The following is a 57,671-nucleotide window of genomic DNA, read 5'->3' as shown; positions in this document are numbered from 1 at the left end:
AGTTTGAGGAAGTCGCGGCGGGTTGCGCCTTCTTCCTTGGTCTTGCTCATGGGCTCCTCCTGTCCCAATTGCGGTTTGGTGCTGCGAAGCACCGGCGAATGGCGGGCTAGGCCGCCGTCATTCGGAACGCCTCACGCTCGATCTCCATGAATACCCGTCCGGCTGTGCCGACCGAGGCATAGAGAACCGAGCTTTCGGCACCTTCCAAATCCGAATAGAAATGTGCGGCCCAGGGGCCGATATGTTTGCTCCAGAAAGCTTTCTGATCCTCAAGGGAGGCGGGCGCGCCGAAACGACCAATGATCATGCCCGCCATCATCTCCATCAGCGAGGCGATGTTGTCCTCGGGCTCATAGACATTCTGCGCCCGAGTGATGCCGCGCGACGCCATGTCATTGCGCAGTTGGGCCAAAGGTTTTTCGTTCAGAAAACCGGTGAGATAGAAACTGGCATAGGGCAGCAGCTCTCCGCGTCCCAATCCGATGAAAAGCGCGTTGAATTCACGCTCGGCAGCGGCGGGCTTGGTGACCTTGGCCACCCGTGCCATCGCTTGAATCGCCTGACCCAGATCCGAGGCGTCGCCGGTCAGCCCAGCCATCTGGTCAAGAAGCAACTGATCTGGCGGTCCGGCTAGCAGCAGACCCAGAAAATTGTAGAAATCCGCGCGCAGGCGATCCTCGGTCGAAACATCAAGGGTTTGCGCATTATCTGCGGTCATCAAGTCATCCTTCGAATTCAATTTTCATGCGGCGCGGGGCAGGGTGAAAATCAGCTTCTTCTTCCGGTTCCTCGACCTCAGATTCCACTAGCGTTACTGCCTTTGGGATCGGGTCCTCGACCAGAATCGGTCCATGCTGAAGCTCTTCAATTGAAACGTCCGGTTCATCTTTTTCCGCTTCGGCTGCCAGTGCTTCGACATGGGCCAACATTCCTTTGCCGACTTGATAGGCGGTCTGTATGTTTTCGATTACGCAGGCCGCGTCGGTATAGTCCTCACCGTAATCGACCAGCCCGTCCACATTCGCCAGCACCGGGTTCAGTCGCCATAGCCGGCGCAAAGCACGGCGACGCAGGCGGTCAGGAACCGCCTTGGCCATGAAGCCCGAGACGTCATCACCGCACTGCAACTGATTGGGATCAGGCAGATTAAGCTCCGCCAGAATCTCGGCATCACTTTTTTCTTCCAATTCAGCCTGTTGTGAGGCGAAGGCCTGTGTTTCGATCGCGGTCTGTTCGGCCTGGGCCTCCTTCTGAACGGCGGCTTTTCGGCGAGACCAGAAGTCGCGTACCTGGCTCATTGCACCGACCTCCTTGGTGCGCGATAGACATCTGATGCCTGCCGGATGCGCGCGTCACCCCGGCCGTCCTCGATAAGGTCAATCCGTTTCTTGTCGCGCCGACGTTTGACGAAGACCTCATCCTTGTGATGCTGAAGCGTAAAATCCCGCACCCAGGCGATCAGACCTTCGGTCATCGGGATTTTCTCGACGATCTCTTCTCCGGTATCGGCATAGTCCTGACCTTCGAACGGAGAGGCCGTGACCAATACAGCCTCAAGCGGCTGATCGCCTTTCAGCTCGTCTCGCAACACCAGATATATGGATGGTTGACCATCGGCCAGATTGACCATGTAGGCTTCGGTTTCGTCGCGCCAAAGCGTCAGGGGCAGGGTTGCTGCATGGTACTCAACCGCTTCTCCTTCACGGCGAAGCTCCTGCCAATCGGCGGGGCCTGCACCCGGCAAAACTGCGACCGCACGCCAGTTCCACTGGACCCAGCGGGTCACTCCGGGTGTTTTGCGCACGACGACGCCAACCGACATTTCAATCTGGCTTGCGGCCTTGGCCACTGGCTCCTCCCCAGAAGGCTCTCCCCTGCCTTCATTGATGTGTACTATGGTACATAAATTGAGGCTGTGCCAAGTCCACTTGCGTTAATTTGGTCGTTTTCGCCGATAATTTATTCGTTATTTGCCTCAGGGATTGGGTGATGCATGAGCGTTGATGAAGAATAATGCATAATTCTGGTTTTCCACGAGGTACAACATTGCCACCGTACGGATTAGGTCTAAGGTGAATGAGAGCGGCAAACAGTCCGGGAGAGGATATGTCCAGCAAGCTTTTGTTATGTGATTGCGAGGGGACGCAATCGCTCGACTTGGATCAAATATCCTCGGCCTGTGAGATGAGCTGTTCCAAGGTCCATACAGCGCTTTGTACCCGAGAGCTTGGCGTGGCGGCCGAAATGCTTAAGACAGAAGATCAGTTGGTAATCGCCTGTGGGCAGGAGACTGTCGTTTTTTCTGACCTTGCAGATGACCTCGGCGTGGATCAGCCGGGTTTTGTTGACCTGAGAGATCGCGCAGGCTGGTCGGAGCAGGGTCAAGATGCGGCACCAAAAATGGCTGCGCTGGCGGCTGAAGCGATATTGCCGCAGCCGATCACCTCTGCCGTCGATGTCATCAGCGAAGGCACCTGCTGTATCATTGGGCCGGGTGAGATCGCTTATGATCTGGCAGGGCAATTGTCGGACAGTTTGGCCGTAACAGTATTGGTCACAGATCAGGCCCAGCCTCTGAGCCGCAGTTTTGATGTTATCCGTGCCAAAGTGCGAAACCTTACGGGTTCACTTGGCGGGTTCACTTGGCAGCTGGATCAGGTGCAGCAGCTAGAGCCCGGCGGGCGTGGAAACTTCGCGTGGAGCGCGCCGCGCGATAGGGCATCTTCGCGCTGTGATATCGTTGTTGATCTGACCGGGGGAACACCTTTGGTTACCGCCCCCGACAAGCGCGAAGGTTACCTGCGCGTCGATCCCCGTGATGCAGTGGCGGTTGCGCGCGCGGCTTTTGATGCTGTGCAGCTTGTGGGAACGTTTGAAAAACCGCTTTACGTACGGCTGGACGAGGCGCTCTGTGCCCATTCGAGGGCCGGGCAGACGGGGTGCTCGAACTGTTTGGATATATGCCCAACCGGCGCCATCATCCCGGCCGGAGATTATGTCGCGATCGACCCAATGATTTGTGCCGGGTGTGGTGAGTGTTCTGCCCTGTGCCCGTCGACTGCGATCACATACGAAGACCCGCCGGTTTCAGCAGTTCTTTCACGGATGCACATACTGGCGCGAACCTTCCGGCGCGCGGGGGGTGTTGCACCGCGTTTGCTGGTGCACGATGCCCATGGGTCACAGATGATACGAATGGCTGCCCGGTTTGGCCGAGGTCTTCCTGCAGATGTCATTCCGCTGGAACTGAATGGGGTGTCGGGTTTTGGTCATGCTGAGATGTTGGCCGGTCTGGCACATGGTTTCGCCCGTGTTGACGTCCTGATGGGACCCAAAACCGAGCGGGATGCGTTGGATCGGGAACTGGTTCTGGCACAGGCCATCGCAGGGCAGGGCGCCCTGAGCCTGATTGATGAGGTCGATCCGGATGCGCTTGCTGATCTGCTTTATGCGCATGACGCTCCGCAGCCATTGGCAGACCCGGTTCTTCCGCTAGGGAATCGACGACAAATAACACGTCTCGCGGCGCAGGCGCTGAATCCGGATGCGGAGGCGCCTTTGTCCTTGCCCGCTGGTGCACCTTATGGCGCGGTTGTGGTGAACACTGACTCCTGCACTTTGTGCCTCAGTTGCGTGTCTTTGTGTCCCTCAGGGGCGCTGATCGACAATCCTGATAAGCCGCAGCTGAATTTCCAGCAGGATGCCTGCCTGCAATGCGGTATCTGTCGCACGATATGTCCTGAACAGGCCATTGCCCTGGTGCCTCAGCTTGACCTGAGCGACAAAGCGCTTTCGCAACAGGTTCTGAACGAGGAAGAGCCGTTAGAATGTGTCGAATGTGGTGCAGCCTTTGGTGTGAGATCTACGGTAGAGCGCATTATGGAAAAACTGTCAGGGACACATCCGATGTTCGCGACTTCGGATCAGGCAAGAATGATCCAGATGTGTGATGATTGCAGGGTAAACGCACAGTTCCACAGTACCGACAATCCGTTCCAGTCGGCCCCCAGACCCCGCGTCGTGACTACGGATGACTATTTCACAAAGCGCAAGGATCACTGAAGTTGCAGTGGTGCGCCCAGATCGGCGGCGCTGAGGGCGGCGACGAAGGCCAGGATTGCATCGAGATCGGTCAAGGTCATCTCAACCGGATGAATGGGCGAGGGGCGTTCGGGTGGGAAGGGCTCGGTTACGCCTTCGATCTGGGTGAAGGCGGGGTGCGGGTTCAGGGCAAAGAAAGCCTGAAACCGCTCGGACCAGTCGGGCATTGCGCGCAAGACGGCGAAAGACGGCGTTGAGCCAAGCCCGTTCATTCGGTTCTGCGGCCCGATCACGTGGCACCGGCCACAATGAGTCATCGACAAATCTTGACCCAAAGCAGCATCGCCGTCGACCTCTTGCGTCTTTTCGGCAACCGCGACGTCAAAACGCGCGCTGAAGGTCGCACCATCTGCAGGAGCAAAGTTTTCGACTGTCCGCTTGCCTATATCCGACAGCAACCATTCGCGGAATCGCGTCTGTTTTGGTGCATCCGTTGTACGAAGGTGGTAAATCACGCCATCGCGGGCAAAGACCGGATCACCCGGAGGTGAAAGGACCAATGACATGACGCCGTTTTCATCTGCGACAACGCGTATCCCGGTCTTGAGTGAGAAGCGCGGAAGAATATGTTGCAAAAGACCCGAGTCGGAAATCTCGTCTGGTGCTGCAAGGCCAAGCGCCTCTTGCGACCAAGAGGGGGTGGCAGAGAGCGTCAGGCTCAGGCACAACAAGACAAAGCGCATGGCCAAACCTAACGGCGACGGGTCAACTGCGTCAAATGAACGAAAAGAGACGGAGTATCATGCAATGAGCGGCGACCACAATCAGTCGATACGCAAGGCACCGATTGCAGGGCGGGGAACGGGGGTGATCGCATGAGCATCCGTGACGCGGTTCTGGCAAACCTGAAAAAGATTACGGACCCGATATCGGGTCAGGATATTGTCAGCGCAGGCATTGTCCGGGCTTTGAATGTCGAAGGCGACACCGTGCGGTTTGTGTTGGAGATCGACCCCAAACAGGCCGACAAGATGGAACCCGTGCGCGCGACTGCCGAAAAGGCTGCACAGATGGTGGATGGGGTTGCCAATGTCTCGGCCATGCTGACCGCGCATTCGGACAAAGCTCCGCCTGATCTGAATCCCAAACCAAAGCCCTCGCAAACCGGCCCTCAAGCTGTGCCTGGCGTGGATCGGATCATCGCTGTGGCGTCGGGCAAAGGTGGCGTCGGCAAATCCACCGTTTCGGCCAACCTCGCCTGTGCGCTGGCCGCTGAAGGTCGGCGCGTCGGTCTGCTGGATGCGGATGTCTATGGCCCATCGCAACCCCGCATGCTGGGTGTCTCGGGTCGTCCAGCCAGCCCGGATGGCAAGACGATTCTGCCGCTGCGCAATCACGGCGTCACGATGATGTCGATGGGGCTGATGACCAACGAAGGGCAAGCAGTAGTCTGGCGTGGCCCAATGCTGATGGGCGCGTTGCAGCAGATGATGAGCCAGGTGCAGTGGGGTGCGCTGGATGTGTTAATCGTCGATCTGCCGCCCGGGACCGGTGATGTGCAACTGACGCTGAGCCAGAAGTTCATGGTGGACGGGGCCATTGTGGTTTCGACCCCGCAGGACGTGGCATTGATCGACGCCCGCAAAGGGATCGACATGTTCAATCAGCTCAAGACTCCGATCATCGGGATGATCGAGAATATGTCGACCCATATCTGTTCAAACTGCGGTCATGAAGAGCACGTCTTTGGCCATGGTGGTGTGGCGTCCGAGGCTGAAACGCTGGGCGTTCCTCTGCTGGGGGAAATCCCGCTGCACCTGGATATTCGTGTTGCCGCCGACGGGGGCGCCCCGATTGTGGTCAGCAAACCCGAGAGTCCGCAGGCCGAAGCCTTCCGCAAAATTGCCAAAGACATGATCGCCAATGGTAACGCATGAGTGAGCCGGTTTTCCCCCCTCTGCTGACGGGTCATCCGGTTCAGGGTGGGGAAGATCCGTTCGCGCGGGCCAGGGCCTTGGCGGCGCTGGGCTGCGATTCAGGGACGGTGGTCTACAACATTCAGGCGGATCATCTGCGGGTGGCCATCGTCTTTGCGCCCGAGGTGGCCTTGCAAGATGCGATGGCGATGCTGCCGCTCTGCGCCGTAGGGTTCCAGAACGCGCTGGGCGCTTTGGCACCGCCCGAAGTTGCGGTGCATCTGGGTTGGGATGGGTTGATCTGCGTGAACGGCGCCCGGTGCGGTACGTTCCGCGCGGCGGCGTCCACGACCGACCCTGCCGAGGTTCCGGACTGGCTTATCATCGGATGGGAACTGACCTTGCTGCAGACCAGCGAAGCGCCGGGGAATGCGCCTGACGTAACCGCGCTGTATGAAGAGGGCTGTGCCGACGTTTCGGCAACCAATTTGGTTGAAAGTTGGTCGCGCCATATGATGACCTGGCTTAATCGCTGGCAGGAGGACGGCAACGCACCACTGCATAGTGAGTGGATGGGATTGCTGCGCGGGGTCGGAGAGCCAATCGCACAGGCGGGAGTTTTTCTTGGGACCGACGATCGCTTTGGTATGCTGATCCGCGACGGCGCCGATACACAGTTGCGCCCGCTGACTGAATTGTTGGAGACTGCCTGATGAAACTCGCCCGTGCGATCCATTTCGATGAAAGCGACATGAACGTATTTCATTCTCCGGCACGGACCGGTGAGTGGTGCATCTCTGGTGGTTTCGAGTTTTCGAATTGGGGTGAGGCTGATCTTGAGGGGAAGGCGCGTCAGGCTTTCGCCAATGGCTGGCTGGGGCTCGATACCTTCGGGCGCGTGACGTTTGTGGCTGTCACTCAAGTTGAACAGCCCGAGTTGGATCAGGCCGCGCAGAATCTGGCAGAACATTTTGTTCGCCTGTACGGCGCGCCGTCGACCGACGCGGCAATGGATGTGGCTCAGGCCGAGATTGTGCATATGTCCGAGCTGTGCGAGGAGCACGCACCGAACACCCTTTTGACCGTCGCGCGAGAATTGTCCGGAGCAGGGGTGCACGAGGCGTACCGGGTTATCACTCCACAGGACGCCCAACTCGAAGCGCTCGCCGTCCATGGTGCACTGGATGATTAGATCAGGTCGGCAAACCCACCAAATTGCCCACGCTTGAATATCAGCCCCTGTCCGGGGCGGTGCATTACGGTTTCAACCTCGCCCACCAGAATCAGATGATCCCCGGCTTCGTGCCGAGACGACAGGCGGCAATCAAACCGGGCAAGGCATTCTGCCAGACGGGGCCTTCCGTCCGGATCCGGCTGCCAGTCGGCATGTGAGAAATCAAACCCGTTGCGCGCAAAGCGCAAAGCCTGATCGTGCTGTTCCTGTGCCATCACATGGATTGCGTAATGTTCACAGGCGTTGAACGCATCATACCTGTTTGAGTCCCGGTCCAGGCACCACAACACCAACGGCGGGTCCAGTGATACGGATGCAAACGAGTTCACCGTGATCGCGGCAGGGCCATTGGCCGTATTGGTGGTCACGACAGTGACACCGGTACCGAAGCACCCTAAAGCCTCGCGAAAGGCGAGGCGCTGTTCGGGGCCGGGATTGAATGTCTTTTCGGTCATCACGCGCTCGTTCAATGGGCCTGTCTCAGGTGCCATGTGGCGCGGGGATTGTCCACGAAAAGCTTTGCGGTTTTCAGTATTTCCCGATCAGTTGAGGTCTTCCAGCAGACGCCCGTGTTTGCGGGTCTCGGCGATGACATCGCCAAAAGCCATCATACCGCGGGCCTTCAACATGGGCAGCATTCGAACCAATGCTTCGGCGGTGGCAAGTGCATCGCCCAAGGCTGTATGTCGAAGGGTTTCGGGGATGGTGACGTCCAGCCTGTCACAGACCGCATCAAGGGTGTGGGTTTCGCTGGCCCCGAACAGAACCGCCGACAGCAAAACCGTGTCCAGAATGGGATGGGTCCATTCCACCCCCATCTGTTCGGCATTGCGGCGCAAAAATGCCATATCGAATGGGGCGTTATGAGCAACAATAACAGCGTCACGGGCGAATTGATGAAAGCTACGCCCGGCCCCGGCGATGTCAGGCGCGCCCTGAACCATCATATCGTTGACCCTGTGCACCTTGGTCGACGCAGGCGGAATCGGGATGCCTGGATCGACCAGCGTGTCGAACTGCTCACCTTTGACAATCTTGCCATTCACCACCCTAACAGCACCGATCTGCACGATCTCATCTTTGTGCGGCAACAGTCCTGTGGTTTCGGTGTCGAAGACCACAAAACACAGCTCGGACAGGCTACGCCCCTCAAAGACCTCATCCCCCGGTGTCTCGAGCAGATCGAAATCATAGACCAGCGGGCGGGCATCTTCGGGCGGAATGCGTGCGACGCTTCCCTCGAAGACCAGCATGTAGCCTGGCGCGTCACCCAGCGGTTTCATCCGGGCGGAATAGGTTTGCCGTCCATCGACGCTGGATAAGGTGCAGTAGACATCCATACCGGTTTTGCACATCTCTTTGTAGGCATCGGTCAGTCCGGTACTTTCGAGATAATCAAACAGTGATGCATTCAGCCGCGGGTGAGCGATCTGGGCCAGAACCCCGGCCGCCTGCGCGTCATACAGAACGATCTGGTGCTTGGGGCCTACCAAAAGCATCGCAACGGGTATCTCGGAGAGCAGGGCTGTAAGCCGTTGTTTCTCGACGGCCAGATGAGCGGTTTCCGCAGCGACGGCTTCAGCGGTTGTCATGGCGTTTTCCGCCAGTTGTTCTGCCAGCCCTGCGGCTGCAGGAGCCAGATCACCCAAATACCGCGCCGCTTGCAGATCGAGATCGGTGCTGACACCGGCATGGGCGCGGGCGCGGAGCTGCGAAGAAAGACGCTCGATCGGTTTGGCCACGTTGTCATCGAACAACAGCCAGACCCCTGCAATCAGCCCAAGTAAACCAAAGGCGATCAGCGCATCCGCGAAAATGAACGCGTCGATCAGCGATCGATCGGCCGCGCGTTTATAGCTGAACCATAAGGCCGCCGAGCTTACAAAGATCCCGCCCAATGCCAGCAGGCAAAAGAACAGAAAGATGCGCAGGCGTAGGCTCAGATTGTGCAACATGGTTAGGCCTCGCAAGTGGCTCGGATCACTGGGTCGTCGGCTGGGGCTTCGATCCATTCGGCGTTCTGCAACTGCCCGTCATCGGCAAAGTCGGCTCCGTCGGCCAGATTGGCGCGGGTGTTCTGGGCACAGTTTACGGCGACGGGAACCATCGACTGTGGTGCCCAGCGACCAAAGAAATAGAGGTCAACAAGGCGTTGATCTGGCAGGTTTTCATTGGTGCGAACGGAAATTGTATCTATTGCGGCAAACCGGTCTACGAAGGGTACCGCATAGGTCCAAGGTCTGTAGAATGCCCGGCTTTCAACTTTCTGAACAATAGCCAAGCTGTCGGGCAACTGGCCCCGGGTACGATCATACCAGGAATATTCGCTTGAGATCGTCATCGCGATCATCCCAACGCCCGCAGCAACCGGGGCGGCCCATTTCGGTAAGCGGCCTCCGGTCAACTTGTTCAGCACCATGACGACGCCGGCGAAGGCAAAACCTGCAAAGACTGTGCCGATCAGTTCCAGAAACATATTGTCTCTCCGTTGTTCAGGCTTTCATCAGCCCAGCATTCCTTTGCCATGTCCTACCGCCGATTGCATCGTTTTTACCACGACAAAGGCGTCGCGGAGATGACTTCGCTCAAAATCTGAAAGGGCGGTTGGGGGCAGATAATTGTCTGGCGGGTTGTCGGATTTTACCAGTCTGACCTGATGTTCCAACCGCGTCTCGGCGATCAGATCGTAGGCGTCCAATAGATCGCTCGCACCTGATGCGCTCAGGACCCCTGCGGCCTCTGCAGCGCTCAGGCGAGCGCGCGTGTTGGCCTCGGGTAGCTTACCCTGAAGGCTGTAGATGCGTGCCAGATCAACCACCGGGACAACGCCATTGTGCTTGAGGTCCAGCGTGTTGCGATGCTCGCCCGAGCGGATCGTTGCGAAGCCACGCAACAAGCCCAAGGGTGGTGTGTGTTTTAACGAATTCGAAATCATGTGTGCCACGAAGATCGAGTTTGCACTGGCAATGGCCAATGTTTCGGACTGTAGTTCAGTGAATAGATCGAAGCTGCCCCCGATTGGGCGTAGATCGAACATGACCGAGGCCAACATCTGTGCTTCAGGATCGGGCTTGGCGATCCAACCGCTGAAATAGTCTTGCCACACTCGGACTGGCTGACACCAACGCGGGTTTGTGGCCATCATGTCGCCGGGGCAGTAAAAGTACCCGCAGGTGTCCAGCCCATCCGAGACAAATTTCGCCAACTTGGAAAAATAGGCCATGTCCTGATCGCTCACACTGTTATCCAGGATCAGGCAGTTGTCCTGATCTGAAACGCCAGTCTGCTCCTGCCGACCTTGCGAGCCGCAGGCGAGCCAGAGGTACGGCACCGGAGGCGAGCCCAATTTGACCTCAGCCAAATGCAAAAGTCGGCGCGTGGCCGTATCAGCAATATCCGTGATCAAGCGGGTCACGATCTCATGCCGGTTCCCACCTGCAACGAGTTGGACCAGAAGTTGCGGAATTTCGGCGGTGACAAGCGCCATCTCTTCGGCATTGTCCGCCCGCGCGACCCGGCGGACCAACTCGGCTGAGCTGACAGCTTGATAATGCGTCAGGTCGGTCTGGGTCACCATCCCGATCAAACGGCCACCTTCTGCGATGGGGATATGGCCGATGTTCCGCTCCATCATCGCGTGCAGTACATCCGAGCCGATATCTGCTGGCGAGAGAGTGATCGGATCCTGGGTCATGATCCGATCGATCTGTGTAGAAGGGGGCAGGGCGTCAGCGACCACCTTGCCCGATAGATCACGTACGGTTGCGATACCGCGAAGACTGTCCCCCTGAGTAATGCAGAGCGAAGATATTCCACGGTCGCGCATAAGCTGGGCGGCTTGTTGTACAGTGGTTTCTGGCGAACAGGTGGCCGGGTTCCGCGTCATCAACGTATCGATGCGGCTTGTTGCCAGTGAGTGCTGTGCCGCACGCGGAGCACGGGATCTGTTGAAGAATTTCGAAACGACGTCGTGCGTCTCAATCAGCTCTCGTACCAATTTTGGCGGCAACACGATCAGAACTGACGGTGTGTGTGTACGTGCTTTGGTCGCGGCTTTCCCGTCTCTGAGCAAGCCCCGCTCACCAAAAGAATTGCGCAAACCCAGATGAGAGACGACAGCGCCGTTCTCATCGGTGATTTCTACCTGTCCTTCATAAATCACAAACACGCCAGGCATGGCGTTGCCCAGTTCGTAAATCGGGTGGTCCGTATCGACCTCCCAAACTTCAATCGACTTTGCCAGATTGTCCAATACCTCGGACGGCAAGGCGTCATAGGGGTGTACGGATTTCAGAAACCGGGTGATCTGATCGTGGGACAGGGGCATCAAAGACTCCTGAACTTCTGGTTGAAAAAGCCCGCCCGGTGGTATGCCGGGCGGGAACAGTAGATCGAAAAATGCGGCACATAGAAGCTAACCATTTGCCGCATCATGCTCATTTATTCTGAGCTGCGCCCGCGCCACGGGGTATGCGAACGCTTTCGACCAATTCCACGATCTCTGGCGGAGTCTCTTTCGTCATACCGGCGACGACGTATGCAACGCCGAAGTTGATCATCGCACCGATGGCGCCGAACGAGGTCGACTTGATCGGACCCAGCAGCGGGTCAGCATCGGTGAACGAGTTGGTGCCCGGAATGAACAGCCAGCCCTTGTGCAGGAAGATGTAGACCAAGGTTACCGTCAGACCAGCCAGCATACCTGCGACCGCACCGGTGTTGTTGATGCGGGTCGAGAAGATCCCCATCATCAGCGCCGGGAAGATCGAAGCAGCCGCCAGACCGAAGGCCAAGGCAACCGTCTGCGCCGCAAAACCCGGAGGGTTGAGACCCAGATAGGTAGCGACAACGATAGCTACAGCCATGGCAATCCGCGCCGCCAGCAGTTCACCCTTTTCAGAGATCGACGGGTTGATTGCACCTTTGACAAGGTCGTGGGACACAGCCGACGATATCGCCAGCAACAGGCCCGCAGCGGTCGACAGAGCGGCCGCAAGACCACCAGCAGCGACCAGACCGATCACCCAACCCGGCAGGTTGGCAATCTCGGGGTTGGCCAGAACCAGGATATCACGGTTGAACTTGGTCAACTCGTTTCCAACCCAGCCCTTTTCTTCCGCGATGGCGGTCATGGCATCGGACTTGTCGTTGTAGTACTGGATTTTGCCGTCGCCGTTCTTGTCTTCCCAATCCAGAAGACCGGTTTTCTGCCACGTGGCCATCCAGTCATAGCGCGGATCGTTGTCGATATCCTCGACCGATACAGCACCACCTTCGATGCCGCCATTGGGCCACATCATGTCACTGATGTTCAGACGCGCCATGGCACCAACCGCAGGGGCGGTCAGGTACAGCAGTGCGATGAATACCAGTGCCCAGCCAGCCGACCAACGTGCGTCAGATACCTTGGGAACGGTGAAGAAGCGCATGATGACGTGCGGCAGACCCGCAGTACCGATCATCAGCGACAGGGTGAACAGCACCATGTTCAGCGTGTTCGAGTGGTGGGCTGTGTACTCATTGAAGCCCAGCTCGGTCACGATTGCATCCAGCTTGGTCAGCAGGGGTTCACCGCTTGCGGTGTCACCAAACAGACCCAGCGCCGGAACCGGCGTGCCGGTCAGCTGCAACGAGATGAAGATCGCCGGGATGGTGTAGGCGGTGATCAGCACGCAGTACTGAGCGACCTGAGTGTAGGTCACGCCCTTCATCCCACCAAACACCGCGTAGGCGAACACAACCGCAGCACCGATCAACAGGCCCGAGGTGTTGGATACCTCAAGGAAGCGGCCAAAGGCCACACCGACGCCTGTCATCTGACCAATAACGTAGGTCACCGATGCAACGATCAGACAGATCACAGCAACGATACGTGCGGTCTGGCTGTAGAAGCGATCACCGATGAATTCCGACACGGTGTATTTGCCGAACTTACGCAGATAAGGCGCAAGCAGCAGAGCCAGCAGCACATAACCGCCAGTCCAACCCATAAGGAAGGTTGAGTTGTCATAGCCGGTAAAGGCAATCAGACCCGCCATCGAGATGAACGAGGCCGCAGACATCCAGTCTGCCGCTGTCGCCATACCGTTGGTGACCGGGTGAATGCCGCGACCGGCGGCGTAGAATTCCGATGTGGAACCCGCGCGGGCCCAAATCGCAATGCCGATGTACAGCGCAAAACTCGCGCCGACAAAGAGCAGGTTAATGGTAAACTGGTCCATTCCGCTTACTCCTCATCCACGCCAAATTCGGCGTCCAACTTGTTCATGCGCCAGGCGTAGTTGAAGATCAGCACCAGAAAGACCAGGATTGATCCTTGCTGAGCGAACCAAAAGCCCAGATCGGTGCCGCCAACTGCTATGCCGGACAGCAATGGACGCAGCAGAATGCCGAATCCAAAAGACACCAGCGCCCAGATCACGAGGCTGATGTAAATGAGGCGCAGATTGGCCTGCCAATAGCCCTTGTCGGCTTCGGCAGTCTGCGCGGAGTTTGTTGAATGATCCGCCATCGCGGGTTCCTCCTTCGCTTCCCTCTAGGGCGGCCCATTGCCCAACTCCTCCAGTGCGGTGGGCCGCTTCTCGATTGTGCCTGCTGCCGTGTGGCATCAGGCAAGACTCCTCTGGTCCGCCAAGGCGGGTCCATTGAAGTATTCGGTTGTAGGGGGAGGCCCTCGGGCCTCTCTCCTCCCCTTAGTTCATCACTTCGCTTACAAGCCCTTGCAGGTCCTGAGCGATGTCGTCGATCTGTCCCATGGCATCGATGCCCTTCAGCACGCCCTGAGCCTGATAGTAGTCAATCAATGGCGCGGTCTGCGCGTGATACGCGGCCAGACGCGAGGCAACCGTTTCGGCATTGTCATCCGCACGACGATTGAATTCGGTATGTCCGCATTTGTCGCATTTGCCGTCTTTTGCCGGTATCTTGAACGTGTCGTGAAACCCTTCGCCGCAGCCCGCGCAGGTATAGCGGCCCGAGATGCGGATCACCATTTCTGCGTCTTCAACCTGCAAGCTGATAGCGGCGTCGATCTTTTGATCGCTGGCCACCAGCAAGCCATCCAATGCCTCTGCCTGAATCGTTGTGCGCGGAAAACCGTCCAGAATGACGCCTTTGGCGCAATCAGGTTGGGCCATTCGGTCGCGTAAGATGGCAATGACGATCCCGTCGCTGACCAGATCGCCGGCCTCCATCACAGCCTTCGCTGCTTGGCCAGCTTCGGTACCCGCGGCCACGGCATCACGCAGCAGATCCCCGGTGCTGAGCTGGACCAGTCCGAACTTGTCTTCCAGCATACGCGCTTGAGTGCCCTTCCCGGCGCCCGGAGGGCCGAGAAGGATGAGAACAGCGGGAGATATGGTCGTGGCAGCGTCCATCACACCCTCACTTGCTCGCTCGGTTTTCGATCAGGTCTTCGACCACCGAAGGATCGGCCAGGGTCGACGTGTCACCCAGCGAGCCAAAGTCGTTCTCGGCGATCTTGCGCAGGATACGGCGCATGATCTTTCCCGAACGGGTCTTGGGTAGGCCAGGGGCCCACTGGATCACATCCGGGCTGGCAATCGGGCCGATTTCTGTCCGGACCCAGGTACGCAGCTCTTTCAGCAACTCATCCGAAGGCTCACGATCATTCATCAGAGTGACGTAGCAATAGATGCCTTGCCCTTTGATTTCATGGGGGTAGCCGACAACGGCAGCCTCGGCCACTGCGACATGAGCGACCAGCGCACTTTCCACTTCAGCAGTGCCCATTCGGTGACCCGAGACGTTGATCACGTCGTCGACGCGGCCAGTAATCCAATAGTCACCGTCTTCATCGCGGCGGCAACCGTCCCCGGTGAAATAGTAACCTTTGTAATCCGAGAAATAGGTCTTCTCGAACCGCTCATGATCGCCCCAGACGGTACGCATCTGACCGGGCCAGCTGTCTTTGATACAAAGAACGCCTTCGACGCCATTGCCTTCGATCTCGACGCCGGACTGGGGGTCCAGAACCACCGGCTCGATACCGAAGAACGGCTTCATGGCCGAGCCGGGCTTCATCGCATGGGCACCGGGCAGGGGGGTCATCAGGTGACCACCGGTTTCAGTTTGCCACCATGTGTCCACGATGGGGCAACGTCCGCCGCCGATAACTTCGTTGTACCAGTTCCAGGCTTCGGGATTGATTGGTTCTCCGACGGTGCCCAAGATACGCAGATCGCTCAGGTCACACTTCTCGACCCACTCGTTGCCTTGGCCCATCAGGGCGCGCAGCGCGGTGGGCGCCGTATAAAACTGGTTCACCTTGTGCTTTTCACAGACCTGCCAGAATCGGCTGGCATCAGGATAGGTCGGCACACCTTCGAACATCAGCGTGGTCGCACCATTGGCCAGGGGGCCATAGACGATATAGCTGTGGCCGGTGACCCAGCCCACGTCAGCGGTACACCAGTAGATATCGCCTTCGTGATAGTCGAAAGTGATTTCATGGGTCATCGCGGCATAGACCAGATAGCCACCGGTCGTGTGCACGACACCTTTTGGCTGACCTGTCGAGCCCGAAGTATACAGAATGAACAGCGGATCCTCGGCGCTCATCTCGGCGGGCGCGCAATAGTCATCCGCTTCAAGCGCCATTTCATTGTAGTCATAGTCACGGTCGGCGATCCAAGTGGTTTGGCCGCCTGTACGCTTGACCACCAGACATTTCACTGTGTCCTTGCAGTGTAGCAGGGCGGCGTCAGCGTTGGATTTCAGCGGCGTCTTGCGACCGCCACGCGGGGCTTCATCTGCAGTAATCACGACCTTTGCGTCGCAGCCATTGACCCGGGCCGCCAGCGCGTCCGGCGAGAAGCCAGCAAAGACGATCGAATGGATCGCGCCAATTCTTGCACAGGCCAGCATCGCATAAGCGGCTTCGGGGATCATCGGCAGGTAGATGACCACACGGTCGCCTTTGCGAACGCCCATGGATTCCAGAATATTGGCCATCCGGCAGGTGCGGCGGTGCAGTTCGGCGTAAGAGATATGCTGGGCCGCATCATTTGGATCATCCGGCTCCCAGATGATGGCCGTCTGATCGCCCCGGCTTTTCAAGTGACGATCAAGACAGTTGGCCGAAACGTTCAGCGTACCGTCAGCATACCAGTTGATGCCAACCGAACCAAAGCTGTAATCGACGTCCTTGACCTGAGTATAGGGCTTGATCCAGTCAACCCGCTTGCCCTGTTCGTCCCAGAACGCCTCGGGGTTGTTGACTGAAGCCGCGTACATATCTGTGTACTTGTCGGCGTCAACATGCGCCTGAGCGACGGTTTCTGCGGATGGCGGATAGGTCTTGGCATCTGCCTGGGCAGCGGTGGTCATTTTTGAGGCTCCTCCCTCTGGACTGGATTACATAGGATCGATAATGCCCGGCGATCGGGTAATGTCGATCCGTTTCCTCCCCGAGTTGAATAATACGGAGATCAGAAAAGAAATAAATAAATTGCGATAATCCTTGAACTTCTTTGTAAATAAATTTCAGAATTTGCACGACTATTGTCAAATTTTTGGAGTTTGATCGCAAATATATATTTAAAACAACATGGTGTGTGTAACGATCTTTCCGCTCAACGGATCGGTTCTGACGCTGTAGTTCATGCCCGCACTTTGTTCTCTTGGATTGGTTGCGGTAACGCAGCTTCTCTAGCCAGGGGTTGGCAGTTTCCTGACTAGGCGCTAGCTTCTCTTTCAAGCGCCTCGATAGGGGGTGCATCTAAGGGAGAGATCACAATGAAGAAGATGTTGAGCGGTGCGGCCCTTGCCGCCCTGAGCGTGGCGTTTGTCACCGAAGCCGCCGCGACTGAATGGAACGCCTCGGTCTGGGGCAAGCGTCGTGCCTTTACTGAACATGTCGAAAAACTGTCCGAACTGGTCAGCGAGAAAACCGGTGGCGATTTCACCATCAATGTCAGCTATGGCGGATTGTCGAAGCCCAAGGAGAATCTGGACGGGATCGAGATCGGTGCGTTTGAGATGGCGCAGTTCTGCGCGGGGTACCACCGCGACAAGAACCGCGCGATTACTGTGCTGGAACTGCCCTTCCTTGGCGTGAACACGTTGGATGAAGAGGTGGCCGTCAGTCACGCGGTCTATGATCATCCTGCGGTCAAGGATGAGATGGCGCAATGGAATGCGCGGATCATCATGACGTCGCCGATGCCACAGTACAATATTGTTGGCACCGGAGACGCGCGTGACGAACTGGCCGATTTTGAAGGTATGCGTGTGCGTGCCACTGGTGGGCTGGGGCAGGCCTTCGAGGCGGTCGGAGGTGTCCCGACATCTGTGCCCGCGACCGAAGCATACAACGCGATGGAGTCCGGCGTGGTTGATACCGTTGCCTTTGCCCAGCACGCGCATCTGTCTTTCGGCACAATCAACGAAGCCGATTGGTGGACCGCCAACCTGAACCCCGGCACAGTGAACTGCCCGGTGGTTGTGAATATTGACGCCTATGAAGCCCTTCCTGCGGATCACCGCGAGGCGCTGGATAGCTCGATCGACGAAGCCATTGCGCATTATCTGGCCAACTATGGCGGGCTGCTTGAGAAGTGGGATGGAGTACTGGCAGAAAAAGGCGTTGAAAAGGTCGAGATCGACGACGCTGTACTGGAAGAATTCCGCGCCAAAGCCGCCGATCCAATCCGCGCGAAATGGATCGAAGACATGACCGCACAGGGCCTGCCTGCACAGGAACTTTATGATCTGGTGCAAGCGACGCTGCAACAGCAGCGCGGCGGCAACTGATCGCCACAAGCCGGGTGTCGCAAGGCACCCGGTGTTTCCTTCAATCAAAGGAAGACTGGGATGGCAGGACATGCCACGGTGCTTGAGGATGGCAGCCTACTAAGCCGGTTGGATCATCATTTGTTGCGGTTAGAGCGCTTAATGGCGCTGATCAGCGGTTTCGCGGTGTTCGGTCTGATGGTGCTGGCCGTTGTGTCAGTAAGCGGACGCAATGCAGTGAATGCACCTTTGCCGGGTTACGTTGACTGGATCGAGCAGGCGATGCCCCTGATTGCGTTTCTGGGCATATCCTATGTTCAGCGCGATGGTGGGCATATCCGAATGGATATCGCCATCTCTCGCTTGAAGGGGCGGGCGCTGTGGTTGTTTGAGCTAATCTCGGTCCTTCTGATCCTGCTTCTGATGTTGGCGCTGGTTTGGGGCAGTTGGTCTCACTTTGACCGCTCCTTTGACCTTGGCGCTCCGCTCTGGAGCCGCGATAGTTCGATTGATATCGGAATTCCCATCTGGCCATCAAAACTGCTGGCGCCGGTTGCGTTCTCGGTTTTGTGCGCCCGGCTGGTTCTACAGGCCTGGGGATATGGACGAGCCCTTGTATTGGGACTTGCGACACCTGTGGCAGTACCGCTGATACAGGATGCCGCAGCGCAAGCGGCAGCCGAAGCCGAGCAATTCGAAAGGCGTACCTGACCCATGGATTCGATTGAAATCGGCCTTTGGGTCACCGCCGGGCTGCTGGCCCTTGTGGTCACCGGGATGCGCGTGGCTTTTGCAGCTGCTTTTGCAGGGCTGGTTGGCCTGATCTGGATCTTCTGGGCAAAGTTTGGATATGATCCCGAGCGATTTGGCAAAGCGTTAACGGTAGCAGTCAAAACTGCCGGACAAGTTCCGCATTCCAAGGTGGCTTCTCATACACTCAGCCTGATCCCTACATTCATTCTGATCGGATATCTGGCTTATTATGCAGGACTAACGCGAGCATTGTTCGAAGCCGCAAAGCGTTGGATCGCGTGGGTTCCCGGAGGATTGGCCGTCTCAACGATCTTTGCAACTGCAGGGTTCGCGGCAGTTTCAGGCGCATCTGTCGCCACATCTGCCGTCTTTGCACGTATCGCGATCCCCGAAATGTTGGCCGTGGGCTACAACAAGCGTTTCGCGGCCGGAGTGGTTGCCGCGGGCGGAACCTTGGCCTCGCTTATCCCGCCATCTGCGATTCTTGTGATCTATGCGATTATTGTCGAGCAGGACGTGGGCAAACTGCTGCTTGCCGGCTTCATACCCGGTGCGTTTTCAGCAGTGATTTACGGCCTGTTGATTGTCGGAATTGCTGTGATTTTCAAGTCCGTCGGCCCACCTGTGACGGGGTTTACCTGGAAGGAACGTTTTGCGGCACTACCGGGCGCATTGCCCATCGTGGCAGTGATCCTCATCATCATCTGCTTTGTCTACAACCCATTTGGTGACAAGGCCTGGGGCACCCCGACAGAAGGCGGAGCGATCGGTGCCTTCATCGTATTCTGCTTTGCGCTGATCCACGGAATGCGCTGGCCCGAGTTCAAGTCGGCCTTGCTTGAAACCGCCAAGTTGACCGCAATGATCTTTGCGATCATCTGGGGCGTCCTGATCTATGTGCGTTTTTTGGGGTTCGCGGATCTGCCAGGAGCATTTTCCGACTGGATCACCTCACTTGAGATGTCGCCGATGTTGATCCTTATCTGCATCTTGCTGGCTTATGCGGTGCTGGGCATGTTCATGGACGCCATCGGCATGTTGCTTTTGACGCTGCCAGTTGTCTATCCCGCTGTGATGGCCCTGAACGGTGGCGAGGCCGTTAGTGCAGCAGACAGCGCCTTTGGGATGTCCGGGCCGATGTGTGCGATTTGGTTTGGAATTCTGGTGGTGAAAATGGCCGAGTTCTGCCTGATCACCCCGCCGATCGGCCTGAATTGCTTTGTCGTTGCCGGAGTGCGGCCCGATCTCAGCGTTCAGGATGTGTTCAAAGGCGTGACGCCGTTTTTTATCGCCGATGCTCTGACAATCGCGCTCTTGGTGGCCTTTCCGGGGATCGTTCTCTATCTGCCATCACTCGCGGGATGAAAAGAACCCCGGCCAAAGGCCGGGGTTGGTTGTCGTAGTGAGGGGTCTTTATCCTGCCCGCATCAACATCCCGAACAGGTCCCGCGGATCATCTGGATCTGCAAGCATATCCAATGGCTCAAAGAAATCAGTGCCTTCTATCGCGTTTTTGATATATCGAAGGGCCGAGAAATCTTCGATTGCGAAACCTACGCTGTCAAACAATGTGATCTGCCGATCATCGGTGCGCCCCATGGCTTGTCCGGTCATGACTTCCCACATTTCAGTGACGGGGTGATCTGAATCCAGAGCCTGAATTTCACCCTCAATCCGCGTTTGTTCGGGGTACTCAACAAAGATCTCTGAACGCAAAAGTATGTCGCTGTGCAGTTCGGTCTTGCCGGGGCAATCCCCCCCAATGGCGTTGATGTGAACACCGGGGCCGACCATGTTGTCGGTCAGTATGGTCGCGTTTTTCTTGTCGGCGGTGCATGTCGTGATGATCTGTGCGCCTTCAATCGCCTCTTCTGGCGTTTTGCAGGCAACGACCGTAAGCCCTTTGCCCTGAAGATTGGCCGCACATTTTGCCGTTGCGTTGGCATCGGTGTCGTACAGACGGACAGTATCAATTCCGCACATGGCCTTGAAAGCGAGGCACTGGAACTCGGATTGAGCGCCGTTCCCGATCATCGCCATTGTCGTTGCCGATTTGGGCGCAAGGTATTTGCCAACCAGCGCCGAGGTTGCAGCTGTGCGCAGCGCGGTCAGCATTGTCATTTCGGTCAACAATGTCGGGTAGCCAGTGTAGACATCTGCCAACAGGCCGAACGCGGTTACGGTTTGTAGGCCCTCGGATGTGTTCTTGGGGTGCCCGTTGACGTATTTGAACCCATAAGCCTCGCCGTCCGAGGTTGGCATCAGTTCGATGACACCATGCGGTGAGTGGGCCGGGATGCGGGGCGTCTTGTCAAAGCTTTCCCATCGTTTGAAATCGGATTCGATCTGTGTGGCGATTTGGGTGATCATCTGCTCAAGCCCGATGTGGTGGACCAGACGCATCATGTTGTCGACGGAAACAAAAGGCACCAGGGCCTTGTCAGAGGGTTGGGTCATCAGAAGCTCCGGGTCGGGCGGTCAAAGATGCGGCGCCCCATCAACGAGGCGGCGAGATCGACCATCAGTTTTGCAGTTCGGCCACGTTCATCGAGGAACGGATTCAGTTCCACGATGTCCAGCGAGCAGACGAGGCCACTTTCGTGCAGCAATTCCATAACCAGATGTGCCTCGCGTTCCGTTGCGCCTCCGGGGACGGTAGTGCCGACTGCAGGGGCGATCGAGGGGTCCAGGAAATCCACATCCAATGAGACATGCAGGATACCGTTTGCTGCGCGCACTTTATCGAGGAATGCCAGAAGGGGTGTTTTGATTCCGTGTTCGTCGATGCTGCGCATATCGGCCAGCATCGCGTCATCTTTTTCCAACGCCGAACGTTCAGCAGGGTCGACCGAGCGGAGCCCGATCATACCAACATGATCGGTCGGGATCGGGGTGGTCACAGGTGGAAAGGCATCAAATCCCGGCTGCCCGGTGAAATAGGCGACAGGTGTTCCATGTAAATTGCCGCTGTCGGTGCTGTTGGGAGTATGAAAATCGCTATGGGCATCCAGCCAAAGAACGAAAAGCGGGCGCCCGAGTTTGTCCGCATGTGCTGCCATTCCGATCACAGTACCCATCGATAGCGCGTGATCGCCGCCCAAAAAGATCGGCAAGCCCTGCTCGGCGGCCTCTTTCGCGGTCCGGCTCAGCGCCTGTGTCCAGCCCACGCATTCTGGAAGCGAGAACAGATGGGTGTCTTCAGGCACATCTACCTCATCCGGGAGAGTGTCCCCGATGTCGGTCACTGTATGGCCAAGGTCAGACAGCGCTTGTTCAAGCCCTGCGACACGGTAGGCATCAGGGCCCATACGACAACCCTGGCGATGTTTGCCAGCATCCATCGGAGCCCCGGCGAGTATAATGTTCGATTTGCTCATAAGTCTATCTATCGGCACAATATGAGTTGAGAAAAGATGGCAATTTGAGCAAACTGGATCAACAAAGTTCTATTTGGTAGTTACATATGGACGAATTGGATAATCGCTTGTTGAATGCGTTGCACAGGGATGCCCGTGCATCGCTGTCAGAGTTAGCCGAATTGCTTGGGGTAACCCGAACGACTGTACGCAGCCGACTGCAGCGTCTCAAGCAAACCGGAGAAATAGTAGGGTTCACGGTGGTGACCCGACAGGGTGTGTCAGAAAGCCCCGTGCGTGGATTGATGATGCTTGAGATTGAAGGTCGCGGGACCGAGCGGATCAGGTCTCGGATCGCTGCGATGCGTCAGGTTCGTGCCGTGCATTCGACCAATGGCAGTTGGGATCTGATTGCCGAGATCGGAACGGATACTCTGGATGAGCTCGATGAAGTGTTGTTCCAGATCAGACGGATGGAGGGCATCACGCGGTCCGAAACCAATCTGCTGCTTTCAACACGCAAGGGCCGTTCGTGACAGTTCGCCCAAGGCACTTTGACTGATCAGGGATTCGTGCAAAGCTTTGAATTAACGCTGATCTGAGGATCATAGGGCAGGGACGAACGGTATGACCACACAGCCGACCACCAAAGAGACGCGCGTGGAAAATCTGGCCGAGCGCGTAACAAGGCTGTTGGAAAAGCCGTTGGTCAAGATAGTGGTTCCGCTGTTGATCACGGGAATTGCGCTCGCGGTTCTGCACGACCTGTCCGCACATGTGAAATGGTCAGATATACAAGGTGATATCGCGGCGAAGCCCTGGAAGTTCATGTTCTTCGCGCTGTGTTGGACGGCGTTCAGTTTTCTGTCTCTCTCATTTTATGATGTCCTAGCCGTGCAGAGCGTGGCTGGGGGAAAAGTACCTCTGCCCGTGGCAGGTATGGCCGGGGCGAGCGGTTACGCGGTGTCAAATTGTCTTGGATTCTCTTACATCACTGGCACTGCGATCCGATATCGCATCTACGCATCGCTCGGGCTGGATTTGGGGCGCGTGGCGGGGGTGATTGCGACCTCTTGGGTGGCGTTCTGGATGGGGCTGATCCTGCTTTTGGGTCTGCTGCTTACAATACATCCGGATGGCATTTCCAAGGTTCTGCCTATCAGTGAGACAATGGAAACTGTAATAGGCCTGTGCCTGCTCGCGGGGCTGACTGCTTTGTTCGTCTGGCTTTCAAGCGGTGGGCGGCGATTGGCATTTGGCGGGTTCGGGTTCAACCTGCCGGGCGGTAAACTTGCCAGTTTGCTGACCGTTGCTGCGGTTGGTGATCTGTTCGGTGCATCAATGGCGCTATATGTGCTGATGCCGGACGATCTGGGGGTTGGTTATCCGTACTTCTTCGCAGTCTATATTGGCGCAATCGCGGTGGGTATCCTTAGCCATGCCCCAGGCGGAATTGGTGTTTTCGAAGCCACCCTGATTGCCGGCCTCGGGGCATCGGGTCGATCGGATGTGATTGCTGCGCTTTTGCTGTACCGGCTGGTCTATACCTTCTTGCCGTTTGCCATTGCCAGCCTGTCGATTGCGGTCGCGTCGGCGCTGACCCAGCGCCAGCGCATCGGGGGCGCGATGACGTGGGTTTATCGCGCGATTCGCCCCATTGTCCCGATGGTGGCCGCAGGTGTTGCGGCAGTGGCGGGGGTTATCTTGCTGGTTTCAGGCGCTTTGCCGTCCAGCTCCCAGAGCCTTGGAATGTTGCGTGAGGTTCTGCCATTATCATTTGTCGAGGCCTCTCACCTCGCGGGCAGCGCGGTGGGTCTTTTGCTGCTGCTGGTTTCACGCGGACTTTTTCGCAAGCTTTATCGCGCCTGGGTGGTTGCCATGCTGTTGATGGCGGCAGGGTTTTTTGCCTCGCTTGCCAAAGGGCTTGATACCCATGAAGCTCTGTCCTTGCTGTTCACTATTGGCCTTTTGGCGATGTTCAGGGGCGCGTTCTACCGGGTCAGCGGGGCGTCAATCTTTCGGCTGAATATCCCATGGCTGGTCAGCGTTGTCGCATTGTTGGCAGTGATCTTCTGGATCGGTTTATTCGCCTATTCTCATGTGGAATACGAAAACGCGTTATGGTGGGACTTTGCCTGGAATGGCGACGCCTCACGCTTCTTGCGGTCAAGTCTTGTTGTCGCGGTGATCCTCGGCATCGTCGCTGTGAACTCTCTCTTTGGTCGTGAAATCCCGGTGCCGGTTCGCACGGAGATACCTGAAGCGGTCGAACGACTTGTGATGGACAGCGAAGACACCGAGTCCCAGATATCGCTGACAGGGGATAAGCAGTTCCTGATTTCGCCCGATGAAACCGCATTCCTTGCCTTTGCCGATACTGGCAATGCGCTTATCACCAAGGGAGAGCCGGTGGGCGATGAAAAGGCCGGTCAGCAACTGATCTGGCAATTGCGGGAAATGGCTGACCGCGAAGGCAAGCTTTGTGCTTTCTACAGTGTATCGACCAAGTACCTGCCTACGTTTTTGGACCTCGGCCTGTCGATTCTGAAGATCGGAGAGGTGGCCCGCGTGCCGCTGCAGGATTTCTCACTGGACGGAAAATCGCGCAAACGGTTCCGGCAGGCCAAAAACCGGGCCGAGCGTGAGGGGTATACGTTTGAAATCATCCCCAAGGAACAGCTTGCGCCGGTATTGCCGGAAATTCGGAAAATATCAGACGACTGGCTGGCGCAGAAGGCAGGTGAGGAAAAGGGATTTGCCCTGGGCGGTTTCGACGATGACTACCTGTCCTATTTCGACCACGCTGTTCTTCGGGATGAGACCGGCAAGATCATGGCGTTTGCCAATCTGTTTCAGGGGGGCAACAAGTCTGAATTGTCGCTGGACCTGATGCGCTATGAACCCGACAGCCCTAGCTTTGTCATGGATGCGCTGTTTGCCGAGATGATGGTCTGGGGCTCTGAACAAGGGTTCCACTGGTTCTCGTTGGGGGCCGCGCCGTTTTCAGGGATTGAGAACCGGCAACTGGCCTCGCTTTGGAACCGGATTGGTGGGTTCGTCTATGAACATGGCGAGCAGTTTTATCATTTCGAAGGTCTGCGTGTCTTTAAGCAGAAATTCGATCCGGAATGGAGCCCGAACTACCTGGCCAGCCCAGGTGGCTTGGCCGCACCACGTATCCTCTACGAGGTGAACATCCTGATTTCGGGCGGCCTGCGCGGTCTGACGAAATAGCGATCAGTTCAAGCTGGCACCGGTTGGCGTTTTCTCCAGAAGGTCGCCCCAATCAGTGCGATAGGCCATTTCGGCCAGAACCGCCTGGGGCAGGAATTCCTGATTCTGCCTGATCTGCCAGCCGCCACCCAACCCTTTGTAAATCGCAACCAGATTGGACGAGACCTCCTGACGGGCCTCGATCAGGTTCGCTTGCGATCGCAGTAGGGCGGTCTGTGTGTTCAGTATACGCGAATAGCTGGCGATGCCGTCGCGATACTGATCGACGGCAATATCTGCGGCCTTGCGCGACGCCTCGACGCTGCGTTGGTAGAAGGTGACCTGTTTACGCGCCTGTGCATAGGCAACCATCGCGCTTTCGACCTCGGAGTAGGCGGTCAATACGGTGTTCTGATAATTGGCGATCAGCGCCTGATAAGCGGCGTCCTGAGCACGGACATTGTTCTTGATGCGGCCATAATTCAGGACGTTCCAGACGACGCCGGCATTGGCTAACCCAGTGGCGCTGCTGGTGCTGAACAGATCGCGCCCGCCCGAGGCCTGCAGCCCGATCGCACCCGACAGGATGAACTGCGGATACAGATCGGCCAAAGCGATGCCAACCTGCGCCGATTGCGTGGCAGCTGCCAATTCTGCGGCCCTTACGTCCGGGCGTCGCCGCAGCAATTCAGCTGGCACACCAACGGCTACATTGGCGCGTGCAGAGGGGATACGCCCGGAATTGCCGAGCAAACCCGCCATCTGAGACGGTGTTTTCCCCAACAGAACAGCCAGCGCGTTTTTGGCTTGCTGAATGTCACTTTCCAGCTCAGGGACTAGCGCTTTGGTGTTGTTGAGTAGGGCGGTTGATTCCTGCACATCCAACTCGGTTGTCACGCCGTTGTTGAAACGAAGCTGGGTCAGGTCTGCCGATTCCTGCTGGATCGCAATGTTTTCCCGCGCAATGCGCAGTGCCTCCTGTAAGGAGCGGATGTTGATATACAGCGCTGCGACATCGCCGGTCAGCGTCACAAGAGCGTCGTCATAATTGGCAACCTGCAACGCGAGGTTCGACCGCGCGGCCTGAACGCCGCGTCTTTGCTGGCCCCAAACATCCAGTTCCCATTGCGCGTCAAAACCCACCTGCGAGGTTGAGAATTCGGTGTCCAGAGGAATGATCCGCCGGATATCCGAAATGGGTCCAAGGTTGTCGCTGATCTGGCGGCGCTGCAGTGAACCTCCAACGGCCTGCGACTGCGGGTAAAGCTCACCAAAGGCGATGCCAAGTTGCGCGCGCGCCTGCAATACGCGGGCACCTGCGACCTGTAAGGACAGGTTCTGGGCATAGGCTTCGGCAATCAGCTTATTCAGCGTCGGATCGTTGAATGTTTCCCACCAGCGCACGACAGGGGCGCTGCGCGAAGTCAGGCCGCTTTGGCCCGTGCTAGGGTTGTTGACCTCGATCCATTGCTTCACGACCGGAGAGTTAGGGCGTACGAAATCCGGTCCCACCGGGGTACAGGCGGCGAGTGTAGCGGCGCAAAAGGCGGTACCTAACAACCGGCGGAGCGTCATGGTGCGCATCCTCAGATATCCAGTGGCCGGATGAAGTTGGCAAAGGAATAGAGACGGATATTGATGCGCCTCAGGAACTCAAAACTTTTTCCCATACCGGTGTAGATCGCCACGGCAGCGTGGCCACCAGCAGGGAAGGTATGTCCCTCGGGCACATCGACCGAGATTTGAACCGCAATCCGGCCCGGTAGCTTTGGTAACTCAAAGCCGGGCAGGCGGCCCGAGGGCAGATATTGGCCTTGCCGCGTCGCCCACCAGACGGCTTCGACCTTACCCGTCAGAATTTCACCGGGATAAAGATCCAGAGCAACTTCAACCGGTTGCCCGACTTCCACGAACTTCAGGTTCTGTTGGCGGAAGGTGGCGAGAATATATGGGCTTTCCTCGGTGACGAAGCTAGCGATAGCACCCAGTCGAATTTCGCCCACAACCATACCTGGACGTGCTTGTTGCGAGACAATCATGCCGTTCTCAGGTGCGTAGATCGTTGTGTTTTCAAGGAAATACTCTGCCTCGGCCAGCTGAGCCTCGGCCTCCAGAATGCCGGTATTCACCCCGTCGATCTGTGAGTCGATCGCCAGGTTGGCCTTTTCAAGATTGGCTTGGGCTTCCTTAATCTTTGCCTGATCTTCTGCGACCTGCTCATTCCAGCGGTCAAGTTCGTCCTGACGCGCTCCACCTGCCGGAACAAGGTTCTCGTACCGCGCCTGTTCCGTCTGGGCATACGCCAATTGCGCATTCGCACGTTCAACCGCCTCGCTTGCAGCGATGACGTCCTGTTCCAGAATTTTTGCGTTTTGCTGTGCCGCCACCAATTGGGCATTCGCCTTGTCCACCGCCAGCGAAAACACGGTATCATCGAATTGATACAGCGGCTCACCCTTAGTGACCCAGGTGTTGGGCTCCACCAGAACTTCGGACAGGATTGTGGGCTGTGTCAGGCGTGGGACAATCTGAATTGTGGATCGCACCACATGGCTGTCGACTGAAAAAGGCTGAAAGAACCTCAATGCCACCAGAAAGATCAGCAGAAGATGTGCGCCCACCCAGAAGGAGACGATCCCCCACATGATGTTGAATTTCAGCCATTGCACCTTGAAGAAGATGAACCAGACAAAAATGATGTAGAATAGCGTGATGCCAAGGGCGACGAACATGAGTGTTGAATTCCTTTGGCCTTAGGCTTGTTTTGTTTCGTCTGTATCCAGAGGGTCCTGGTATTCCGGTCTGACGGTTCCCCCCAGACGCTTGATCTCATCCCGGATCGCTTTGCGCTCGTCCTCTGGGCCACGACGCATGTCCACGGTTACGCCGTCGTGGAAGGCCCAGATGAAGGCATGCACCCATGGGACAATGGCAAGAAACCCCATCCAACCCATGATCTTGACCGCCTCGGCATGAGGGTGGTTGCGCTTTATCGCAATACGTCCAGGCAGTCCCATGATAAACAGAAACAGTGCCATCACCGCAGCCAGCAGCAGAATGAGTGCCACAAATGTCAGATAGTCATAGTAGCCCAGCGGCTGCCCCAAAAGTCCCATGCTCGCGCCTCCTGTTGGGGAAACTGTTCCATCCTCGGGCGCTGATGTCTAGTCAATCAATCAATTTATGGCTGATCGGAGGGGTGCACTAGCATTCGACTATTTTGGTCTTCCAGTGTTTGCATTTAGCAGTCAAGTCACCAGGCAGTGCTTTGTCGGTATAAACCGTATCAACATCAGCCAGCGAAGCAATGCGGGCCGGAGCTGTTCGTTGAAACTTGGAGGTATCCGCCACAAGGCTGATGTGCCGGGCCTGTTCGATGATTGTTTGGCTGACCAGCACCTCTTGAAGATCGAAATCCATCAGATCTCCGGCCGGGTCCATAGCCGAGCAGCCAATGATGGCGTGATCGAACTTAAACTGGCGGATGGTCGAGACCGCCAGATTTCCGACCAGCCCGCTATCCGACCGACGTAAAACACCGCCTGCGACGACGATCTGACAATCCGAGCTTTCGGCCAGAATATGGGCCACGTTCATGTTGTTGGTCACGACCATGAGGTTTTTGTGATGGAGCATCTGGCGTGCAACGGCCTCGGTCGAGGTGCCGATATTCATGAAAACTGAACTGCCCTCGGAGATGTTCGCAGCGCAACGTTCGGCGATGCGGGTCTTGGCCTCATGGTTCAGCGCGCGCCGGTCTTCGTAACCGATATTGGATACGCCCGAACGCAGGACAGCACCCCCATGAACCCGATCCAACTTACCGGCTTCGGACAGCTCGGCCAGATCTCGGCGAATGGTCTGAACCGTAACCTGAAACCGGTCGGCTAACCCTTCGACCGTGACGCGGCCGTCTTCCCTGGCGATTTCAAGAATGTCCGATTGACGAAATGATAGGGACATAAGTGGGCTCCGGGTTTTGATACATTCGTTTTTGTTCTTTTTTAGGGGATGAGCAAGAAATATCGCCACAAACGGCTAATATTTCTTTTCGTAATGATCTAATACGAACATTATCGAAAATTAGTATTGACGATACGAAGCACCGTAGAGCTAATGCGCGTGCAACTGCCACCTTGGGGAATCGTTTGGATATGTCACATGACAGCAGCCAGCTAACCGATCTTTTTGTCATCGGCGGGGGCATCAACGGATGCGGTATCGCACGGGATGCAGCGGGGCGGGGGCTTTCGGTCACATTGGCCGAGATGAACGATCTGGCTTCGGCCACGTCTTCGGCCTCGACCAAGCTGTTTCATGGCGGGCTGAGATATCTGGAGTTCTTCGAGTTCCGCCTGGTTCGCGAAGCCCTGATTGAGCGAGAGACGCTGCTGCGCGCGATGCCCCATATCAGTTGGCCGATGCGCTTCGTGCTGCCGTATCACGCCGATATGCGCTTTGATTCCGAAACGCCAACCTCGCGGTTGCTGAGCACGGTGATGCCTTGGATGCGTGGGCGCCGCCCAGCTTGGTTGATCCGGCTGGGTCTGTTTCTGTACGACAATTTGGGCGGCCGCGAAATTCTGCCCGGAACCCGATCGTTGAACCTGCGTGCGGCGCCCGAGGGGGCCCCTCTGCAGGACAAGTTTGAAACGGCCTATGAGTATTCAGATTGCTGGGTCGAGGATTCGCGACTGGTGGTGCTGAACGCCCGCGATGCAGAAGCGCGCGGTGCAAAGATCAAGGTTCGGACCGAGGTTCTTTCGGCCGAGCGGGTCGATGACCTGTGGAAGGTAACGATCCGTGATCAGGACAGCGGAAAGACCGAGACCGTCTTCGCAAAGATGCTGATCAACGCGGGTGGCCCGTGGGTCGGTGACATCATCCAGACTAAAATCCATGTGAACTCTCGTGAAGGGGTCCGGCTGGTCCGTGGCAGCCATATCGTAACGCCCAAGCTTTTTGATCACGACAAGTGCTATTTCTTTCAGGGCGAGGATGGGCGCATAATCTTTGCTATCCCGTATGAGCAGGATTTTACCTTGATCGGGACGACGGATCAGGATCATTCAGATCCCTCTGAGCCGCCGGTCTGCACTGACGCCGAGCAGGATTATTTATGCGCCTTTGCATCAAAATACTTCGCAAAACCAGTGACACGCGCCGACATCGTATGGACTTACTCTGGTGTTCGTCCCCTGTATGATGATGGTGCAAGCAGCGCCACGGCGGCGACACGGGACTATACCCTGAAAGTCGATGCCGAGGGTGGGGCACCGGTCCTAAATGTCTTTGGCGGCAAGATCACCACCTATCGACGCCTCGCGGAAAGCGCATTGGAGAAGGTAGGCATGCATTTTCCTGATCCCTCGGGGCCGTGGACTGCTGGCGTAGCACTGCCCGGAGGGGACTTCCCGGTTCAGGGCGTTTCAGATTTGATCCGGCAGGTGCAGACAGATTATCCGTTCCTTACCAAGTTTTGGGCGCATCGGCTTGTCCGGGCCTATGGCACAGAAGTTTGGGAAATACTGGGACCAGCAAAAGAAACGAGCGATCTGGGTGAGGACTTTGGGGCGACGCTGACCGAGATCGAACTGACCTGGTTAATGGATAAGGAATACGCGCGCACTGCAGAAGATGTTGTTTGGCGGCGTAACAAACTGGGTCTGCGGCTCAGCTCTGATCAGGTTGGCCGGATCGAAAATTGGATGGCTACTAGGTTAGACGCCAACGACACGCATCAGACCGCTGGACAAAAAAAGCCCCGCTGATTAGCGGGGCGTTTTAATCTCTGGCGCCGCGATTACGCAGCTTCTTCTGACGGCCCGGGATCGTTTTTGTTGCCTTTGATCCACTCACGCAGGCCTTGCATGACTGCATAGAGGACGGGAACCAGAATAACCCCGAACAGGGTTGCCGCCAACATACCACCAAATACGGCCACACCGATTGCCTTCTGGCTGGCCGCCCCGGCGCCATTGGCCGCCAACAAGGGAACCACGCCCAGCAGGAATGACAGTGCAGTCATCATCACGGCGCGGAAACGCTGATAGGCAGCCTCGGCCGCGGCTTCTTTGATGGGCAGGCCCTTGGCCCGTTGCTCCATCGCGAATTCTACGATCAGAATCCCGTTCTTTGAGGCAAGGCCTACCAGCATGATCATCCCGATCTGCGTATACAGGTTGATATCACTGCCCACGATCGCCACTGCCGCAACTGCGCCGAACAGTGCCACGGTGACCGACAATAGGATCGAAACCGGCATCGTCCAACTTTCGTATTGGCCGACAAGGAACAGATATCCGAACAAGATCGCCAACCCGAGGATCACCACCACCAGATTGCCCGATGCCAACTGTTGCTGCGCCGTACCCGTCCACTCAAAGGCATAGCCGGGGGGCAGGGCAGTTGCCGACTCTTCAGTCATGGCATTGATGGCATCACCGGTGGAAAGCCCCGGCGCAGGAACGGCTGTCACTGTAGCTGAACGGAACAGGTTGTGCCGTTTCAACAGGACCGGACCCAAAACGTTTTCGACGTCAATCAACGTGCCCAAAGGCACCATCTCGCCTTTGGTGGAGCGCACATAAAGTTCTGAGATATCTTCGACCTTGTTCCGATAGGAGCCTTCAGCCTGGATCATGACGCGATAAACCCGACCAAACAGGTTGAAGTCGTTGACGTAGTACGAGCCGAGCTGCGCTTGCATGGTCTGGAATATCTCGGCCACCGAGACTTGCAGGGTTTTGGCCTTTTCCCGATCCAGATCGACGAACAGCTGCGGGACGTTTGCGCGGAAGGTGGTATAGGCCTGCGCGATCTCGGGCCGCTGGTTTGCAGAATACACATACGAGCCGACCGCTGAGGCCAGATCCTGGGGTGTGCCACCTCCGGTTTGCTGCACCTCCATCTCAACGCCCGCAGACATGCCGAGGCCCTGAATGGGCGGAGGATTGAATGCCAGAATTGAGGCTGCGGATTCACCGTTGGCGATTGCCAGAACTTTACCTAGAATGGCGTCCGCGCTCAGATCCGGTTCTTGCCGCACTTCCCAGTTGTCGAGGTTGACAAAAACCGTCGCTCCATTGGTGGTCGTTCCGTTCAGTATCGAGAAGCCGTTCACCAAAACGGTGCTCGCAACGCCTGGAATTTCCTGAATCTGCGCATCAAGCCGTGCTGAAACAGCTTCGGTACGCTCAAGCGTGGCGGCGTCGGGAAGTTGCATATCAACGAACAGATATCCGTTGTCCTCAAGCGGTATAAAGCCTTTGGACGTGTTACCCATAATAGTGCCGGTACCCGCAGTGAACGCTGCAATGAACCCCAGTGAAACGACGGGCAGGATCAGCAGTTTTCGAACAATGGCGACGTAGCCGCTGCGCATACCTCCGATGAACTTTTCGAACACAGCCAGAAGTCCTTTGGGCGGCCCCGAGCGAGCCCGCAGAACCAGCCCGCACAACGCCGGAGACAGGGTTAGCGCGTTGATCGAAGAGATTACAACAGCGGTTGAGATCGTGACCGCAAACTGCGAATACAATCGCCCTGAAATGCCGGGCATGAAGGTTACGGGTACGAAAACCGCCAACAGCACCAACGTTGTTGCGATCACTGGGCCAGTGATTTGCCCCATCGCCTTGCGCGTTGCTTCGGCTGGGGGCAGGCCCTCGTCCGCGATGATGCGTTCTACGTTTTCCACCACCACGATAGCGTCATCCACGACGATACCAATGGCCAGCACCAGCGCGAACAGCGAGATCGTATTGAGCGACATGCCAAAGGCCAGCAGGAACGCGAATGTCCCGATCAGCGAGACCGGAATTGCAACCGCTGGAATGATCGTTGCACGCCAACTGCCAAGGAAGATGAACACAACCGTGATCACCAGTATGAACGTCAGAATGAGTGTTGAAACCACGTCGTTCAGTGACTGTTCCACGAAGTCCGTAGTATTGAATGGAACGTCATATTCGACATCGGTTGGAAAAGAGCGGGACAGGCGATCAAGTTCGGCCTGAACACGCTCAGAGACGGCAAGGGCATTTGCGCCCGGAGCTTGATAAATGCCGATAACTGTGGCGGGGACGCTTTCAAAATAGCCCGAGGCCGCGTAGAACTCGGCACCCAATTCAACGCGCGCAATGTCTTTCACACGTACAATCGCGCCCGCTTCACCAGTGCGAATTACGATATCCCCAAACTCGTCTGCTGAGGTCAGGCGGCCTTTGCTCTTGATCGTATATTGAAAGGTCTGACCTTCCGGGACAGGAGGCGATCCGATTGAACCCGCGGAGACCTCGATATTCTGTTCGCGGATGGCGTTGATCACATCACCTGGGGAAATCGACAGCGCCGCCATCTTGTCGGGGTCCATCCAGATCCGCATGGCGTATTCCAGATTGGTCAGAACGTCGGCCTTACCAACCCCCTGAACCCGCGCCAGCGCGTCTTTCAGGTTGATTGAGGCATAATTCGACAGAAACACACTGTCATAGGTTTCATTGGGTGAGGTCAGCGTGATCAACAGCAGCATGTTGGTCGAAGCCTTCTGCGTCACAACGCCAGACGAGGTTACCTCGGACGGCAGTGACGCCATGGCCTGTGCGACACGGTTCTGCACGTTCACTGACGCGATATCTGGGTCGGTGCCCACCTCGAATGTGACGTTTAGGGAATACGAGCCGTTATCCGATGAGGTAGACGTCATGTAGATCATGTCGTCGACACCATTGACCTGCGCCTCGATTGGCGCGGCGACGGTATTTTCCACGGTTTCGGCGTTCGCGCCTGTATAAGTGGCAGTAACACTGACAACCGGAGGCGTGATGTCGGGGAACTGCGCGACCGGCAGAACCAGATAACCGATCCCGCCAAGGATGGTCAGGACCAGCGAAATGACGAGCGCCAGCTTAGGCCGGCTGATGAACAGGGCTGAGAACATTAGTTATTCTCCGGCTGCTCGGTTGCAACGACCGCATCAACGGCTACACCGGGACGCACACGTTGCAAACCTTCGACGATGACGCTTTCGCCCTCGCGCAGACCATCTGTCACGATAATGGCCGAGTCTACGGTGTCTCCGGTTGTTATGTAGCGCTGTTCAACCATTTGCTTGTCATTGACGACAAGAACAAATTCACCACGTTGGTCACGTTGCAACGCCGCTTGTGGGATCAACACCTGCAGGGTCGGCTCCAGCGCTTCGATTTGCACGTTGATGAAGGCGCCATCGACAAGCAGTCGTTTGGTGTTTTCGAATTGGGCCGTCATCGTGATCGCGCCAGTCAGTGGATCAATGCGGTTGTCGACGAAAACAATCTCACCGGTCTCATCAAGTTCGGTTCCGTTCGGTAGAGTCACGTGGACATTCGGGCTTTTGTTGCTTTCCGCCAGAGTTGCAGGGTCCTCACCAAGCTGCTCGAGCACCGAGGTGAATTGCTTCTCATTCAACGAGAAATTTACGTAGATGGGTGCTTCGCTGACCAAAGTGACAAGCGGAGGATTGTTAGGGCCGACAACATCCCCAACACTGGTTTCCACGCGGCCGATCCGACCCGAAAACGGGGCGTGGATCTGGGTATAGCTGAGATCAAGCTCTGCCTGCTGAATCGCGGCATTGGCGGCCTTGACCTCTGCTTCGGCAACCAGTTCGCTGGCGCGGGCAATATCGCGTTCGGATTCCGGGGTGGCATCGCGTTTATAAAGCTCTTCCTTACGGGCCAGATCGACCTTGGCCAGTTCAAGGTTCGCCTGAGCGCGGTCCAGATCGGCTTTGCGGGCTTCCAGCGTGGCTTCATAAAGATCAGGTTCGATCGTGAACAACAGATCGCCTTTGCTTACTGGTGCGCCGTCGTCAACATTCTGACTGTCTAGAAATCCGTTGACCCGCGCGACGATATCGACCTTGTCGATGGCTTCGGCCCGCCCAATGAATGTGGCCTGATCGGTGATCTCTTCGGTATAGGCTGCTGCAATTGAAACTTTGGGTGCGGGGGCATCTCCCTGATCCTGAGCCATCGCCGGTTGAGGCAGGCCGGAACAAGCTAACAGAGCGAGGCATATGCCTGCGGTCCTGAAATAGCCGTTGAGGCGGATTGATGGCTTCTTAAATGCAGGGGACATGATGGCGCCTCGTTCAAACTAAAGATTGTGCGCCCGGTTACGGAAAAGTCCGGACGAGTCGATTGATGTTTTAGGCAGGATGGCGGGTTTGGCGCAGTTTCTCAAGCTTGTTGAGACATTGATCGAGGAACGGTGGGTTGAGAAATTCGTTCCAAAAAGCGGACTTAGCCCGCATGGGCAGTCATTTACCGCCTGAATGGGCTAAAGCCCGGGCAAGGCTGGACTACAAAAATAACGCGGCGGAGGTCACTTGGACCGCCACCGCTGCATTCATTCATGGAGATTTGTTGTTATTTACGCGTTCCGGAAAACCGATTCTGCCAGTCTTCGCTCTGTTCATCCGTGACTTTGGCGAACAGAACGTCGGGAACTGCAAAGTCATGTCCTGCGGGTAGGGCACGCAGCGCGGCGTCGACATCATCAGGCCAGCTGGTGTCCAGCGTGTTCATCGCGCTGAGCATTTTTGCCGAGGTGTCAGGTATGAATGGTGCGCTCAGAACCGCATAGAGACGGATCAGATTTAGCCCCATCCTTACTTGTGCAGCGGCCTGTGCGGGGTCTTCCTTGAAGGTCGACCAAGGGGCAGCAGTCTGCAGATACTCGTTGCCTGCAACCCAAATCGCACGCAGTTCTTGCGCGGATTTGCGGACCTCCATCGTCTCCATGAAACCTTCATAGGCGCGGATACGGCGGGTCAGTTCTGCTATTAGCGCCTGCTCACGCTCACCATATTCACCATCACCCGGTACGGACTCACCAAATTTGGAACGGCAGAACTTGGTGATCCGGCTGACAAAATTGCCCAGCACATCTGCGAGGTCCTTGTTGACGGATTGTTGGAAGTTGTCCCACGTGAATTCGCTATCGCTGCTTTCGGGCGCATGGCTCAGCAGCCACCAGCGCCAGTAATCAGCAGGCAGGAGTTCAAGGGCTTGGTCCATGAACACACCACGGCCTTGGCTGGTTGAGAACTGGCCACCGTCATAGTTCAGATAGTTGAACGATTTCAGGTGATCGACCATCTTCCACGGCTCTCCCGAGCCAAGAATGGTGGCCGGGAAAGACAGGGTGTGGAACGGCACGTTGTCCTTACCCATGAACTGGACGTAACGAACATCATCCGCGCCTTTGTCAGTGCGCCACCAGCGCTCCCAATCAGCATCTGGTCTGCCATTCGCATCCGCCCATTCTTTGGCGCAGGCGATGTATTCGATAGGTGCGTCGAACCAGACATAGAAGACCTTGCCCTCCATGCCGGGCCAGTCCTGATCGCCTTTCTTGACCGGCACACCCCAATCCAGATCACGGGTGATGCCGCGATCCCGCAGGCCGTCGCCGTCATGCAGCCATTTCTTGGCGATGGAAGTAGTCAGGATCGGCCAGTCGGTCTTGCTGTCGATCCACGCGTCCAGTTGATCCTTCATTGTCGACTGACGCAGATACAGGTGTTTTGTCTCGCGCACTTCCAGATCAGTCGAACCGGAAATTGCCGAGCGCGGCTCGATCAGATCGGTCGGGTCCAACTGTTTGGTGCAGTTTTCGCATTGGTCACCACGCGCGCGATCATAGCCGCAATTAGGGCAGGTGCCCTCGATATAGCGGTCGGGTAGAAAGCGGCCATCGGCGTTTGAATAAACCTGTTTCTCGCTGACCTCACGGATCAGTCCGGCCTCATCCAGTTTGCCTGCGAAGTGCTGGGTCAGATTACGGTTCTGCTCACTGGACGAGCGGCCAAAGTGATCAAAGCTCAGGCCAAAGCGTTTGGCGATGTCTGCCTGAACCGCGTACATATCCGCGCAGTACTCAGCCACGGGTTTGCCCGCTTTGGCTGCAGCCAATTCCGCAGGGGTGCCATGTTCATCGGTCGCACACAAGAACATGACCTCGTTCCCCCGGCCCCGTAGGTAACGTGCATAAAGGTCGGCGGGCAATTGCGAGCCGATCAGGTTGCCGAGGTGTTTGATCCCGTTAATGTAAGGGATCGCCGAGGTAATAAGAATCCGAGCCATTTTGCGTTTCCAGATAACTGTCTGCGCGCCCGTCTACAGTATGTCGGCGGTCAGCAAAAGGCCGGGTTTCAGCAACCCCGCGGATTTCATGCCATATTCACGAGCTAGCGCTTTTCCCGTGACCCTTTGAGTAGCCTGCCAATCGTAAAGGACGTGCGGGGCGCATAGACATAATGCGTCCGTGTCTCGGGCGTCGGGCGCGAGCGCATTCGGGCGAGGCCGAAGACGATCAGAAAGACATGTCCCAGAGCGACAAAGGCGAACAGAGCGCCGGGGCCGAATTGCCGGATCAGCGTGGACGAGATGTAGGGAGAGGCGATTGCCCCCAGCGCATACCAGAACATCAACGCCGCAGCCAATTCCACGCGTTGCTCGGTCGTGGCAAAGTCATTTGCGTGGGCTGATGAGACCGAGAAGATCGGAAACGTGGTTAGGCCAAAGAGTACGGCCGCCAGCATGACGCCAGCTGTGCCGGCCCCGCTGGCCAGCATAGTGATACCGCAGCTTATGACTGCGGCTGCCGACAACCAGATCAGTACCCAGCGTCGATCGTATTTGTCGGCCAGCCAACCCAAGGGATATTGAGCCAGCGCGCCACCCAAAACGAATGAGGCCAGAAAGAATGCGATCTGATCCACGCCCAGACCGACCTCTTGTCCGTACACTGGGCCCACCATGCGCATTGACGCCGAACTGAGCGCTGCAACGATAACACCTGCCACAGCCAGGGGTGAGCTGTTCCAGGCCAATCTGGGGCGCAGGCGCGGCGCGTCGGGGGTTTTGGGTTGGCTGGCGCGGGTCATCGCCAGTGGCAAAATCGACGCGCAGCACAGGATCGCAAGAAGGTTGTATGAAATGTAAGATGCCGGCGGCAGAACCGCGATGATCAATTGTGCGCAAAGCGATGCGCCCATGTCTGCAATACGGTAAGTGCCCATCGCGCGCCCACGGGTTTCGTTGGTGACTTTGGCGTTTAGCCAGGCTTCGATCACTGTATAGCATCCGGCGACGCAAGTGCCCGAAGCGATCCGCAGGGCGGCCCAGATATACGGGTTCTCGGTCAGCGTATGCCCCAGCAGTCCCATCGCGCCCAGGGCTGTGCAAACGGCAAAGGCGCGGGAATGCCCCACACTGCCCATCAAACGCGGCGCCCACCAACAGCCAATGAAGAATCCAAGGAAATGCGATGATCCCAGCAGACCGATTTGTTCTGTCGAGAATTCAAGCGTGAGACCTGAAATCGCGTCCAACGGGCCAACACCGCCGGTCGAGAGTTGCAGCAGAATGACAGACAGAAATAAAGCGGCGAATGAAATAATTGTACGCATGATGGTTCCAGCTTGCCTGTGTTGTCACGATTTGCGCGCGTCTATTCGACGCCCTCGCGTCGTTTTTTGTCTTTCTGTGGCTAAACTTGGCGGGTGATCTCGGCGTGGATGTTCAGGCCGACAGTCGAGTGTACAAGCTCGGGATATCCCGAGGCGCCAAATTCATGTCGGTTCAGTGCGCCGGTTAGTTTGATTGACAGCGCGTCCAACTCATCGGCCGCGCTTCCGGGTTTTCGAAAGAGGCTGGCCTTCAGCGTCACCGGACGGGTGACATCGCGTACGTTCAGATTGCCGGTCACGGTTGCCCCTTCCGAGATGCGGCCAGTTGGTCCCAGTTTTATTCTCGTCGTGATAAACCGGATTGTGGGATATCGGGCTGCGTTCAGTACACTTTTGCTGAGCATCGGACCACGCGCAAAGGGCAGTTTTGTACGCGCACCAGTTACATCCAGTGTCACGTCAACCCGGCTGTTTTGCAGGCGTTTGACATCAATCATGATATTGGCAGACTTTATCGACATCGTGCCTGTCTGGGTTGCGCCGGACAAGTTATACGTAAAACCGACAGAACTGCGCGCGGGCGCCAATGCATACGGAGTAAGTGCTGCCTGCACGGTATGCGCCAGCGGTAGAACAGCAAGACTCGTGATCAGGGTGCGCCGGGTTAGCTCAGTCATACCAATGCTGCGCGACCGCGCGGCGTGGAGCGTTTCATCAGCAACAGCAGGATTGCGATGTTCACGCCGTTCCAAAGGATGCCATTGATGAAGGCAAGTTGATAATTTCCGGTCAGGTCGTAAATCCAACCCGACATCCAACCTCCTAAGGCCATACCCAGAATGGTCATCATCATGACAAAACCTACGCGCGCACCGGCCTCTTGCGGGGGCATGTATTCGCGCACGACCAGTGCATAGCTGGGTACGATACCGCCCTGTGCCAGCCCGAACATCATGCTGACAACGTAGAGGGAGACCATTCCGTCATAAGGCAGAAACAGGAACAAGGCGATACACTGCAGGATCGAGCCGATCAGCAATGTCGAAAGCCCGCCCAACTGGTCTGCGACTAATCCTGAGATTACGCGACTGACGACGCCACCTAACAACATCAGTGACAGCATTTCCGCGCCGACGGCCGGGCCATAGCCAAGGCCGATGCAGTAGGACACGATATGGACCTGCGGCATCGACATTGCCACACAGCAGCCGATGCCAGCCAGCCCAAGAATGTATTGCAGTGCGCGGGGTGATAAGCCGACGCTTTGTGATTTGATCTGTGCTGCGGCTGCGGCGGTGCTGTGCGCCTCGACCGGGACTTGGCGGCGCAAAAGCAGGGACAGGGGAATGACGGCGACCAAGGTGATGACGGCGAGGCTCAGATAGACCTGCTGCCATCCTTCGCGCTGTAAAATGCCCGATAATAGAGTAGGCCAGATCGCACCTGACAGGTAATTGCCGCTGGCCACCAACGCCACTGCGATTCCGCGCCTGCGCATGAACCAATGCGATATATCAGCGATCAGAGGGCCAAACCCGATCGATGTGCCTAAGCCTAGCAAAAGGTGCGCAATCGAAAGAAGTGCGATGTTTGGTGCAAGGGTCGCCAGCAGGTAGCTTAGAGCACTTAGCAGTGCAGCTCCGATCAGTGCCTTTGTCACTCCCATATGATCCACCAGTTTGCCAAGCCACATATTGCCAAAGGCAAATCCGATCATGGTGAGCGTATAGGGCATTGAAGCCGCAGCCCTGCCTGCACCAAAATCAGCCTCGATGGCGGGCATCACGACAACCACCGCCCACATACCCACATTGACCACCGTTGCGATGGCCAATGTGATCAGCAGGCGAAGCCAGGAGTATCGGCTGTCGTGGATCGGGTGTGTCATTCCCGCACGCTAGGGCGCAAGCATGGCTTTGGCCAGCCACAAGTTATGTGAGCGTGGGTGCGTCATCGCTCTTGATCTGTTGTAATTGCAGGTCGGAATGGGCGGCTGTCCGCGTCACGTGCCAACTGGCCGGGGGCAGGGCGCGGGCGCGGCGGCGAGTCAACAGCCAACTGCAGGCTTCGTCCCGATAAGCCGGAACCAGATGCCAGCGCGTTTCGATCCCTTGCGCACCGCCATCGTCAGGCGTTAGCAACAACCCCAGCGGGGCTTGCCCCGATGTGCCGCCCTGTTCGGCAGCCAGATGCATCCGCCGGACCGGGGTCAGCCCCGGCGGGCCGGGCAGATCGCCAATGACAAGCGGGGCAGCACCGCTGCGCAAGGCTTCTTCCATGCACCACAACAGATCTTCGGGTTTATCAGGACGAACCAGCAGAAACCGGGACGGGTCGGCGAAAGGCAGCATGCCCTCGGGATGCAGCTGCGCCATCTCCCACGCCGGGGCAATCCACATCACCGGCCCCTGTGTCTGCCCCGCCACCCACAGGGCAAAGCTGCGCCGGGCCGGGCCGCAGGCCTCGTGCACACGGGCCAGTTGCAGACTGATCTGTGGGTGCAGGGCCACCCCGGGCGGGGTGCGTGCGGGCTTGCGGCCAAGAAGATGGGTGGACATGCTGATCAGATTAACATGTTCCTTTTTTGTTCTCAATCGGGGAATACCGTCAACGCGACAGGATCAGGCGACCATCTGCAAACTGGATGTTCGAAAAGCGATGCAGATACTCCATCCCCAGCAGGGATTGATCCAGATCGCCCTCGTTGACCGAGGCCGGGATATTGCGATCGGTGATCGGGCCCAGCGAAAGGCTGTCCAGCCGAACCGGGGCCGTGCGCACGATGCCATTGGCCGTCGAGGCGCGGCCCAGATAATTCAATTGATCCGTATCGATACCAATTCGTTCGGCATCTTGCGGACTGATGACGATATTGCTGGCCCCGGTATCGACCAGAAAGGTCACCGCTTTGCCATTCACCAGCATTGGCAAATAGTAATGCCCATCGAAAGAGCGCGGCACTTCGATCCGCTGATCGGTCACGGTCAATTGAGGGGCAGTGCTGACCGTAGAACGGATGTCACCCCACAAGCCAATCACGGCGATAACGCCGATAAATATGAAAACCCAGGCCGCAGCCTGCTGCATGGTTTTGCCCAACGACTGACGGTTCTGAGTGATGAACCACATCAACAGGGCGGCACCCAGCAGAACCAGATAGGTCAATCGCCCGAAATCTTCGCCGTCCATTCAATCACCCGAAATCAGTTGTCTCGTACCAATATGGTGCCTCACGAGGCGAAACCAAAGGCTTTGAGACCATCAAGGATGAACTGAACCGACAGCGCGGCCAGCAGCATACCCAGCAGCCGGGTCAGCACGTTCAGTCCGGTTTTGCCCAGAATACGGGCGATCAGACCTCCGGCCAGAAAGAACACGAAGACAACCACCATAACGGCAAGCATGACGGCGCAGGCAGCTGCAATTCCTTGTATGCCGGGGTTCTGACCGGCCAACAGAATGATCGTTGCGATCGACCCGGGACCTGCGATCAGCGGAATGGCCAATGGGAACACTGATGGGTCAGGATGCTCTTCCTCTTCCGCACGGTTCTCGCGCCGCTTGTTACGCCGCTCGAACAGCATGTCGAGCGCGGTCAGAAACAACAAAGCACCACCAGCCACTTTGAATGCAGGCATCGAAATCCCGATAAAGCCCAGAACGGCCTCACCAAACGCGGCGAAGGCGATCAGGATGAAAACAGCGGTCAGGCAGCTGCGAATGGCAATCTTGCGGCGTGTGGCGGCGTCCATATCCTGCGTCAACGCAACAAAGACTGGCGTCGTGCCGAACGGGTCTATCACCACGAACATCGTGGTGAACGCAGTTATGAAAAAGGCCATGTCGATCATTTTTTGACCTCATGCTGAAGCTTGATCAGAATAGCCAAGGCCTCTTCGGCCATATCGCATGGAACGTACACATGATCATGATGATACCCGGCCACCATGTTCGCCGGAATATTGTTTTGGGCAAGTACGGCAGAGACAGAGGCAGTAAGGCCCACGCCCTCCTGCGACGAATGGACCTGCAAGGTGATACAGCGCATACCCACCGCATCTGTCGGGGCGGTCTCGATCGGAACGATCAGAGACAAGCCTTCAGTCTCAACATAACTCGCTCGTGTGTTCTCGGGCCAATCTTTCTGCGGTGGCCAGATAACAAAGGCGAATACACCCGGCTGAAGTTCGGGGCGCATGCCTGCAATCATTGCATTGGTTTCAAAGACGGGTTTCATCATGGGGCTTCAGCGTGTTCTAATCGTTCTGCGGCAGTGACCCACAGGGCCTCGGCTTTTTGCATGGCTTCGACCACCTCGGTAAATTTGCGGTTCCAAGTTGCCAGATCATTGACCCGGTCATCTTCGTAAAGAGTCGGGTCTGCCAGCTTGGTCGAAAGTTTTTCGTGCATTTCCGTCAGTTTTTCGATCCGCTCCTCACATTTGCGCAAATCGGCGCGTAAGGTCAGAACAGTCTCGCGAGCGGGGCGCTTGGATTTGGTTGTCCGGGACTTTTCCTTCACCGGTTTGTCACGGCCCAAAAGTAGGGCGCGATAGGCTTCAAGATCACCCTCAAACGATGTGACCGTACCGTCCGAGACCAGCCAAAGGTGATCCGCGACCAGCGACAGCAGGTGCATGTCGTGGCTAACCAGAATGACCGCGCCGGAATAGGCGGTCAGCGCTTCGACCAGCGCTTCGCGGCTTTCGATATCCAGATGGTTGGTCGGTTCATCGAGGATCAGCATATGCGGCGCGTCGATGGTTGCGATCAACAGGGACAGACGCGCCTTTTGTCCGCCCGACAGTCGACCGACCAGAGTTACCGCCTGATCTGCATTCAGACCAAACCCGGCCAATCGTGATCGCCACTTGCCGGGCGCTTCACTCGGGCGCAGACGGCGCAGGTGATCCAGAGGTGTTTCGTCCACATGCAGCTCATCCACTTGATGCTGCGCGAAATAGCCGATGCGTAGCTTTGAACTGCGGGTCATTTTACCCGCCATCAGGGGCAGGCGGTCGGACAGCAATTTCGAAAGGGTTGACTTGCCCTGGCCGTTCTTGCCCAGAAGAGCGATGCGATCATCCTGATCAATGCGCAGGTTCAGACGGCGTAGAACCTCGGTCTCACCATAACCGGTTACACCACCCTCAAGCTGAATAATCGGGGGCGATAGCTCTTCGGGTTCGGGGAATGAAAAGGCGCGCAGAGCCGCCTCTTGCGGGGTTGAGACCAGTTGGATGCGCTCAATCATCTTCAGGCGAGACTGGGCCTGAACGGCCTTGGATGCCTTATAGCGGAACCGATCCACGAAGCTTTGCAAATGTGCAATGCGGGCCTTGGCTTTGACATTCTCAGATTCGGCCTGCGCCAGACGTTCTGCGCGGCGTTCGGCGAACTTGTCGTAGGGTACCGCATAATAGGTCAGCTTGCGGTCTTCGAGATGCAGGATGGATCCCACGGCGCGGTTCAACAGCCCTCGGTCATGGCTGATGATGATAACCGTATGAGGATACTTGGCCAGATAGCTTTCCAGCCACAATGCGCCTTCAAGATCCAGATAGTTGGTCGGTTCGTCCAGCAGCAACAGATCGGGCTGCGAGAACAGCACGGCGGCCAGCGCCACGCGCATACGCCACCCACCGGAGAAATCGGAACAGGGGCGCAACTGGTCCTGATCGTCGAAACCCAGCCCTTTGAGGATCGACGAGGCGCGCGCCTCGGCCGACCAAGCGTCGATATCAACCAACCGAGTCTGAATCTCTGCAATGCGCGTGGGGTCCTGAGCAGTGTCGGCCTCGGCCATCAGTGCGCTGCGTTCTGTATCGGCTTCCAGCACCGTATTGATCAGTGAGACATCGGAGGAGGGCACCTCTTGCGCGATACCGCCAATCCGCGCACGTTTTGGCAGGGAAATGTTACCCGATTCCAGCGACAGCTCGCCCCGGATTAGACGGAAGAGTGTCGTCTTCCCAGTACCGTTGCGCCCGACAAGGCCCACCTTGTGACCATCCGGGATGGTTGCACTGGCGCCATCGAGTAGAGGGCGACCTTCGACGGCATAACTTATGTTCTCAATCCGTAGCATGTGGCGCTCTTATCAGAGCATTAGAGACGCCGCCAGAGGTCACCATGTTCAAGCTAGAAGCAATGTGTTAGCGCTGTTCCGGTTCGTCTTCCAATTGGTTTTGATATGCGTCCGGCTCAAACTCCTCCGACCTTGATTACGTTGATCTTTGTAACGGCACTGTCGGTTCTGACACTGAACATGTTCCTGCCGTCACTGGCGCATATGAGCGAAGATTTCGGCGTGGATTATGGCCTGATGAACGTGTCCGTAGCAGGGTATCTGTCGGTCTCTGCGGTCTTGCAGTTGATAGTCGGGCCGCTGTCAGATCGTTACGGGCGCAGGCCGGTGCTGCTAATCGCGATGGCGATATTTGTTGTCGCTTCGATTGGGTGTGTGCTGGCTGAATCGATATGGGTTTTTCTGACATTTCGCATGGTTCAGGCAGCAGTAGTGGCTGGGCCGGTTCTGTCGAGTGCCTCGATCCGCGACCGGTATCCACCTAACGAAGCCGCCAGCAAACTTGGCTATGTTGCGATGGCGATGGCACTGGCGCCGATGCTTGGGCCGATGCTGGGCGGTGCGCTGGACATGTTCTTTGGTTGGCGGGCCGGATTCGTATTGTACTCGTTGCTAGGGGCAGGGGTGCTGCTGTTGTTGTGGGTCGACATGGGCGAGACCAATACCAACCAATCTTCGACCTTCGCGGCCCAACTGCGCGAATACCCGCATCTGTTCCGTGCACGCAGGTTCTGGGGGTATGCCCTATGCGCTGCGTTTTCTATCGGCGGTTTCTTTAGTTTCATCACTGGTGCGCCATTGGTTGCGGCTGCATGGTTCGATCTGAGCCCTGCGATGTTGGGCCTGGGGATCGGCATTATTACCGGCGGTTTCATGGTCGGCAACTTTGTCACTGGGCGTATCGCCAAGCGCACACAGCTGACGACAATGATCTTAGTAGGGCGTATCGTTGCGTCGGCCGGGCCGTTCTGCGGGTTGCTTTTGTTCATCGGCAACATGGGCTCGGTCTGGGTGTTCTTCGGCTCGGCCATCTGCGTTGGTTTCGGGAACGGGCTGACCAATGCAAATGCTTCTGCCGGGGTGATGTCGGTACGCCCGAAACTGGCGGGCAGCGCGGCAGGTCTTTCAGGGGCCTTGATCGTCGCGCTGGGCGCAGTTCTGACCATGGTGACTGGCACATTTGTCAGTCCTGAAAACGGGCCCTATCTGGTTCTGAGCATGATGTGCGGCAGCAGCTTTGCGGGTTTATTGGCAGTGCTTTATGTCCGTCGATTGGACCGGAACGATCCGCTGCCCGCCGCGATCTGAGCCTTAAACAATCATAACGCTTTTCATGAGGTAAATACCGTGTTAGGCGGCGCGCGATGGATTTCGGCGCAGTTCGTGCGCCCTTTAGTAAGGAGAGGCCGACATGGCACTGGAACGCACATTCTCGATCATCAAACCCGATGCAACCCGCCGCAACCTGACTGGCAAGATCAATGCCAAGTTCGAAGAAGCTGGCCTGCGCATTGTCGCGCAAAAGCGCATCCACATGACCAAAGCACAAGCTGGCAAGTTCTATGACGTACACGCCGAGCGTCCGTTCTATGACGAACTGTGCGAATTCATGTCGTCTGAGCCGGTTGTTGTTCAGGTTCTCGAAGGCGAAGGCGCCATTGCAAAGAACCGCGAAGTCATGGGCGCAACCAACCCTGCAGACGCAGCCCCCGGTACCATCCGTGCCGAGTTTGCTGAATCGGTTGGCGAGAACTCAGTCCACGGTTCGGACGCACCAGAAACCGCCGCAGTTGAGATCGCTTACTTCTTCTCAGGCATCGAACTGGTCGGCTAATCTGCCGCCAGATCAAAGTTTTAGGCCGTGCCCATTCCGGGGCGCGGCCTTTTTCGTTGCTTAGACAACTTTGAGGTCGTTTTCCGTTACGCGGACACCCACGGCATCCAGATCCGAGATCAATTGGCTTTCAGGGGCAGGGCTGCTGCTGGCCTTGATCGCATCGAACCGTTCGCGCAAGGCCTTCTTTTCCTCGCCTTTGCAGTCATTCCATGGGCGCCCCTGCAAGCCCATGACCAGGACATAATAACCGATGAAATGCGGGCGTGTTCCGGCCTGCAACAGGCGCGCATAAGCCTCGTCTGCACCCAGTGTTCGCAGATCCTGAGCTGACATAATGCCCGCGCCTGCGCAGGCTTGCTCGAACGCTGGACCAAGGTTGCGGATGGAAGAGATCGGATCAGACATGCCTTGTCTTATCGCGCCAGACTCGACCTGTCACCCGCACAAGGTTGTTTGCCGTAGCCTATTCCGCTACCCAATCGTCAGGGGAGCGAAGCATGAACGATCTAAGCCTAAAGAATCTTGCGCAAAACCTGGATCTGATGAACCCGCCTGAGGGGTTTGTCGATGATCCGTTCCCTTTCTACGATGCGTTGCTGGAACACGCACCGGTTCTACGTCAGCCGGATGGGTCCGTGGTGCTGTCACACCACGCCGATCTGGACGCTATCTATCGAAACACGACGCTGTACTCGTCAGATAAAGAGGCGGCGTTTGGACCCAAATTTGGGGTTGGCTCACCTTTGTTTGAGCATCACACAACTTCGCTGGTGTTCTCTGACCCACCGCTCCACACGCGTGTGCGTAAGATCATGACTTCAGCCCTGACGCCACGCGCAATTACACGGATGGAGCCGGGTTTGATTGATACGGTCGATGCTTTGCTGGACGATATGCAAGGTAAAGCGCAGGTTGATCTGATCGAGGATTTTGCATCGACGATCCCGATCCAGATCATTGGCAATCTGCTGGACGTCCCAATGGATGAGAGAACACCGCTAAGGGATTGGTCTTTAGCCATTCTTGGTGCTTTGGAGCCCGCTTTGATCGAAGCTCAGCTAGAGAAAGGCCACACCGCGGTGCGTGAATTCAAGTCCTACCTTCAGGACCTCGTTGCCCGTCGCCGTGCCAATCCGGGTGATCCTGAGACTGATGTCTTGACGCGCCTGATCCGAGGTGAGGGTGCGGACGAGAAACTAAGCGAAATCGAGCTGCTGCAAAACTGTATCTTCATCCTGAACGCGGGTCACGAGACCACCACAAATCTTATTGGCAATGGGCTGGCCCTGCTGAACGATTACCCAGAGCAACGCAAACGCCTGCTGGATGATCCTGATCTGATCGCCTCGACGGTCGAGGAGGTCTTGCGCTTTCGGTCCCCAAATCAATTTGGCAACAGGGAAGCCACAGTTGAAGTTGAGATCGGGGGGCATCAGATCACCAGAGGGACCAATCTGCATCTTTGTATCGGCGCAGCAAACCGTGATCCCAGGGTGTTCTCTGATCCCACACGTTTTGACATCACGCGCAAGCCGAACAGGCATCTAGCCTTCGCTGGAGGACCACATGTCTGTGTGGGACTGACTTTGGCGCGTCTGGAAGGTCGCGTGGCGCTGGGGCGGTTGCTGAATCGGTTTCCGGGCTACAAAATCCAAGGGACGCGTGTAGGGGGCGGGCGTATCCGCTTTCATGGATACACTGCGCTGCCCGCGGTTCTTTGAATTAAGCCACAACGTTTACGCATCACTATTGATCCGGTCAGGATTTGCGTGACAGCTTTATCGTCGTCTCCAGTCCGGGTTTGCGATTGCGTGCCAGAAACGTACCCCCATGCATATGCGAAATGGCTGCGACAAGCGCGAGCCCAAGCCCTGCATTGCGCTCGGTCCGGGCTGGATCAAGTGTGACGAAAGGCATCTGTAAACGGGGCAAGTCGCTTTCGGGTACACCGGGACCACGGTCGCGAACGCTTAGAAATGTATAGTCGCCGTCTTCGCGAATCTCGATGGTGATGGCCGTGCCCGACGGTGCATATCGCATGGCGTTCTCAAGCAGGTTGGACAGCGCCTGCGACAGTAGCGGACGGTGGCCTTGAATGGGTGCGGCGTTGCCAGTGACCTCAAGCCGAATGTTTTGATCAGCTGCAACCGGCTCGTACAGCTCAACCACGTCACCGATCAGCTGCTGCAGTTTCACCAGCTCAAATTGTTCCCGCCCCAAACCAGCTTCGGCCCGCGAGATCTCGGTCAGCTGGCTGAGTACGCGCAGCAGATGGTCGATTTCGCCAGTCGCGCGTGCCATGTCGATCTCGCGATCCTGCTCGCTTTTGCCGGATTCTGCCAGAGATTCGACCCGCTGCCGCAACCGTGACAGGGGCGAGCGAAGATCATGAGCGATCGAGTTGGAGGTCGTGCGCAGGTTGCTGATCAATTCCTCGATACGATCCAGCATATTGTTCAGTGTGCCTGCGACCTGATCGAATTCGTCGCCTGTGCCGCGCAACGGCATTCGCAGCGCCAAATCGCCCGATACGATGTTATCGGCAGTATCGGCAATATCTTTCAGGCGTGAGAACACAAGTCTGGTCAGCAGCCAACCAGTCAACAAGCTAAGCGCCAGCGCAGTCGCCAGCGCCAGAGCGACCGATCGAAGAAGAACACGATCAAATTGTTGTCTGGCAAGTGAATCTCGTCCGACTAGCAACCTTTCTCCGCCGGGTAGTCTGACGGAGGCGGCGGATATTGGGACGTATTGATCGGTATCAGCCTTGCGCAATTGCAGATCAACCCAACCGCTGCCGGGCGTGATCCCTTCGGGCCAGTTAACCAAGTTACCTGCCAGCTTTGTCCCTTGCCGACCGGTCAGCAAATACAAAGCATCACGCTCGGCCGCCGTCGGCAAACGTCGTTCAATCGCGGTGATCAGCCCGATCATGCCCCGCCGCTCATACTCATCCGCCAGTCCGGTAAGCTCAGCCGAAACGACCGAGCGGGTCTCGTCTGTGATCGTGCGATTGGCGGTGACATAGACCATGGCGAGTACGGCTGCCGTCAGCAACGTGCTGAGCACCATGCTGGCCAGAACCAGCCGTGTGCGCGAATTTTTCAGCGACAGGCGCAGGTTATCCATCCGAAACCATGTAACCGGCACCCCGGACAGTTTCAATCACCGGATCAGCCCCGTCTTCATCAAGTTGACGGCGCAGTTTCGAGATATGGACATCGACCACATTGGTGTTTGGGTCAAAGTGATAATCCCACACGCCTTCTAGCAACATGGTGCGTGAGACGACGCGGTTTTTACGACGCAGAAAGAACTCCAGGATTTGAAATTCGCGCGGGGTCAGGGTAATTTCACGCCCGTTGCGCGTGACCTTGCGGGTCAGCAGGTCCATTTCGAGATCGCGGCAGGCGAGGGAGGGTGTCTCTTCTGACTCTTGCGGGCGGCGCAGTAGCGCCTCAATCCGGGCGTGAAGTTCCTGAAATGAAAAGGGTTTGACCAGATAGTCATCCGCGCCTGCACGCAGGCCTTTGACCCGTTCATCCACCGCACTCATGGCGGTTAGCATCAGAACGGGAGTTTTCAGTCCGGCCGCACGCATGGATTTGATCAGTGATAACCCGTCCAGTCCGGGCAACATCCGGTCCAGTACGACCGCATCGAATCCGCCATCGGTGGCGTGGTACAAGCCTTCGCGGCCGTCTGATGCAACTTCGACAACGTATCCTTCTTCACTAAACCCTTTGGCAATGAAATCCCGCGTGTCTTGGTCATCTTCAACGATCAACAAGCGTCTGCTCATGTTCTGGGCTCCTTCCCATCGGGATTTAAACACACATACTCTTTGAAAAAAACATGCCGGGTGCGATGCCGCACCCGGCTGTTCCGGCGGCGCGTGGACAATCCGTGCCAGCCAGAAATAAGCGCACCAGATTTCCCCATCATGTGGCACGCTTAGGTGTGGGGTCAGGCGATCTCGACCGCGACAAAAATCTGGTTGCCGCCGCGATTGATCAGAACCAGTGCCGGATCGGTCTTTTCGCTTTCCAGCGCTTCCATCAGCGCATCCGGGTTCACCGTGTCCAGATTACCCAGTCGCACAATCACATCGCCGCGCTGCAATCCGGCTTTGGCCGCCGGGCTTTCGGGTTTGAGATCCGTAACGACAACGCCATCGACATTCTCGGCCACGCCAATCTCGGCTCGGGCGGTCTCGGTCAGAGGCGCCACGGTCACACCCAGTGACGTGCCTTCGAACTTATCGTCAGCCACGCTGTCAGTCGCTGCCGAGGCGGATTGATGTTGACCGATTTTCAATTCAACCGCTTCTTGCTTGCCATTGCGCAGAATGGTCAGCTTGCTCTCGGTTCCCACCTTTGTTGTTCCAACCAGGATCGGAAGATCGCTGCTGGAATCAACGGCTTCGTCGTTGAAGGTCAGGATCACGTCACCTTGCTGCAGCACACCATCAGCCGGGCTGTCGGGTACAACATCTGAAACCAATGCGCCTGTTGCCGTATCGATACCCATAGCTGCCGCCAGTTCCGGGCTGATGTTCTGGATCGAGACTCCCAGCCAGCCGCGGCTGACTTCGCCGTCGTCACGCAGATCGGCCGTAATGTGATCGACAATATTCGAGGTAATCGCAAATCCTAATCCGACAGAGCCGCCACTGGGCGAATAGATCGCCGAGTTCACGCCGATCACTTCGCCATCCATGTTGAACAGCGGTCCACCCGAGTTGCCTTTGTTGATCGCAGCATCGGTCTGAATGAATTCGGCATAGGGCCCTTCTGAAATGTTACGGCCTTTGGCCGAGACAATACCGGTTGTCACAGTAGCGTTCAGGCCAAACGGGTTGCCGATAGCGACCACATCTTCGCCGACGCGAATGACATCGCTGTCACCCATTTCAACGGCTTGCAGGTCCTCTCCGGCATCGATCTTGAGAACAGCAATATCCGTTAGTGGATCAGTACCCACGATCTCGGCCTCGAATGTGCGGTCATCACTCAGACGGACGGTCACTTCACTGGCATTGTCGACAACATGGTGATTGGTGACGATATAGCCGGCCTCATCCAGCACGAAACCGGACCCGAGTCCCTGACTGGGCCCACGCTGCGGCATCTCGAAACCTTCCGGGCCGCCGAACCGTTTGAAGAACTCGCCAAAGGGATGACCGTCAAAGTCAAAGTCCTGCCCCTGTGTGGGTTTTAGCGTTGCGTCCTGCTTGGCGATGATCGTGACCACAGAGGGCGAAACCGTTTCGACCAGATCAGCCAGCGCCTCGTCTGCCATTGAGGGCAAGGCCGTGGTGGCCAGCATGGCCGCACCCAACGCGGTGACTCCCATCCAGTTGGACGTGCGTGGAAATAGTAGTGAGGATTTTCGGATGCTCATTGTGACTCCTGTCTGTGTTTGGCGGTTGATCCCGCGCGTTGAGAAAGGAGATGACCCTGCAACCTTTGGATATCCTGAGAGAAATATTAAGAAACCTTAATTTCGCCATGTTTTGCCGTTTAATTGACTCCGTTCGGCAGGGCCGGGCAGCAAGAATCAGCTTGGGGGCTTTGACGCGAATCGGTGGATTGTTGCCGATAAAGTCAATAATTTTGAAAAAGCATTGAATTGATTCATTTTTGTTAACAAAGAAACGGCGCGAAGGCCCGTTCGAAAAATCTTCTCCTCAAGGTTGCGATGTGTGAAAAATCTGAATTAGAAATACAGCATTATCCTCCTGTGAAATAGGAGGAATAAGCTGTTTATGTGCGGGTGCATACGGTGATCCGTCCGAGATCGGTAAAACAAATACAACCAATGGTAGATCGTTAGGTGTTGCATTGTTGCGCAAATGCCAGTCCGGCTTCGTTGAAATTTACCAATTCCTCTAATTTTACGTTGTTTGAACGCATCTGATCGGCGACATTGGTATTGCCCAAGTGAGGGGGGCCTGAGGCACTAGGGGGTGTCAAAGGCACATCTCGATCTCAAAGCGCTGAGCGGCATGTTAACGAGGGGGTCTTGTTTAGGTTCTGCAGCTCAAAGTCAGACAGCCTGATTGGTGATCTGATAGCGGTTTAGAGATTGGTGAAAGTGGTAGTCCTGTTTTTGGGCAACCGGCCCGGTCGACAACGACCGGGCCGTGTTCATTTCGGGGACGGGCCTGAGGGCTGGTTCGTTTTCCAACGCGCCCAGTCATCAGGGGTATCCAGATCAAGCAGGGCATTCTGCACAGGCAGTCGATGAAGATGAACCTTGCCCTTACAACGCCTCACAACAGAATGTGCGCCGCTATCGCCGGAAAGTGCCGAAAGTTCTGCAAAGAGTGACCGATCAAAGACAACCGGGTGGCCGGGAAGGCCGTCCTCGGTCGCTCCGCGCCAAACAAGGTTGTCGGGATGCGCGTGGACTGCACGGAGAACGTCACGTAGATCATCTGCGCTGAGGTCCGGCAGGTCAGATAACAGGATCATGGCCGCTGGCGCGTTCACGGGAACCAAGGACATTGCGCCCCGCAAGCTGGCATTCATACCCTCGTCGGCATCTGGAATTTCAACTGTAACCACGTCCAGACCTTCCAGCGCCCCAAAGCGCGGATGAGGCGCCGGGGGCAGGGCGACGATGACGGGCCCAACGGCGCGCGCCCTTTGAGCTATACGACGCAGTAGTGGTACGCCTTCTATCGGCTGCATCAACTTGTCGATACCACCCATTCGGCTGGATTGCCCGGCGGCGAGCAGGATGATGGGAATCTTGGTCATTTCACGAACATGCCGCCAAGGGATGATTAAGTCATCCCCGCATTCTCGCGCCGTCAGTGTCGAACAGAGGTGTTGTGATCACGCGCGCCTTGCACATCTGCCCAAGTATCTCGATCTCGACTTCGCGGCCGGCTGAGACGTGTTCGGTTGGCAGGAACCCCATTGCGACGGATTTGCGCGCATAGTGGGAATATCCACCTGATGTACAGAATCCAACAACCGCACCATCAAGCCAGATCGGCTCGTAAGCGTTAACGTCCGCATCCGCTGCGTCGACTTCGAACGCAACCAGCCGGCGCCCGACACCGACTGTGCGCTCGGTTTCGGTGGCTGTGCGACCCACGAAGTCACTGTTTTTTGAGAAAGAAATGAAACGATCCAAACCAGTTTCCGCCGCGGTATAGTCGGGAGAAAACTCGCTCATCCACGAGCCAAAGAACTTGTCGAGACGCAGACTCATCATCGCGCGCATTCCAAAAGGTGTGATGCTGTGGGGCTGACCTGCTTGCCACAACGTCCACCAAAGCTGCCTCTGAGCCATTGGATCGCAATAGATTTCATAGCCCAGATCCCCGGTATAGCTGACGCGCTGAACGATACAGTCGGTCATGCCAATGTTCATCTCGCGGACGTCCAGAAATCTGAGAGAGCAGGCATCATCGCGTGTGCTGGCCGAAAGAACCTCTGTCGCCTTTGGGCCGGCAATCTGGAACCCGTTCAACCGATCGCTGATGTTTTCGATTCCAACACCTTCGCCCTGATTTTGCAGGAACCAGCGCATATGGAATGCCTGACTGCCGTAAGAGGCAGTGAGGTGAAACAGACCCTCGTGCAGACAGGAAATGGTGAAATCGCCGATCAATTTGCCTTTAGGGGACAACATCGGCGTCAGCGAGACACGACCCGGTTTGGGTATGCGACCCGCCATGATGCGGTCCAGCCATGCGCGGGCATCAGATCCGGTGATGCGGTATTTGCCGAAATTGTGGACTTCGTTGATCCCCACGCCCTCCCGCACGGCGCGGACTTCGCGGCCAGTGGCTTCAAATGCGTTGGAACGGCGGAATGAAGGGGTTTCGAAACTGGGTTCATCACCCTGCGCAAAGTAGTTCGGAACCTCTAAACCATATTGCTGTCCCCAGACGGCGCCGAGATCGCTGAAGATATCATACATGGGCGTGGTTCGATTTGGGCGTGCGGCAGGCAGTTCCTCGTTGGGATAGGCGACGCTGAACCGCTTTTGATAGTTTTCGACCACCTTGGGGCGCGTATAGCCCGGGCTGATCCAGTCTCCAAACCGTGCTACATCCATGGCAAATACATCGCGCTCAGGTTCGCCTTCGATCATCCATTGCGCGAGGGTCAAACCAACGCCGCCGCCCTGGCTGAAACCTGCCATGACCCCACAGGCCGACCAATAGTTGCGTACGCCGGGCACAGGCCCGACCAGAGGGTTGCCGTCCGGGGCAAAGGTAAACGGGCCATGGATGACCGATTTGACACCCGCCTCGGCCAATACCGGGAAGCGCTGGTAAGCGAATTCGATGCTGTCGGTGATCTTGTCGAAGTCATCGGGCAGCAATTCATGGCCAAACTCCCAAGGGGTGCCATCAACCGCCCAAGGTTTGCAGGGTTGTTCGTAGAAGCCAATGCACAGCCCGCGCCCTTCCTGCCGCAGATAGCTTTCTCCGGCGGGGTCCATCACATGCGGGTGTTCGCCGCCTGCGTCGATGATGGCCTCGATCTCCGGAATGCTGTCGGTGACCAGATACTGATGCTCCATCGGATGCAGCGGGAAGTAGATACCCGCCATCGCCCCCACCTCACGCGCCCACAGACCGCCCGCATTGACGATATGTTCGGCATGAATAGTTCCCTTGTCGGTCACCACGTCCCAACTGCCATCTGGGCGCTGGTTGGTCTCGCGCACCATGCAATGCGTTTCGATTGTGGCGCCTCCCATGCGAGCGGCCTTGGCATAGGCGTGTGTCGTGCCAGATGGATCGAGATGCCCGTCCAGCGGATCGTAGAGTGCACCCAGAATGCCATCGGTATTAGTGATCGGAGCAATCTTTTTGATCTCATCCGGGCCGACGATCTCGGTTTCAAGGCCCATGAACCGGTGCTTGGCGCGCTCGGCCAGCAGCATGTCGAACCGGTCCTGATTGTCAGCCAGAGTAACCCCGCCGACATGGTGCAGGCCACAGGACATGCCGGTGATTTCTTCCAGTTCTTTATAAAGCCGGATGGTATAGCCCTGCAGAGCCGCCATGTTTGTATCGCCGTTCAGCGTGTGAAACCCGCCCGCCGCGTGCCAGGTAGAACCACTCGTCAGCTCTGAGCGTTCCAACAGCATGACATCCGACCAGCCAAGCTTGGTCAGGTGATAGAGAACCGAGCATCCGACGACGCCGCCTCCGATTACTGCGACACGAGTGGTGGTTTTCACGATGCATCTCCCTCGGATTTTGGCAGAGCCTGCCGAGGGCTCCGGTGCAATACTGTTCCGTTCGCGACACCACGCGTCGCTTGCCGAGCGCGCGCGTTGCCTAGATTAAAGAGGGCGCACCTTCAGCCCAGTAATCCGGTTGCCTTCGCGCGCTGTGACCTCGAACCGGAAGCCGTGAAACGAGAACACTTGACCCACGATCGGGATCATCTGAGCCTCATGAATCACCAGCCCAGCAAGCGTGTTGGCCTCATCATCCGGAAGAAACCAGTCAAGCGCACGGTTGGCGTCGCGGATGGTCATCGCGCCTTCGACAAGGAATTGACCATCGTCGGTGCGGGTGACGGGCACTTCTTCGTCGATGTCGAACTCGTCGGCAATCTCGCCCACAATCTCTTCCAGAATATCTTCGAGTGTGATCAGCCCGCGCAGCGAGCCATACTCGTCCACGACCAGCGCGAAATGGCTGTGCATCCTGAGAAATTCGCGCATCTGGTCGTCAAGCGTGGTGGTTTCAGGCACGAAATAAGGATCATTGGCAACCTTTGCGATGTCGAAATTCTTGAGCCGCTCCGGGTCCCCATCCGCACCGCCAACCTCGGCATACATCGCTCGGAACAGGTCCTTGGCGTGAACGACACCCACAATGTTTTCCTGTTCTTCGCGGAACACCGGTAGGCGGGTGTGTGGGCTTTCCAGACATTGTTTCAGGATCGCCTCGGGTTCGTCATCCGCGTCGATCATCTCGATGTTAGAACGGTGGAGCATGATTTCTTCCACCGCGCGGTCGCCCAGATCCAGCGCGCCCAGAATACGGTCGCGATCTTCCTTTTCGACCACGCCCTCGGAATGGCCCAGCTGCAGCGCGCCGGCGATTTCTTCCCGCACCGCAAGAATGTTGCTGTCCGGGTCGATCTGTACGCCAAACAGGCGCAGCACACCGCGCACCAAAAGCCGCACGGCCGCAACGACCGGTGAAAACACAGTTACAACAACGCCGATAACGGGCGCGACCAAGGCGGCGGCCTTTTCTGCGTTGGTAATTGCGTAGGTCTTGGGCAGCACTTCAGCAAAGATCAGCACCAGCAGGGTCATTACCAACGTCGCCAGCGCCACACCACTTTCGCCGAACAGCCTTGTAAACAAGGCAGTGGCCAGCGAGGCAGCAAGGATGTTCACAAGGTTATTGCCCAGCAGGACCGAGCCGATCAGACGCTCATTGTCGTCGGTAATATCCAGCGCCTTCTGCGCCCCGCGCGAACCTTTGTCGGCCTGTGCCCTCAGTTTTCCGCGCGACGACGCGGTCAGCGCCGTTTCTGAGCCAGAGAAAAAGCCTGATAGCACTAGGAGAAGGAAAATTGATCCGGTCGTGATCCAGAATGCGCTGTCAAGCAAAGAAGAGGTGGGTTCCATTGGTCCTAAGTTATACTTGTTGCTGCATCCGTTATGGGGTTGCGACCCCTTCCAATCAAGGGGTTAGCCCTGATCAGACCTGTCATCTTTGGCAAGCGGGTGGTGTTTCAGCACCAGTTCGGTCAGGCGTTCATCCAAAACATGTGTGTAAATCTCAGTTGTGGCGACGTCCGCATGGCCCAGAAGTGTCTGGATCGAGCGCAAATCCGCGCCATTGGCAAGCAGGTGCGTGGCAAACGCATGGCGCAGCGTATGCGGGGTTACCTTTTCAGGCGAAACACCGCCCTCGACGGCCAATTCCTTGACCAGCAGAAAAAAGCGATGCCGTGTGAGATGCCCTGATTTCCCGCGCGAGGGAAACAGAAAGCGTGACGCTTGCGCCCCTTTCGCAATCGCT

General features: G+C 56.9%; 51 protein-coding genes (2 of these 51 cut by a window edge). 13 read left to right on the top strand and 38 right to left on the bottom strand.

Translation table 11 applies throughout. The features are described from left to right. The 4 genes in view from BLU89_RS05150 to BLU89_RS05135 are tightly spaced (at most 56 nt apart) and all read right to left on the bottom strand, a layout consistent with a single transcriptional unit that may run on beyond the window. Window positions 1–50: the 5' end (the start) of a ubiquinol-cytochrome c reductase iron-sulfur subunit N-terminal domain-containing protein gene (locus BLU89_RS05150; RefSeq protein ID WP_074734997.1), read on the bottom strand. It extends 139 nt beyond the left edge of the window; 50 of the gene's 189 nt are visible here — the first part of the coding sequence; it begins with the start codon at window positions 48–50; its stop codon lies off the left edge, out of view. Window positions 51–106: 56 nt separating this feature from the next. Beyond that, on the bottom strand, window positions 107–718 hold the full coding sequence (locus BLU89_RS05145) for a TorD/DmsD family molecular chaperone (protein ID WP_074734995.1): 612 nt from the start codon (window positions 716–718) through the stop codon (window positions 107–109). A 4-nt stretch (window positions 719–722) separates the two neighbouring features. Further along, a complete protein-coding gene (locus tag BLU89_RS05140; protein WP_074734993.1) occupies window positions 723–1,298 on the bottom strand; it encodes a DUF3306 domain-containing protein in 576 nt (191 codons plus the stop codon). Next, window positions 1,295–1,849, bottom strand: a complete 555-nt coding sequence (locus BLU89_RS05135) for a DUF3305 domain-containing protein (RefSeq protein ID WP_083347675.1) — start codon at window positions 1,847–1,849, stop codon at window positions 1,295–1,297. Before BLU89_RS05135 ends, BLU89_RS05140 begins: the two co-directional genes overlap by 4 nt. Before the next feature lie 257 nt (window positions 1,850–2,106). On the opposite strand from BLU89_RS05135, the gene BLU89_RS05130 reads away from it, so the two are divergent. Then, window positions 2,107–4,062, top strand: a complete 1,956-nt coding sequence (locus BLU89_RS05130; protein ID WP_074734992.1) for a 4Fe-4S binding protein — start codon at window positions 2,107–2,109, stop codon at window positions 4,060–4,062. On the opposite strand, the gene BLU89_RS05125 is transcribed toward BLU89_RS05130, so the two are convergent. Continuing rightward, window positions 4,056–4,784 carry a c-type cytochrome gene (locus tag BLU89_RS05125; protein WP_074734990.1) on the bottom strand — a complete coding sequence of 243 codons (729 nt, stop codon included), beginning with the start codon at window positions 4,782–4,784 and terminating at the stop codon, window positions 4,056–4,058. The two genes, BLU89_RS05130 and BLU89_RS05125, sit on opposite strands and share 7 nt — an antisense overlap. Before the next feature lie 132 nt (window positions 4,785–4,916). Between BLU89_RS05125 and BLU89_RS05120 the strand changes: the two genes are divergently transcribed. From BLU89_RS05120 to BLU89_RS05110, 3 genes are read left to right on the top strand one after another with little or no spacing between them, the layout of a single operon-like run. Then, window positions 4,917–5,978 carry an Mrp/NBP35 family ATP-binding protein gene (locus BLU89_RS05120; protein WP_074734989.1) on the top strand — a complete coding sequence of 354 codons (1,062 nt, stop codon included), beginning with the start codon at window positions 4,917–4,919 and terminating at the stop codon, window positions 5,976–5,978. Further along, window positions 5,975–6,670 carry a biotin/lipoate--protein ligase family protein gene (locus BLU89_RS05115; protein WP_074734987.1) on the top strand — a complete coding sequence of 232 codons (696 nt, stop codon included), beginning with the start codon at window positions 5,975–5,977 and terminating at the stop codon, window positions 6,668–6,670. Before BLU89_RS05120 ends, BLU89_RS05115 begins: the two co-directional genes overlap by 4 nt. Next, window positions 6,670–7,149, top strand: coding sequence for a DUF6505 family protein (locus BLU89_RS05110; RefSeq protein ID WP_074734986.1), 480 nt, complete (start codon window positions 6,670–6,672; stop codon window positions 7,147–7,149). The genes BLU89_RS05115 and BLU89_RS05110 overlap by 1 nt, the downstream gene beginning before the upstream one ends. Here BLU89_RS05110 and BLU89_RS05105 read toward each other — a convergent pair. The 8 genes from BLU89_RS05105 to acs form a co-directional block, all read right to left on the bottom strand. Further along, window positions 7,146–7,646 carry a flavin reductase family protein gene (locus tag BLU89_RS05105; protein ID WP_074736398.1) on the bottom strand — a complete coding sequence of 167 codons (501 nt, stop codon included), beginning with the start codon at window positions 7,644–7,646 and terminating at the stop codon, window positions 7,146–7,148. The genes BLU89_RS05110 and BLU89_RS05105 overlap by 4 nt on opposite strands. Before the next feature lie 87 nt (window positions 7,647–7,733). Continuing rightward, a complete protein-coding gene (locus BLU89_RS05100; protein ID WP_074734984.1) occupies window positions 7,734–9,146 on the bottom strand; it encodes a 3'-5' exonuclease in 1,413 nt (470 codons plus the stop codon). A 2-nt stretch (window positions 9,147–9,148) separates the two neighbouring features. Then, on the bottom strand, window positions 9,149–9,667 hold the full coding sequence (locus BLU89_RS05095) for a hypothetical protein (RefSeq protein WP_074734983.1): 519 nt from the start codon (window positions 9,665–9,667) through the stop codon (window positions 9,149–9,151). Window positions 9,668–9,694: 27 nt separating this feature from the next. Further along, complete coding sequence (locus BLU89_RS05090; protein ID WP_074734981.1) at window positions 9,695–11,518, bottom strand: DUF294 nucleotidyltransferase-like domain-containing protein; 1,824 nt, start codon at window positions 11,516–11,518, stop codon at window positions 9,695–9,697. 109 nt (window positions 11,519–11,627) lie between these two features. Continuing rightward, window positions 11,628–13,412: a sodium:solute symporter family protein gene (locus BLU89_RS05085; RefSeq protein WP_074734980.1), complete on the bottom strand. Its 1,785-nt coding sequence runs from the start codon at window positions 13,410–13,412 to the stop codon at window positions 11,628–11,630. Between the two features lie 5 nt (window positions 13,413–13,417). After that, on the bottom strand, window positions 13,418–13,702 hold the full coding sequence (locus BLU89_RS05080) for a DUF4212 domain-containing protein (RefSeq protein WP_074734978.1): 285 nt from the start codon (window positions 13,700–13,702) through the stop codon (window positions 13,418–13,420). Between the two features lie 181 nt (window positions 13,703–13,883). Continuing rightward, a complete protein-coding gene (locus BLU89_RS05075; RefSeq protein ID WP_074734977.1) occupies window positions 13,884–14,567 on the bottom strand; it encodes an adenylate kinase in 684 nt (227 codons plus the stop codon). 7 nt (window positions 14,568–14,574) lie between these two features. Further along, window positions 14,575–16,539 carry an acetate--CoA ligase gene (gene acs, locus BLU89_RS05070; protein WP_074734975.1) on the bottom strand — a complete coding sequence of 655 codons (1,965 nt, stop codon included), beginning with the start codon at window positions 16,537–16,539 and terminating at the stop codon, window positions 14,575–14,577. A 408-nt stretch (window positions 16,540–16,947) separates the two neighbouring features. Here acs and BLU89_RS05065 point away from each other — a divergent pair, with 408 nt between their 5' ends. The 3 genes from BLU89_RS05065 to BLU89_RS05055 are packed head-to-tail and all read left to right on the top strand — an operon-like array spanning window position 16,948 to window position 20,061. Beyond that, the gene (locus BLU89_RS05065) at window positions 16,948–17,964 is read left to right on the top strand and encodes a C4-dicarboxylate TRAP transporter substrate-binding protein (protein ID WP_074734974.1); all 1,017 of its coding nucleotides are present in this window, start codon (window positions 16,948–16,950) and stop codon (window positions 17,962–17,964) included. A 60-nt stretch (window positions 17,965–18,024) separates the two neighbouring features. Further along, the gene (locus tag BLU89_RS05060) at window positions 18,025–18,654 is read left to right on the top strand and encodes a TRAP transporter small permease subunit (protein ID WP_074734972.1); all 630 of its coding nucleotides are present in this window, start codon (window positions 18,025–18,027) and stop codon (window positions 18,652–18,654) included. 3 nt (window positions 18,655–18,657) lie between these two features. Continuing rightward, a complete protein-coding gene (locus BLU89_RS05055) occupies window positions 18,658–20,061 on the top strand; it encodes a TRAP transporter large permease (protein ID WP_074734970.1) in 1,404 nt (467 codons plus the stop codon). Between the two features lie 48 nt (window positions 20,062–20,109). Here the strand turns inward: BLU89_RS05055 and BLU89_RS05050 are convergent, their stop codons facing one another. Together BLU89_RS05050 and rocF are read right to left on the bottom strand one after the other, a co-directional pair. After that, window positions 20,110–21,153, bottom strand: a complete 1,044-nt coding sequence (locus BLU89_RS05050; protein WP_074734969.1) for an ornithine cyclodeaminase — start codon at window positions 21,151–21,153, stop codon at window positions 20,110–20,112. Beyond that, window positions 21,153–22,073, bottom strand: coding sequence for an arginase (rocF, locus tag BLU89_RS05045; RefSeq protein WP_074734967.1), 921 nt, complete (start codon window positions 22,071–22,073; stop codon window positions 21,153–21,155). Before rocF ends, BLU89_RS05050 begins: the two co-directional genes overlap by 1 nt. A gap of 86 nt (window positions 22,074–22,159) precedes the next feature. On the opposite strand from rocF, the gene BLU89_RS05040 reads away from it, so the two are divergent. Together BLU89_RS05040 and mprF are read left to right on the top strand one after the other, a co-directional pair. After that, window positions 22,160–22,588 carry an Lrp/AsnC family transcriptional regulator gene (locus BLU89_RS05040; RefSeq protein WP_074734966.1) on the top strand — a complete coding sequence of 143 codons (429 nt, stop codon included), beginning with the start codon at window positions 22,160–22,162 and terminating at the stop codon, window positions 22,586–22,588. Window positions 22,589–22,679: 91 nt separating this feature from the next. Next, a complete protein-coding gene (gene mprF / locus BLU89_RS05035; protein WP_074734964.1) occupies window positions 22,680–25,286 on the top strand; it encodes a bifunctional lysylphosphatidylglycerol flippase/synthetase MprF in 2,607 nt (868 codons plus the stop codon). 3 nt (window positions 25,287–25,289) lie between these two features. On the opposite strand, the gene BLU89_RS05030 is transcribed toward mprF, so the two are convergent. From BLU89_RS05030 to BLU89_RS05015, 4 genes are all read right to left on the bottom strand, one after another. Next, on the bottom strand, window positions 25,290–26,840 hold the full coding sequence (locus BLU89_RS05030) for an efflux transporter outer membrane subunit (protein WP_245709660.1): 1,551 nt from the start codon (window positions 26,838–26,840) through the stop codon (window positions 25,290–25,292). Window positions 26,841–26,851: 11 nt separating this feature from the next. Continuing rightward, window positions 26,852–27,997: an HlyD family secretion protein gene (locus tag BLU89_RS05025; RefSeq protein ID WP_074734961.1), complete on the bottom strand. Its 1,146-nt coding sequence runs from the start codon at window positions 27,995–27,997 to the stop codon at window positions 26,852–26,854. 21 nt (window positions 27,998–28,018) lie between these two features. Further along, a complete protein-coding gene (locus BLU89_RS05020) occupies window positions 28,019–28,381 on the bottom strand; it encodes a DUF3302 domain-containing protein (protein ID WP_074734960.1) in 363 nt (120 codons plus the stop codon). Between the two features lie 88 nt (window positions 28,382–28,469). Further along, window positions 28,470–29,228 (bottom strand): DeoR/GlpR family DNA-binding transcription regulator, encoded by a 759-nt coding sequence (locus BLU89_RS05015; RefSeq protein ID WP_074734958.1) that lies wholly within the window; start codon window positions 29,226–29,228, stop codon window positions 28,470–28,472. Between the two features lie 191 nt (window positions 29,229–29,419). Between BLU89_RS05015 and glpD the strand changes: the two genes are divergently transcribed. After that, entirely contained in the window at window positions 29,420–31,036 is a 1,617-nt protein-coding gene (gene glpD / locus BLU89_RS05010) for a glycerol-3-phosphate dehydrogenase (RefSeq protein WP_074734957.1), read from the top strand. 32 nt (window positions 31,037–31,068) lie between these two features. On the opposite strand, the gene BLU89_RS05005 is transcribed toward glpD, so the two are convergent. The 11 genes from BLU89_RS05005 to BLU89_RS04955 all read right to left on the bottom strand — a co-directional run bounded on the left by BLU89_RS05005 (window position 31,069) and on the right by BLU89_RS04955 (window position 44,811). Next, window positions 31,069–34,206: an efflux RND transporter permease subunit gene (locus tag BLU89_RS05005; RefSeq protein ID WP_074734955.1), complete on the bottom strand. Its 3,138-nt coding sequence runs from the start codon at window positions 34,204–34,206 to the stop codon at window positions 31,069–31,071. Continuing rightward, entirely contained in the window at window positions 34,206–35,387 is a 1,182-nt protein-coding gene (locus BLU89_RS05000) for an efflux RND transporter periplasmic adaptor subunit (protein WP_074734954.1), read from the bottom strand. Before BLU89_RS05000 ends, BLU89_RS05005 begins: the two co-directional genes overlap by 1 nt. Before the next feature lie 290 nt (window positions 35,388–35,677). Next, on the bottom strand, window positions 35,678–37,396 hold the full coding sequence (gene metG / locus BLU89_RS04995; RefSeq protein ID WP_074734952.1) for a methionine--tRNA ligase: 1,719 nt from the start codon (window positions 37,394–37,396) through the stop codon (window positions 35,678–35,680). Between the two features lie 104 nt (window positions 37,397–37,500). Beyond that, window positions 37,501–38,724 carry an MFS transporter gene (locus BLU89_RS04990; protein WP_074734950.1) on the bottom strand — a complete coding sequence of 408 codons (1,224 nt, stop codon included), beginning with the start codon at window positions 38,722–38,724 and terminating at the stop codon, window positions 37,501–37,503. Window positions 38,725–38,804: 80 nt separating this feature from the next. Beyond that, window positions 38,805–39,401, bottom strand: a complete 597-nt coding sequence (locus BLU89_RS04985) for a YceI family protein (RefSeq protein WP_074734949.1) — start codon at window positions 39,399–39,401, stop codon at window positions 38,805–38,807. Next, window positions 39,398–40,612: an MFS transporter gene (locus BLU89_RS04980; protein WP_074734948.1), complete on the bottom strand. Its 1,215-nt coding sequence runs from the start codon at window positions 40,610–40,612 to the stop codon at window positions 39,398–39,400. Before BLU89_RS04980 ends, BLU89_RS04985 begins: the two co-directional genes overlap by 4 nt. Before the next feature lie 43 nt (window positions 40,613–40,655). Beyond that, window positions 40,656–41,282, bottom strand: coding sequence for an ImuA family protein (locus tag BLU89_RS04975; RefSeq protein WP_074734946.1), 627 nt, complete (start codon window positions 41,280–41,282; stop codon window positions 40,656–40,658). A 49-nt stretch (window positions 41,283–41,331) separates the two neighbouring features. Next, on the bottom strand, window positions 41,332–41,913 hold the full coding sequence (locus BLU89_RS04970; protein WP_074734945.1) for a retropepsin-like aspartic protease family protein: 582 nt from the start codon (window positions 41,911–41,913) through the stop codon (window positions 41,332–41,334). Window positions 41,914–41,954: 41 nt separating this feature from the next. Continuing rightward, complete coding sequence (locus BLU89_RS04965; RefSeq protein ID WP_074734943.1) at window positions 41,955–42,575, bottom strand: MarC family protein; 621 nt, start codon at window positions 42,573–42,575, stop codon at window positions 41,955–41,957. After that, window positions 42,572–42,964: an ACT domain-containing protein gene (locus tag BLU89_RS04960; protein WP_074734942.1), complete on the bottom strand. Its 393-nt coding sequence runs from the start codon at window positions 42,962–42,964 to the stop codon at window positions 42,572–42,574. Before BLU89_RS04960 ends, BLU89_RS04965 begins: the two co-directional genes overlap by 4 nt. Continuing rightward, a complete protein-coding gene (locus BLU89_RS04955) occupies window positions 42,961–44,811 on the bottom strand; it encodes an ABC-F family ATP-binding cassette domain-containing protein (RefSeq protein ID WP_074734940.1) in 1,851 nt (616 codons plus the stop codon). Before BLU89_RS04955 ends, BLU89_RS04960 begins: the two co-directional genes overlap by 4 nt. A 105-nt stretch (window positions 44,812–44,916) precedes the next feature. Between BLU89_RS04955 and BLU89_RS04950 the strand changes: the two genes are divergently transcribed. Together BLU89_RS04950 and ndk are read left to right on the top strand one after the other, a co-directional pair. Beyond that, on the top strand, window positions 44,917–46,119 hold the full coding sequence (locus BLU89_RS04950; protein WP_074734938.1) for a multidrug effflux MFS transporter: 1,203 nt from the start codon (window positions 44,917–44,919) through the stop codon (window positions 46,117–46,119). 103 nt (window positions 46,120–46,222) lie between these two features. Continuing rightward, the gene (gene ndk / locus BLU89_RS04945; RefSeq protein WP_050603574.1) at window positions 46,223–46,645 is read left to right on the top strand and encodes a nucleoside-diphosphate kinase; all 423 of its coding nucleotides are present in this window, start codon (window positions 46,223–46,225) and stop codon (window positions 46,643–46,645) included. 60 nt (window positions 46,646–46,705) lie between these two features. Here ndk and BLU89_RS04940 read toward each other — a convergent pair whose 3' ends face one another. Further along, window positions 46,706–47,053: a TfoX/Sxy family protein gene (locus tag BLU89_RS04940; protein ID WP_074734937.1), complete on the bottom strand. Its 348-nt coding sequence runs from the start codon at window positions 47,051–47,053 to the stop codon at window positions 46,706–46,708. 92 nt (window positions 47,054–47,145) lie between these two features. Here BLU89_RS04940 and BLU89_RS04935 point away from each other — a divergent pair, with 92 nt between their 5' ends. Beyond that, the gene (locus tag BLU89_RS04935; RefSeq protein WP_074734935.1) at window positions 47,146–48,369 is read left to right on the top strand and encodes a cytochrome P450; all 1,224 of its coding nucleotides are present in this window, start codon (window positions 47,146–47,148) and stop codon (window positions 48,367–48,369) included. Between the two features lie 37 nt (window positions 48,370–48,406). Here the strand turns inward: BLU89_RS04935 and BLU89_RS04930 are convergent, their stop codons facing one another. The 7 genes from BLU89_RS04930 to BLU89_RS04900 all read right to left on the bottom strand — a co-directional run. Beyond that, window positions 48,407–49,813 carry a sensor histidine kinase gene (locus tag BLU89_RS04930; protein ID WP_245709659.1) on the bottom strand — a complete coding sequence of 469 codons (1,407 nt, stop codon included), beginning with the start codon at window positions 49,811–49,813 and terminating at the stop codon, window positions 48,407–48,409. Beyond that, window positions 49,770–50,450, bottom strand: coding sequence for a response regulator transcription factor (locus tag BLU89_RS04925; RefSeq protein WP_074734932.1), 681 nt, complete (start codon window positions 50,448–50,450; stop codon window positions 49,770–49,772). The genes BLU89_RS04930 and BLU89_RS04925 overlap by 44 nt, the downstream gene beginning before the upstream one ends. Window positions 50,451–50,614: 164 nt before the next feature. Further along, entirely contained in the window at window positions 50,615–52,051 is a 1,437-nt protein-coding gene (locus tag BLU89_RS04920; RefSeq protein WP_074734931.1) for a Do family serine endopeptidase, read from the bottom strand. A gap of 746 nt (window positions 52,052–52,797) precedes the next feature. After that, complete coding sequence (locus BLU89_RS04915; protein WP_074734929.1) at window positions 52,798–53,412, bottom strand: nucleotidyltransferase family protein; 615 nt, start codon at window positions 53,410–53,412, stop codon at window positions 52,798–52,800. Between the two features lie 31 nt (window positions 53,413–53,443). Then, entirely contained in the window at window positions 53,444–55,861 is a 2,418-nt protein-coding gene (locus BLU89_RS04910) for a GcvT family protein (protein ID WP_074734928.1), read from the bottom strand. 105 nt (window positions 55,862–55,966) lie between these two features. After that, a complete protein-coding gene (locus BLU89_RS04905; RefSeq protein WP_074734926.1) occupies window positions 55,967–57,274 on the bottom strand; it encodes an HlyC/CorC family transporter in 1,308 nt (435 codons plus the stop codon). A gap of 63 nt (window positions 57,275–57,337) precedes the next feature. Then, window positions 57,338–57,671 carry the 3' portion of a tyrosine recombinase gene (locus tag BLU89_RS04900; RefSeq protein ID WP_074734925.1) on the bottom strand. Its footprint extends 623 nt past the window's final position, so the window shows 334 of its 957 coding nt (coding positions 624–957); its start codon lies off the right edge, out of view — the gene reads right to left on this strand; it ends in the stop codon at window positions 57,338–57,340.

Source organism: Ruegeria halocynthiae (genome assembly GCF_900106805.1).
Classification (GTDB): domain Bacteria; phylum Pseudomonadota; class Alphaproteobacteria; order Rhodobacterales; family Rhodobacteraceae; genus Ruegeria; species Ruegeria halocynthiae.
This window is presented reverse-complemented; position numbering and strand designations above follow the sequence as displayed.

Bases quoted from the DNA above. Each gene is read 5' to 3' on its own strand.
- BLU89_RS05145 (WP_074734995.1), bottom strand. From the start codon at position 718: ATGACCGCAGATAATGCGCAAACCCTTGATGTTTCGACCGAGGATCGC.
- BLU89_RS05140 (WP_074734993.1), bottom strand. From the start codon at position 1,298: ATGAGCCAGGTACGCGACTTCTGGTCTCGCCGAAAAGCCGCCGTTCAG.
- BLU89_RS05130 (WP_074734992.1), top strand. From the start codon at position 2,107: ATGTCCAGCAAGCTTTTGTTATGTGATTGCGAGGGGACGCAATCGCTC.
- BLU89_RS05125 (WP_074734990.1), bottom strand. From the start codon at position 4,784: ATGCGCTTTGTCTTGTTGTGCCTGAGCCTGACGCTCTCTGCCACCCCC.
- BLU89_RS05120 (WP_074734989.1), top strand. From the start codon at position 4,917: ATGAGCATCCGTGACGCGGTTCTGGCAAACCTGAAAAAGATTACGGAC.
- BLU89_RS05115 (WP_074734987.1), top strand. From the start codon at position 5,975: ATGAGTGAGCCGGTTTTCCCCCCTCTGCTGACGGGTCATCCGGTTCAG.
- BLU89_RS05110 (WP_074734986.1), top strand. From the start codon at position 6,670: ATGAAACTCGCCCGTGCGATCCATTTCGATGAAAGCGACATGAACGTA.
- BLU89_RS05105 (WP_074736398.1), bottom strand. From the start codon at position 7,646: ATGACCGAAAAGACATTCAATCCCGGCCCCGAACAGCGCCTCGCCTTT.
- BLU89_RS05100 (WP_074734984.1), bottom strand. From the start codon at position 9,146: ATGTTGCACAATCTGAGCCTACGCCTGCGCATCTTTCTGTTCTTTTGC.
- BLU89_RS05095 (WP_074734983.1), bottom strand. From the start codon at position 9,667: ATGTTTCTGGAACTGATCGGCACAGTCTTTGCAGGTTTTGCCTTCGCC.
- BLU89_RS05090 (WP_074734981.1), bottom strand. From the start codon at position 11,518: ATGCCCCTGTCCCACGATCAGATCACCCGGTTTCTGAAATCCGTACAC.
- BLU89_RS05085 (WP_074734980.1), bottom strand. From the start codon at position 13,412: ATGGACCAGTTTACCATTAACCTGCTCTTTGTCGGCGCGAGTTTTGCG.
- BLU89_RS05080 (WP_074734978.1), bottom strand. From the start codon at position 13,702: ATGGCGGATCATTCAACAAACTCCGCGCAGACTGCCGAAGCCGACAAG.
- BLU89_RS05075 (WP_074734977.1), bottom strand. From the start codon at position 14,567: ATGGACGCTGCCACGACCATATCTCCCGCTGTTCTCATCCTTCTCGGC.
- acs (WP_074734975.1), bottom strand. From the start codon at position 16,539: ATGACCACCGCTGCCCAGGCAGATGCCAAGACCTATCCGCCATCCGCA.
- BLU89_RS05065 (WP_074734974.1), top strand. From the start codon at position 16,948: ATGAAGAAGATGTTGAGCGGTGCGGCCCTTGCCGCCCTGAGCGTGGCG.
- BLU89_RS05060 (WP_074734972.1), top strand. From the start codon at position 18,025: ATGGCAGGACATGCCACGGTGCTTGAGGATGGCAGCCTACTAAGCCGG.
- BLU89_RS05055 (WP_074734970.1), top strand. From the start codon at position 18,658: ATGGATTCGATTGAAATCGGCCTTTGGGTCACCGCCGGGCTGCTGGCC.
- BLU89_RS05050 (WP_074734969.1), bottom strand. From the start codon at position 21,153: ATGACCCAACCCTCTGACAAGGCCCTGGTGCCTTTTGTTTCCGTCGAC.
- rocF (WP_074734967.1), bottom strand. From the start codon at position 22,073: ATGAGCAAATCGAACATTATACTCGCCGGGGCTCCGATGGATGCTGGC.
- BLU89_RS05040 (WP_074734966.1), top strand. From the start codon at position 22,160: ATGGACGAATTGGATAATCGCTTGTTGAATGCGTTGCACAGGGATGCC.
- mprF (WP_074734964.1), top strand. From the start codon at position 22,680: ATGACCACACAGCCGACCACCAAAGAGACGCGCGTGGAAAATCTGGCC.
- BLU89_RS05030 (WP_245709660.1), bottom strand. From the start codon at position 26,840: ATGACGCTCCGCCGGTTGTTAGGTACCGCCTTTTGCGCCGCTACACTC.
- BLU89_RS05025 (WP_074734961.1), bottom strand. From the start codon at position 27,997: ATGTTCGTCGCCCTTGGCATCACGCTATTCTACATCATTTTTGTCTGG.
- BLU89_RS05020 (WP_074734960.1), bottom strand. From the start codon at position 28,381: ATGGGACTTTTGGGGCAGCCGCTGGGCTACTATGACTATCTGACATTT.
- BLU89_RS05015 (WP_074734958.1), bottom strand. From the start codon at position 29,228: ATGTCCCTATCATTTCGTCAATCGGACATTCTTGAAATCGCCAGGGAA.
- glpD (WP_074734957.1), top strand. From the start codon at position 29,420: ATGTCACATGACAGCAGCCAGCTAACCGATCTTTTTGTCATCGGCGGG.
- BLU89_RS05005 (WP_074734955.1), bottom strand. From the start codon at position 34,206: ATGTTCTCAGCCCTGTTCATCAGCCGGCCTAAGCTGGCGCTCGTCATT.
- BLU89_RS05000 (WP_074734954.1), bottom strand. From the start codon at position 35,387: ATGTCCCCTGCATTTAAGAAGCCATCAATCCGCCTCAACGGCTATTTC.
- metG (WP_074734952.1), bottom strand. From the start codon at position 37,396: ATGGCTCGGATTCTTATTACCTCGGCGATCCCTTACATTAACGGGATC.
- BLU89_RS04990 (WP_074734950.1), bottom strand. From the start codon at position 38,724: ATGCGTACAATTATTTCATTCGCCGCTTTATTTCTGTCTGTCATTCTG.
- BLU89_RS04985 (WP_074734949.1), bottom strand. From the start codon at position 39,401: ATGACTGAGCTAACCCGGCGCACCCTGATCACGAGTCTTGCTGTTCTA.
- BLU89_RS04980 (WP_074734948.1), bottom strand. From the start codon at position 40,612: ATGACACACCCGATCCACGACAGCCGATACTCCTGGCTTCGCCTGCTG.
- BLU89_RS04975 (WP_074734946.1), bottom strand. From the start codon at position 41,282: ATGTCCACCCATCTTCTTGGCCGCAAGCCCGCACGCACCCCGCCCGGG.
- BLU89_RS04970 (WP_074734945.1), bottom strand. From the start codon at position 41,913: ATGGACGGCGAAGATTTCGGGCGATTGACCTATCTGGTTCTGCTGGGT.
- BLU89_RS04965 (WP_074734943.1), bottom strand. From the start codon at position 42,575: ATGATCGACATGGCCTTTTTCATAACTGCGTTCACCACGATGTTCGTG.
- BLU89_RS04960 (WP_074734942.1), bottom strand. From the start codon at position 42,964: ATGATGAAACCCGTCTTTGAAACCAATGCAATGATTGCAGGCATGCGC.
- BLU89_RS04955 (WP_074734940.1), bottom strand. From the start codon at position 44,811: ATGCTACGGATTGAGAACATAAGTTATGCCGTCGAAGGTCGCCCTCTA.
- BLU89_RS04950 (WP_074734938.1), top strand. From the start codon at position 44,917: ATGCGTCCGGCTCAAACTCCTCCGACCTTGATTACGTTGATCTTTGTA.
- ndk (WP_050603574.1), top strand. From the start codon at position 46,223: ATGGCACTGGAACGCACATTCTCGATCATCAAACCCGATGCAACCCGC.
- BLU89_RS04940 (WP_074734937.1), bottom strand. From the start codon at position 47,053: ATGTCTGATCCGATCTCTTCCATCCGCAACCTTGGTCCAGCGTTCGAG.
- BLU89_RS04935 (WP_074734935.1), top strand. From the start codon at position 47,146: ATGAACGATCTAAGCCTAAAGAATCTTGCGCAAAACCTGGATCTGATG.
- BLU89_RS04925 (WP_074734932.1), bottom strand. From the start codon at position 50,450: ATGAGCAGACGCTTGTTGATCGTTGAAGATGACCAAGACACGCGGGAT.
- BLU89_RS04920 (WP_074734931.1), bottom strand. From the start codon at position 52,051: ATGAGCATCCGAAAATCCTCACTACTATTTCCACGCACGTCCAACTGG.
- BLU89_RS04915 (WP_074734929.1), bottom strand. From the start codon at position 53,412: ATGACCAAGATTCCCATCATCCTGCTCGCCGCCGGGCAATCCAGCCGA.
- BLU89_RS04905 (WP_074734926.1), bottom strand. From the start codon at position 57,274: ATGGAACCCACCTCTTCTTTGCTTGACAGCGCATTCTGGATCACGACC.